61 protein-coding genes, 1 tRNA gene and 2 pseudogenes are annotated in these 53,943 nt (G+C 59.1%); 45 read left to right on the top strand and 19 right to left on the bottom strand.

Annotation, left to right across the window (positions count from 1 at the left end):
* Positions 1-36 precede the first annotated feature (36 nt).
* Positions 37-1,461 carry a DegQ family serine endoprotease gene (locus tag AC1DKH_RS07320; RefSeq protein ID WP_477760580.1) on the top strand — a complete coding sequence of 475 codons (1,425 nt, stop codon included), beginning with the start codon at positions 37-39 and terminating at the stop codon, positions 1,459-1,461.
* A 77-nt stretch (positions 1,462-1,538) separates the two neighbouring features.
* On the opposite strand, the gene AC1DKH_RS07315 is transcribed toward AC1DKH_RS07320, so the two are convergent.
* Positions 1,539-2,972, bottom strand: coding sequence for a M48 family metalloprotease (locus AC1DKH_RS07315; protein WP_477760865.1), 1,434 nt, complete (start codon positions 2,970-2,972; stop codon positions 1,539-1,541).
* Between the two features lie 98 nt (positions 2,973-3,070).
* Here AC1DKH_RS07315 and AC1DKH_RS07310 point away from each other — a divergent pair, with 98 nt between their 5' ends.
* Both AC1DKH_RS07310 and AC1DKH_RS07305 read left to right on the top strand, forming a co-directional pair.
* Positions 3,071-3,310, top strand: coding sequence for a sulfurtransferase TusA family protein (locus tag AC1DKH_RS07310; protein WP_007996208.1), 240 nt, complete (start codon positions 3,071-3,073; stop codon positions 3,308-3,310).
* A gap of 31 nt (positions 3,311-3,341) precedes the next feature.
* Entirely contained in the window at positions 3,342-4,412 is a 1,071-nt protein-coding gene (locus AC1DKH_RS07305) for an AI-2E family transporter (protein WP_150756240.1), read from the top strand.
* A gap of 87 nt (positions 4,413-4,499) precedes the next feature.
* Here AC1DKH_RS07305 and AC1DKH_RS07300 read toward each other — a convergent pair whose 3' ends face one another.
* Together AC1DKH_RS07300 and AC1DKH_RS07295 are read right to left on the bottom strand one after the other, a co-directional pair.
* The gene (locus AC1DKH_RS07300) at positions 4,500-4,973 is read right to left on the bottom strand and encodes a peroxiredoxin (protein WP_477760864.1); all 474 of its coding nucleotides are present in this window, start codon (positions 4,971-4,973) and stop codon (positions 4,500-4,502) included.
* A gap of 10 nt (positions 4,974-4,983) precedes the next feature.
* A complete protein-coding gene (locus AC1DKH_RS07295) occupies positions 4,984-5,544 on the bottom strand; it encodes a glycine cleavage system transcriptional repressor (protein WP_007979776.1) in 561 nt (186 codons plus the stop codon).
* Positions 5,545-5,872: 328 nt separating this feature from the next.
* On the opposite strand from AC1DKH_RS07295, the gene dapA reads away from it, so the two are divergent.
* The 6 genes from dapA (at position 5,873) to AC1DKH_RS07265 (ending at position 10,358) form a co-directional block, all read left to right on the top strand.
* Positions 5,873-6,751 carry a 4-hydroxy-tetrahydrodipicolinate synthase gene (dapA, locus tag AC1DKH_RS07290; RefSeq protein WP_477765123.1) on the top strand — a complete coding sequence of 293 codons (879 nt, stop codon included), beginning with the start codon at positions 5,873-5,875 and terminating at the stop codon, positions 6,749-6,751.
* A 17-nt stretch (positions 6,752-6,768) separates the two neighbouring features.
* Positions 6,769-7,884 carry an outer membrane protein assembly factor BamC gene (gene bamC, locus AC1DKH_RS07285; protein WP_477765124.1) on the top strand — a complete coding sequence of 372 codons (1,116 nt, stop codon included), beginning with the start codon at positions 6,769-6,771 and terminating at the stop codon, positions 7,882-7,884.
* A 4-nt stretch (positions 7,885-7,888) separates the two neighbouring features.
* The gene (locus AC1DKH_RS07280) at positions 7,889-8,647 is read left to right on the top strand and encodes an MBL fold metallo-hydrolase (RefSeq protein ID WP_477797839.1); all 759 of its coding nucleotides are present in this window, start codon (positions 7,889-7,891) and stop codon (positions 8,645-8,647) included.
* A gap of 28 nt (positions 8,648-8,675) precedes the next feature.
* Positions 8,676-9,389 carry a phosphoribosylaminoimidazolesuccinocarboxamide synthase gene (gene purC, locus AC1DKH_RS07275; RefSeq protein WP_007944067.1) on the top strand — a complete coding sequence of 238 codons (714 nt, stop codon included), beginning with the start codon at positions 8,676-8,678 and terminating at the stop codon, positions 9,387-9,389.
* An 83-nt stretch (positions 9,390-9,472) separates the two neighbouring features.
* Positions 9,473-9,562: transfer RNA gene (locus AC1DKH_RS07270), tRNA-Ser, on the top strand.
* 247 nt (positions 9,563-9,809) lie between these two features.
* Positions 9,810-10,358: a YfbU family protein gene (locus AC1DKH_RS07265; protein ID WP_477797838.1), complete on the top strand. Its 549-nt coding sequence runs from the start codon at positions 9,810-9,812 to the stop codon at positions 10,356-10,358.
* Positions 10,359-10,397: 39 nt separating this feature from the next.
* Here the strand turns inward: AC1DKH_RS07265 and AC1DKH_RS07260 are convergent, their stop codons facing one another.
* The 11 genes from AC1DKH_RS07260 to AC1DKH_RS07210 form a co-directional block, all read right to left on the bottom strand.
* Positions 10,398-11,615 carry an Arm DNA-binding domain-containing protein gene (locus AC1DKH_RS07260; protein WP_477797837.1) on the bottom strand — a complete coding sequence of 406 codons (1,218 nt, stop codon included), beginning with the start codon at positions 11,613-11,615 and terminating at the stop codon, positions 10,398-10,400.
* Entirely contained in the window at positions 11,612-11,827 is a 216-nt protein-coding gene (xisR, locus tag AC1DKH_RS07255) for an excisionase family protein (protein ID WP_477797836.1), read from the bottom strand. The genes AC1DKH_RS07260 and xisR overlap by 4 nt, the downstream gene beginning before the upstream one ends.
* A gap of 166 nt (positions 11,828-11,993) precedes the next feature.
* Entirely contained in the window at positions 11,994-12,413 is a 420-nt protein-coding gene (locus AC1DKH_RS07250; RefSeq protein WP_477797835.1) for a hypothetical protein, read from the bottom strand.
* A gap of 82 nt (positions 12,414-12,495) precedes the next feature.
* Positions 12,496-13,305 carry a DUF2303 family protein gene (locus tag AC1DKH_RS07245; RefSeq protein ID WP_477797834.1) on the bottom strand — a complete coding sequence of 270 codons (810 nt, stop codon included), beginning with the start codon at positions 13,303-13,305 and terminating at the stop codon, positions 12,496-12,498.
* Positions 13,306-13,357: 52 nt separating this feature from the next.
* Entirely contained in the window at positions 13,358-13,699 is a 342-nt protein-coding gene (locus AC1DKH_RS07240; protein ID WP_008048880.1) for a hypothetical protein, read from the bottom strand.
* Positions 13,700-13,757: 58 nt separating this feature from the next.
* A complete protein-coding gene (locus tag AC1DKH_RS07235) occupies positions 13,758-14,000 on the bottom strand; it encodes a pyocin activator PrtN family protein (protein ID WP_008048881.1) in 243 nt (80 codons plus the stop codon).
* Positions 13,997-14,371 carry a hypothetical protein gene (locus AC1DKH_RS07230; protein WP_477797833.1) on the bottom strand — a complete coding sequence of 125 codons (375 nt, stop codon included), beginning with the start codon at positions 14,369-14,371 and terminating at the stop codon, positions 13,997-13,999. Before AC1DKH_RS07230 ends, AC1DKH_RS07235 begins: the two co-directional genes overlap by 4 nt.
* Positions 14,368-14,643: a hypothetical protein gene (locus tag AC1DKH_RS07225; protein ID WP_477797832.1), complete on the bottom strand. Its 276-nt coding sequence runs from the start codon at positions 14,641-14,643 to the stop codon at positions 14,368-14,370. The genes AC1DKH_RS07230 and AC1DKH_RS07225 overlap by 4 nt, the downstream gene beginning before the upstream one ends.
* Positions 14,644-14,653: 10 nt before the next feature.
* Entirely contained in the window at positions 14,654-15,226 is a 573-nt protein-coding gene (locus tag AC1DKH_RS07220) for a deoxynucleotide monophosphate kinase family protein (protein WP_477797831.1), read from the bottom strand.
* On the bottom strand, positions 15,223-15,414 hold the full coding sequence (locus AC1DKH_RS07215) for a hypothetical protein (RefSeq protein ID WP_477797830.1): 192 nt from the start codon (positions 15,412-15,414) through the stop codon (positions 15,223-15,225). The genes AC1DKH_RS07220 and AC1DKH_RS07215 overlap by 4 nt, the downstream gene beginning before the upstream one ends.
* A 139-nt stretch (positions 15,415-15,553) precedes the next feature.
* Positions 15,554-16,300, bottom strand: a complete 747-nt coding sequence (locus AC1DKH_RS07210; protein ID WP_477797829.1) for a S24 family peptidase — start codon at positions 16,298-16,300, stop codon at positions 15,554-15,556.
* A 99-nt stretch (positions 16,301-16,399) separates the two neighbouring features.
* Between AC1DKH_RS07210 and AC1DKH_RS07205 the strand changes: the two genes are divergently transcribed.
* The 35 genes and pseudogenes from AC1DKH_RS07205 to AC1DKH_RS07035 all read left to right on the top strand — a co-directional run.
* The gene (locus AC1DKH_RS07205) at positions 16,400-16,627 is read left to right on the top strand and encodes a YdaS family helix-turn-helix protein (protein ID WP_477797828.1); all 228 of its coding nucleotides are present in this window, start codon (positions 16,400-16,402) and stop codon (positions 16,625-16,627) included.
* 138 nt (positions 16,628-16,765) lie between these two features.
* On the top strand, positions 16,766-17,254 hold the full coding sequence (locus AC1DKH_RS07200; protein WP_477797827.1) for a phage regulatory CII family protein: 489 nt from the start codon (positions 16,766-16,768) through the stop codon (positions 17,252-17,254).
* The gene (locus AC1DKH_RS07195; protein ID WP_477797826.1) at positions 17,247-17,453 is read left to right on the top strand and encodes a TraR/DksA C4-type zinc finger protein; all 207 of its coding nucleotides are present in this window, start codon (positions 17,247-17,249) and stop codon (positions 17,451-17,453) included. The genes AC1DKH_RS07200 and AC1DKH_RS07195 overlap by 8 nt, the downstream gene beginning before the upstream one ends.
* Positions 17,450-20,146, top strand: a complete 2,697-nt coding sequence (locus AC1DKH_RS07190; protein WP_477797825.1) for a DUF5906 domain-containing protein — start codon at positions 17,450-17,452, stop codon at positions 20,144-20,146. The genes AC1DKH_RS07195 and AC1DKH_RS07190 overlap by 4 nt, the downstream gene beginning before the upstream one ends.
* Positions 20,147-20,474: 328 nt before the next feature.
* A complete protein-coding gene (locus tag AC1DKH_RS07185; RefSeq protein WP_477797824.1) occupies positions 20,475-20,957 on the top strand; it encodes a hypothetical protein in 483 nt (160 codons plus the stop codon).
* A gap of 234 nt (positions 20,958-21,191) precedes the next feature.
* Positions 21,192-21,539, top strand: coding sequence for a phage holin family protein (locus tag AC1DKH_RS07180; protein ID WP_090453432.1), 348 nt, complete (start codon positions 21,192-21,194; stop codon positions 21,537-21,539).
* A gap of 148 nt (positions 21,540-21,687) precedes the next feature.
* Positions 21,688-22,290: a terminase small subunit gene (locus tag AC1DKH_RS07175; protein WP_477797823.1), complete on the top strand. Its 603-nt coding sequence runs from the start codon at positions 21,688-21,690 to the stop codon at positions 22,288-22,290.
* 3 nt (positions 22,291-22,293) lie between these two features.
* The gene (locus AC1DKH_RS07170; RefSeq protein ID WP_477797822.1) at positions 22,294-24,309 is read left to right on the top strand and encodes a phage terminase large subunit family protein; all 2,016 of its coding nucleotides are present in this window, start codon (positions 22,294-22,296) and stop codon (positions 24,307-24,309) included.
* Between the two features lies 1 nt (position 24,310).
* Positions 24,311-24,517: a phage head-tail joining protein gene (locus tag AC1DKH_RS07165; RefSeq protein WP_008048905.1), complete on the top strand. Its 207-nt coding sequence runs from the start codon at positions 24,311-24,313 to the stop codon at positions 24,515-24,517.
* Complete coding sequence (locus AC1DKH_RS07160) at positions 24,517-25,995, top strand: phage portal protein (protein WP_477797821.1); 1,479 nt, start codon at positions 24,517-24,519, stop codon at positions 25,993-25,995. Before AC1DKH_RS07165 ends, AC1DKH_RS07160 begins: the two co-directional genes overlap by 1 nt.
* Positions 25,992-27,146 carry a head maturation protease, ClpP-related gene (locus tag AC1DKH_RS07155; protein ID WP_477797820.1) on the top strand — a complete coding sequence of 385 codons (1,155 nt, stop codon included), beginning with the start codon at positions 25,992-25,994 and terminating at the stop codon, positions 27,144-27,146. The genes AC1DKH_RS07160 and AC1DKH_RS07155 overlap by 4 nt, the downstream gene beginning before the upstream one ends.
* Positions 27,143-27,487, top strand: coding sequence for a head decoration protein (locus AC1DKH_RS07150; protein ID WP_477797819.1), 345 nt, complete (start codon positions 27,143-27,145; stop codon positions 27,485-27,487). Before AC1DKH_RS07155 ends, AC1DKH_RS07150 begins: the two co-directional genes overlap by 4 nt.
* A 62-nt stretch (positions 27,488-27,549) precedes the next feature.
* The gene (locus AC1DKH_RS07145) at positions 27,550-28,545 is read left to right on the top strand and encodes a major capsid protein (protein ID WP_477797818.1); all 996 of its coding nucleotides are present in this window, start codon (positions 27,550-27,552) and stop codon (positions 28,543-28,545) included.
* Between the two features lie 2 nt (positions 28,546-28,547).
* Positions 28,548-28,868, top strand: coding sequence for a head-tail joining protein (locus tag AC1DKH_RS07140; RefSeq protein WP_223546734.1), 321 nt, complete (start codon positions 28,548-28,550; stop codon positions 28,866-28,868).
* Positions 28,865-29,518 carry a hypothetical protein gene (locus tag AC1DKH_RS07135; protein ID WP_477797817.1) on the top strand — a complete coding sequence of 218 codons (654 nt, stop codon included), beginning with the start codon at positions 28,865-28,867 and terminating at the stop codon, positions 29,516-29,518. The genes AC1DKH_RS07140 and AC1DKH_RS07135 overlap by 4 nt, the downstream gene beginning before the upstream one ends.
* Positions 29,519-29,522: 4 nt before the next feature.
* Positions 29,523-30,041, top strand: coding sequence for a hypothetical protein (locus AC1DKH_RS07130; protein ID WP_477797816.1), 519 nt, complete (start codon positions 29,523-29,525; stop codon positions 30,039-30,041).
* The gene (locus AC1DKH_RS07125) at positions 30,038-30,595 is read left to right on the top strand and encodes a phage baseplate assembly protein V (protein WP_477797815.1); all 558 of its coding nucleotides are present in this window, start codon (positions 30,038-30,040) and stop codon (positions 30,593-30,595) included. Before AC1DKH_RS07130 ends, AC1DKH_RS07125 begins: the two co-directional genes overlap by 4 nt.
* Positions 30,596-30,651: 56 nt before the next feature.
* The gene (locus AC1DKH_RS07120) at positions 30,652-30,900 is read left to right on the top strand and encodes a hypothetical protein (RefSeq protein WP_477797814.1); all 249 of its coding nucleotides are present in this window, start codon (positions 30,652-30,654) and stop codon (positions 30,898-30,900) included.
* A gap of 5 nt (positions 30,901-30,905) precedes the next feature.
* Positions 30,906-31,232 (top strand): GPW/gp25 family protein, encoded by a 327-nt coding sequence (locus tag AC1DKH_RS07115; RefSeq protein ID WP_477797813.1) that lies wholly within the window; start codon positions 30,906-30,908, stop codon positions 31,230-31,232.
* A complete protein-coding gene (locus AC1DKH_RS07110) occupies positions 31,229-32,110 on the top strand; it encodes a baseplate assembly protein (RefSeq protein ID WP_477797812.1) in 882 nt (293 codons plus the stop codon). The genes AC1DKH_RS07115 and AC1DKH_RS07110 overlap by 4 nt, the downstream gene beginning before the upstream one ends.
* 1 nt (position 32,111) lies before the next feature.
* On the top strand, positions 32,112-32,717 hold the full coding sequence (locus tag AC1DKH_RS07105; protein ID WP_477797811.1) for a phage tail protein I: 606 nt from the start codon (positions 32,112-32,114) through the stop codon (positions 32,715-32,717).
* Positions 32,714-35,278, top strand: a complete 2,565-nt coding sequence (locus AC1DKH_RS07100) for a phage tail-collar fiber domain-containing protein (RefSeq protein WP_477797810.1) — start codon at positions 32,714-32,716, stop codon at positions 35,276-35,278. Before AC1DKH_RS07105 ends, AC1DKH_RS07100 begins: the two co-directional genes overlap by 4 nt.
* Before the next feature lie 18 nt (positions 35,279-35,296).
* Positions 35,297-35,731 (top strand): tail fiber assembly protein, encoded by a 435-nt coding sequence (locus AC1DKH_RS07095; protein WP_477797809.1) that lies wholly within the window; start codon positions 35,297-35,299, stop codon positions 35,729-35,731.
* Between the two features lie 102 nt (positions 35,732-35,833).
* Positions 35,834-37,000, top strand: a complete 1,167-nt coding sequence (locus AC1DKH_RS07090; RefSeq protein WP_477797808.1) for a phage tail sheath subtilisin-like domain-containing protein — start codon at positions 35,834-35,836, stop codon at positions 36,998-37,000.
* A 10-nt stretch (positions 37,001-37,010) separates the two neighbouring features.
* Positions 37,011-37,514 (top strand): phage major tail tube protein, encoded by a 504-nt coding sequence (locus AC1DKH_RS07085; RefSeq protein WP_115947639.1) that lies wholly within the window; start codon positions 37,011-37,013, stop codon positions 37,512-37,514.
* A 14-nt stretch (positions 37,515-37,528) separates the two neighbouring features.
* A pseudogene (locus AC1DKH_RS07080) lies at positions 37,529-37,804 on the top strand (phage tail assembly protein); the annotation flags it as partial.
* A gap of 12 nt (positions 37,805-37,816) precedes the next feature.
* On the top strand, positions 37,817-38,128 hold the full coding sequence (locus AC1DKH_RS07075; protein WP_477797927.1) for a phage tail assembly protein: 312 nt from the start codon (positions 37,817-37,819) through the stop codon (positions 38,126-38,128).
* A 150-nt stretch (positions 38,129-38,278) separates the two neighbouring features.
* Positions 38,279-41,221, top strand: coding sequence for a phage tail tape measure protein (locus AC1DKH_RS07070; RefSeq protein ID WP_477797807.1), 2,943 nt, complete (start codon positions 38,279-38,281; stop codon positions 41,219-41,221).
* Positions 41,222-41,230: 9 nt separating this feature from the next.
* Positions 41,231-42,076, top strand: a complete 846-nt coding sequence (locus tag AC1DKH_RS07065; RefSeq protein ID WP_477797806.1) for a phage tail protein — start codon at positions 41,231-41,233, stop codon at positions 42,074-42,076.
* Positions 42,051-42,257 (top strand): tail protein X, encoded by a 207-nt coding sequence (locus tag AC1DKH_RS07060; protein ID WP_477797805.1) that lies wholly within the window; start codon positions 42,051-42,053, stop codon positions 42,255-42,257. The genes AC1DKH_RS07065 and AC1DKH_RS07060 overlap by 26 nt, the downstream gene beginning before the upstream one ends.
* 82 nt (positions 42,258-42,339) lie before the next feature.
* Entirely contained in the window at positions 42,340-43,389 is a 1,050-nt protein-coding gene (locus AC1DKH_RS07055) for a phage late control D family protein (RefSeq protein ID WP_477797804.1), read from the top strand.
* 34 nt (positions 43,390-43,423) lie between these two features.
* Positions 43,424-43,987, top strand: coding sequence for a glycoside hydrolase family 19 protein (locus AC1DKH_RS07050; RefSeq protein ID WP_477797803.1), 564 nt, complete (start codon positions 43,424-43,426; stop codon positions 43,985-43,987).
* Positions 43,969-44,511: a lysis system spanin subunit gene (locus tag AC1DKH_RS07045; protein WP_477797802.1), complete on the top strand. Its 543-nt coding sequence runs from the start codon at positions 43,969-43,971 to the stop codon at positions 44,509-44,511. Before AC1DKH_RS07050 ends, AC1DKH_RS07045 begins: the two co-directional genes overlap by 19 nt.
* A gap of 150 nt (positions 44,512-44,661) precedes the next feature.
* Positions 44,662-45,462: a DNA adenine methylase gene (locus tag AC1DKH_RS07040; RefSeq protein ID WP_477797801.1), complete on the top strand. Its 801-nt coding sequence runs from the start codon at positions 44,662-44,664 to the stop codon at positions 45,460-45,462.
* A pseudogene (locus AC1DKH_RS07035) lies at positions 45,458-45,745 on the top strand (phage portal protein); the annotation flags it as partial. The gene AC1DKH_RS07040 and the pseudogene AC1DKH_RS07035, both read left to right, overlap by 5 nt.
* A gap of 25 nt (positions 45,746-45,770) precedes the next feature.
* Here the strand turns inward: AC1DKH_RS07035 and AC1DKH_RS07030 are convergent.
* From AC1DKH_RS07030 to AC1DKH_RS07010, 5 genes are all read right to left on the bottom strand, one after another.
* The gene (locus AC1DKH_RS07030; RefSeq protein ID WP_477797800.1) at positions 45,771-46,028 is read right to left on the bottom strand and encodes a hypothetical protein; all 258 of its coding nucleotides are present in this window, start codon (positions 46,026-46,028) and stop codon (positions 45,771-45,773) included.
* Positions 46,029-46,450: 422 nt separating this feature from the next.
* Positions 46,451-46,828, bottom strand: coding sequence for a hypothetical protein (locus tag AC1DKH_RS07025; protein ID WP_477797799.1), 378 nt, complete (start codon positions 46,826-46,828; stop codon positions 46,451-46,453).
* Between the two features lie 467 nt (positions 46,829-47,295).
* Entirely contained in the window at positions 47,296-48,411 is a 1,116-nt protein-coding gene (locus tag AC1DKH_RS07020) for a TadG family pilus assembly protein (RefSeq protein WP_477797798.1), read from the bottom strand.
* A gap of 21 nt (positions 48,412-48,432) precedes the next feature.
* The gene (locus tag AC1DKH_RS07015; RefSeq protein WP_477797797.1) at positions 48,433-48,843 is read right to left on the bottom strand and encodes a TadE/TadG family type IV pilus assembly protein; all 411 of its coding nucleotides are present in this window, start codon (positions 48,841-48,843) and stop codon (positions 48,433-48,435) included.
* 781 nt (positions 48,844-49,624) lie between these two features.
* Entirely contained in the window at positions 49,625-51,127 is a 1,503-nt protein-coding gene (locus AC1DKH_RS07010; protein ID WP_477797796.1) for a GGDEF domain-containing protein, read from the bottom strand.
* A 454-nt stretch (positions 51,128-51,581) separates the two neighbouring features.
* Between AC1DKH_RS07010 and AC1DKH_RS07005 the strand changes: the two genes are divergently transcribed.
* Positions 51,582-53,033, top strand: coding sequence for a multiheme c-type cytochrome (locus AC1DKH_RS07005; protein WP_477797795.1), 1,452 nt, complete (start codon positions 51,582-51,584; stop codon positions 53,031-53,033).
* Positions 53,034-53,943: the final 910 nt, after the last annotated feature.

Below are 53,943 nucleotides of genomic sequence, written 5' to 3'. Positions count from 1 at the left end.
ATATCGCTTAACCCTGCTCGTCGTAACGGGAGCCGTATGTCGATACCACGCTTGAAGTCTTACCTTTCCATTATTGCCACTGTGCTGGTGCTCGGTCAGGCGGTCACCGCCCAAGCGGTCGAGTTGCCTGACTTTACGCAATTGGTCGAACAGGCCTCGCCTGCAGTCGTGAACATCAGTACCACGCAAAAGCTGCCGGATCGCAAAGTCAGCCAACAAATGCCCGACCTCGAAGGCTTGCCGCCAATGTTGCGCGAATTCTTCGAACGGGGCATGCCGCCACAATCGCGCTCACCTCGCGACCGACAGCGCGAGGCAACGTCCCTGGGCTCGGGTTTCATCATCTCTACTGATGGTTATATCCTGACCAACAACCACGTGATCGCCGATGCTGACGAAATCCTCGTCCGCCTGGCTGATCGCAGCGAAATGAAAGCCAAGTTGATCGGTACTGATCCACGTTCCGACGTGGCGCTGCTGAAAATCGAAGGCAAGGATCTGCCAGTGCTCAAGCTCGGTAAATCCCAGGACCTGAAGGCTGGCCAATGGGTTGTCGCGATTGGTTCGCCATTCGGCTTTGACCACACGGTGACCCAGGGCATCGTCAGTGCCGTCGGTCGCAGTCTGCCGAACGAAAACTATGTACCGTTCATCCAGACCGACGTACCGATCAACCCGGGTAACTCGGGCGGCCCGCTGTTCAACCTGAACGGTGAGGTGGTCGGGATCAACTCGCAGATCTACACCCGCTCCGGTGGCTTCATGGGTGTGTCGTTTGCAATCCCGATCGACGTGGCCATGGATGTTTCCAATCAGCTGAAATCCGGTGGCAAGGTCAGCCGTGGCTGGCTGGGTGTCGTGATTCAGGAAGTGAGCAAGGACCTGGCCGAGTCGTTCGGTCTGGAGAAGCCGGCGGGTGCGTTGGTTGCTCAGATCCAGGATGATGGCCCGGCTGCCAAGGGTGGTCTGCAAGTCGGCGACGTGATCCTGAGCATGAACGGTCAGCCAATCGTTATGTCGGCCGACCTGCCGCACCTCGTTGGCGCATTGAAGGCTGGTGCAAAAGCCAATCTGGAAGTGATTCGTGACGGCAAGCGCAAGAATGTCGAGCTGACCGTCGGTGCAATTCCGGAAGAAGGCAAGGAGATGGGCGCCGAGCCAAAATCCAGCATCGAGCGCAGCAGCAATCGCCTCGGTGTTTCCGTGGTCGAGCTGACTGACGACCAGAAGAAAACCTACGACCTCAAAGGTGGTGTGGTGATCAAGGAAGTGCAGGACGGTCCTGCCGCTCTGATCGGCTTGCAGCCGGGTGATGTGATCACCCACCTGAACAACCAGGCCATCGGTTCCACCAAGGAGTTCGCGGACATCGCCAAGGCGCTGCCAAAGAACCGCTCGGTGTCGATGCGGGTACTGCGTCAGGGGCGAGCGAGCTTCATCACCTTCAAACTGGCGGAATAACCCGGTTGTTGGTTGAATAAAAAACCGCCTCGAAAGAGGCGGTTTTTTTGTGTCCGGACTTTTTGTCTCCGAGGGCGTCAGCCCATCATGTCCTTGATCATGCGCTCTTGTTCCATCAGCTCACGTTGCCGTGCGTCGATCCGCGAAGACAGCGGGAAGTTCGTGCCGGCCTTGCGTTTGGCGAAGTCCAGTTGCTGAATGGCCTGTTTGTAGTCCCCGACCAGCGCAAAATACTCGGCACGAGCCTGATGCAGGCCGATGATATTGCCCGACAGGCCGCGCGTCTCGGCAACCTGATACCACACGTCCGGATCATCCGGACGGGACTTGAGCAGGCCTTCGAGGGCTTTCTCCGCATCGGCAGTACGGTTCTGCTTGAGCAGCAGGTCGACTCGCACTTGGTTCAGCGGGTAGTTGCCAGAGTATTGGCCCATCAACCGGTCAACCCGGGACTGGGCATCCGCCAGGCGATTGTTGGTGATATCCAGATCGACCTGAGCCAGGTTGTAGATGATTTCGTTGGGTGACTTGGCCAGCAACTGCTTGAGGTTTTCCCGTGCTTCGTTCAGTTGGCCGCCCTTGATCTGGGCGATCGCCAAGCCGTAGCGTGCTACGTCGTTTTTCGGGTTCTCGTCGAGCTGGGCGCGGAAGCGCTTGGCACCGAGCCCCGGGGTTTCTTCATAGATCAGTTGGACGCGTGCGCGGATCAGTTGATAGCGCATGCTGTCTTCGATACCTCCCTTTGGAAACTGTTCGGCGCGGTTGCGGGTGTCGGCGATACGCGATTCGGTGACCGGGTGAGTCAGCAGAAATTCCGGTGGCTTGGCATCGTAGCGGTACTGACGCCCCAGGCGCTCGAACATACTGGGCATCGAGCGGGGATCGTAACCGGCCTTTTCCAGATTGAGGATGCCGATACGGTCGGCTTCCTGCTCGTTCTGCCGGGAGAATCGCCGCTGTTCCTGGATGGCTGCGGCCTGTGTGCCGGCAATGGCTGCAATCCCGGCGTTACCGCCACCTGCGGCTGCCACCACGATACCCGCCAGCAATGCAGCCATCATGGGTACTTGCATGCGTTGCTGCGCTTCGACGCCCCGGGCAAAGTGGCGTTGCGACAAGTGAGCCAGTTCGTGCGCCAGTACCGAAGCGTATTCGCCTTCGGTCTGGGCGTAGAGGAACAAGCCACCGTTCACCCCGACGATCCCGCCCGGCGCGGCAAAGGCGTTGAGCTGCGGGCTGTTGATCAGGATGAACTCCAGGCGCCGGTCAGTGACCTGGCTGGTCTCCAACAGTTGGTAGACGCTGGATTCCACGTAATTCTTGAGTTGCGGATCGTTGAGCTGTGAAACCTGACTGCGCAACATGGCCAGCCAGGCGCGGCCGAGCTGGTATTCCTGTTGCGGTGAGACAATGGCAGAACTGGCGTCGCCGAGTGACGGCAGGTCGTCGGCGAAGCCCGGTGAGGCGAGCAGGCAAGCGAGCGTCAGCAGGGTAGGGCGCAAAAATGTCATGCACAAAGCCTTAGTCGACAAAGATCTTACTGTAGCCGGACACCGGCGTTGCGACCAGATATTCTAGGCAACTCAACCACCTGACCCGGAGTGATGCAATGACCGACGCTGTAGAGCATGACGTTGAACTGGACGCCAGTGGCCTGAATTGCCCGTTGCCGTTGCTCAAGGCCAAGATGGAGCTCAACCGGCTGGCCAGTGGTGCGGTGCTCAAGGTCATCGCCACCGATGCAGGTTCGCAGCGCGACTTTCGCACCTTTGCGCGATTGGCCGGTCATACCCTGCTTCGTGAAGAAGATGACGCGGGTGTTTACCGCTACTGGTTGAAAAAAGCCTGAAATCGGCTGCGTTTGCTCCTAAGGATTATTGATGTTCAAAGTGTTACGCGACTGGATTCAGCGCTATTTTTCCGATGAAGAAGCGGTGGTGCTGGCTGTCCTGCTGTTTCTGGCGTTCACCGTCGTGCTGACCCTGGGCGGTATGCTGGCGCCGGTGCTCGCGGGCATGGTGCTGGCGTATCTGATGCAGGGGCTGGTGGTGACCCTCGAGCGCCTGCGGGTGCCGGGTTGGGTCGCGGTGGGGCTGGTCTTTGCGTTATTCATGGGGTTGTTGCTGGTATTCATCGTGGTGGTCGTGCCGTTGCTCTGGCACCAACTGATCACGTTGTTCAACGAGTTGCCCGGCATGCTTGCCAAGTGGCAGTCGCTGTTGCTGCTGCTGCCCGAACGCTATCCGCATCTGGTATCCGATGAGCAAGTGCTGCGGGCCATCGAAGTGGCGCGGGGCGAAATCGGCAAGTTTGGTCAGTGGGCGCTTACGTTCTCGCTATCGAGCCTGCCATTGCTGGTGAACATCATGATCTATCTGGTGCTGGTGCCGATCCTGGTGTTTTTCTTCCTCAAGGATCGGGCCATGATCGGCCAATGGGTGCGCGGTTACCTGCCCCGTGAACGGGCGTTGATCACCCGGGTCGCCCATGAAATGAACCGGCAGATCGCCAATTACATTCGCGGCAAGGTCATCGAAATCTTCATTTGCGGTGGCGTGACCTACATCGCCTTCGTTGTTCTTGAGCTCAACTACGCGGCGCTGCTGGCACTGCTGGTGGGGATTTCGGTGGTGGTGCCTTACGTCGGCGCCGTGGTGGTGACCGTGCCCGTGTTTCTGATTGCGCTGTTCCAGTGGGGCTGGAGCGATCAGTTCATATACTTGATGGCGGTCTACGGGATCATTCAGACGCTGGACGGCAACGTGCTGGTGCCATTGCTGTTCTCGGAGGCGGTCAACCTGCACCCGGTGGCGATCATCTGCGCAGTGCTGCTGTTTGGCGGGTTGTGGGGCTTCTGGGGGGTATTCTTTGCAATTCCCCTGGCGACGCTGTTCAAGGCAGTGCTGGATGCCTGGCCGCGCAAGGAGCCGGAGGTGGCGCCATTGCTTTAGATTGTAAAAAGATCGCAGCCTGCGGCAGCTCCTACAGAGAAATGCGTAATCCTGTAGGAGCTGCCGCAGGCTTCGATCTTTTAAAGGTCAGGCTTTATTCAGGTCTTGAGCGGCAGCCAGCACCGCATCAACATGCCCCGGCACCTTCACGCCGCGCCATTCCTGACGCAACACGCCTTTGGCGTCGATCAGGAAGGTGCTGCGATCCACGCCCATGTATTCCTTGCCGTAGAGCTTTTTCAGCTTGATCACGTCGAACAGCTGGCAGATGGCTTCGTCCTTGTCGCTGATCAGCTCAAAGGGGAATTCCTGCTTGCATTTGAAGTTCTCGTGGGATTTCAGGCTGTCGCGAGACACACCGAACACTTCGGTATTGGCGGCCTTGAACGCTGCATACTGATCACGAAAGCCTTGCCCCTCGGTCGTGCAACCCGGCGTGCTGTCCTTGGGGTAGAAGTAGATCACCACCTGCTTGCCTTTCAGGCCAGCGAGGCTGACGGTGTGCCCGCTGGTGGCGGGGGCTTGGAAATCGGCAACCGGTTGGTCGATGGCAACGGCCATGAAAGCTTCCTTACATTGGGTTCTGTGGGCGCCAGGGTTCGATCAGGGCATCGAGGTTCAGCGCGTCGGCAAAATCCAGGAACTGATCGCGCAGCCAGCTGATTTGCACGCCGGCCGGCAAGGTCACGGTAAACGTGGCGTTGAGCATGGTGCCGCCGGTCTGCGGAGCCTGGTAGGTGTCGCAGGTCAGGTTTTCCAGCTCGACATTGTGGTCCATGAAGAACTGGCACAGCTCGTTGATGATGTCCGAGCGGTAGGCCGAGCTGACATAGGCGACGTACGGCAGGGCCTGGGGGCGATTTTCCAGGGCCGCGCTACGCACCACGTTGACCGTGAACGCATGCCGCTTGGCCAACACTGGCAGGCTGCCTTCCAGGCGTGCCAGGGCATCCCAGCTACCGGAGATTTCCAGTACCAGCGCACTGCATTCGCCATGGCGGGTCAGGCGAGAGGTGACAACGGCGCAGCGGTTTTCATGGCTGGCGCGGCACAGGACGTTGGTCAGCTCCATGGGGTTGGCGCCGAGGGCACTGATAACAAGGAATTGTTCGCGAACTGTGGGGGTGGACATGCAGCATTCCTAAAGCGATGAGCGGTCGATACGTCAAAGGGCTGATTTACCGGGAGCGAGCCTGCGGATGCGAACTCAGAAAGCCCCAAGTGACAGGTTGCGACATGCTCCGGCAGGGCGGGAGCGAGGCGTGGCAACGCTGGATCAGGGCTTGTGATGCCGAAAATGGAGGCTGAAACCCGACGGACGAGCTTGTCTGTACCGATCAAAGTCTGAAGGGTAGCGAAAACCGGCGCCAAGGGGAATGGCGGCAGCACAGTACTTCGCTTGTGCAAGCATCTTGGCGCCAGTACCATTACGGCTCTCTTTTTCCGGCAGGAGCGGTTTCATGATTGCGGGCAGTATGGTGGCACTGGTCACACCCATGGATGCACAGGGGCGTCTTGACTGGGACAGCCTCAGCAAACTCGTGGACTTCCACCTTGAAAACGGCACCCATGCCATTGTCGCCGTCGGCACCACCGGCGAATCGGCAACCCTCGACGTCAACGAGCACATCGCAGTCATCCGCGCTGTGGTCAAACAGGTCAATGGCCGCATTCCGGTGATCGCCGGCACCGGCGCCAATTCGACCCGCGAAGCTGTCGAATTGACCCGTAACGCCAAGGAAGCCGGCGCCGATGCCTGCCTGCTGGTAGTGCCGTACTACAACAAGCCGACCCAGGAAGGCCTGTACCTGCACTTCAAGCACATCGCCGAATCGGTCGACATTCCGCAGATTCTCTATAACGTTCCCGGCCGCACCTCCTGCGACATGCAGGCCGAAACCGTGATCCGCCTGTCCACCGTGCCGAACATCATCGGTATCAAGGAAGCGACCGGCGACCTCAAGCGCGCCAAGGCCATCCTCGACGGCGTGAACAAGGACTTCATCGTCCTTTCCGGCGATGATCCGACCGCGGTCGAGCTGATCCTGATGGGCGGCAAGGGCAACATCTCCGTCACTGCCAACGTCGCTCCGCGTGAAATGGCCGATCTGTGCGAGGCCGCCCTCAAGGGGGATGCCGAGACTGCCCGGGCAATCAACGAAAAACTGATGCCGCTGCACAAGGACCTGTTCATCGAAGCCAACCCGATTCCGGTGAAGTGGGCTTTGGTTGAAATGGGCCTGATGCACGAAGGCATTCGCCTGCCGTTGACCTGGCTGAGCGCACCTTGTCACGAAACGCTGCGCAAGGCCCTGCGCCAGTGCGGCGTCCTGGTTTAATTGAGGAAGTACAACGCATGAAGCGAATGGCCGGACTTTCCGCACTTGCCTTGATTATCTCCAGCACCAGTGGCTGTGGATGGATCTGGGGCCCGGAAGGTTATTTCCGTGACCGTGGTAGCGATTACCTGGAAGCGCAACAGACTGCACCGATGCAAATACCGCAGGATGTCCGTACCGCCAAGCGTCTGGATCCGCTGTTGCCGATCCCGCGCAACGTGGCCGATGACACCGCCAAGGGCGAATACGTTGTTCCTCGTCCTCAGCCGCTGACGGCGGGTGCCGACGCCAGTGCCTACTCCCTGCAGAAGAGCGGCGGCTCCAGCTCCATCCTGGCTCAGAACCCGCCGGCCGAAGTCTGGCCTGTGGCCGTTCAGTTCTTCCAGGACAATGGCTTCCGTCTGGATGAACAGCGTCCGCAAACCGGCGAATTCTCAACGACCTGGCAGCATTCCGACGAACTGTCCGCCGCCATGGGCAAACGCCTGAGCGCGGCCGGCGTCAGCACGGACAGCGAAACCCGCGTGCGGGTGCGCATCGAGCCGGGTGTGCAGCGCAACACCAGTGAAGTCTATGTGGTCAGCGCCGAGCGTCCTGCCGGCAGCACCGCTGACGTGGCCTTCACCAACCGTTCGGTCAACACTGGCCTGGACGCGGCACTGGTCGACGATATGCTCTCGAGCATGAGCCGTATCTCGGAGAAGGGCGGTTCGGTTTCCATGTTGGCTTCACGTGATTTCGACGCGCCTAGCCGTGTCAGCCTGAGTGAAGACGGCAGCGGCAACCCTGTGCTCAACGTCGGTACCGACCTGGATCGTGCCTGGTCGAGCGTCGGTCGTGCGCTGGAACAAGGCGAATGGCGTGTTGAAGACATCAACCGCAGCCTGGGCCTGTACTACATCAACCTGGCCGAAAAAGCCGAGAAGAAAGACGACAAGCCAGGCTTCTTCAGCAGCCTGTTCGGCAGTGCGCCGAGCAAGGAAGAGCTGGATGCCCGCGCCGAGCGTTATCAGGTTCGCCTGAGCAAGGTTGGCGAGAACGTCCAGGTCACCGTCGAGAAAAACATCAACACCGTGGCGCCGCCAGATGTAGCGCGTAAAGTGTTGAGCAAGATTCAGGACAACCTGGGCTGATCCTATGCGTTTTGCCGTTCTCGGCAGCGGTAGTCAAGGGAACGGCACGCTGATAGCCAGCGCTGATACGTATGTATTGGTGGATTGTGGTTTTTCCCTGCGGGAAACCGAAAAACGCCTGCTGCGCCTGGGTGTGAACCCTGCGCAGCTGAGTGCGATACTCGTGACCCACGAACATGCCGACCACGTGCATGGCGTGGGTTTGCTGTCTCGGCGCTACAATCTGCCTGTCTACCTCAGTCGCGGGACGTTGCGCGGGATGCGCAAACCGATTGAACCCGCAGGCTTTCTGGCTGGCGGCGAACAGCTGCAAATCGGCGACTTGAGCATCGGTGTCATTGCCGTGGCCCACGATGCACAAGAACCGACGCAATATGTCTTCAGTGACGGTGAGCGGCGCTTCGGCCTGTTGACCGACCTGGGGTCGTATTGCGACAGGGTGCTGGACGGCTATCGGAACCTCGATGCGTTGATGATCGAGTCCAATCACTGCCGTGACATGCTGGCTCGTGGTCATTACCCGTACTTTCTCAAGCAACGGGTAGGCGGTGAATTGGGACATTTGAATAACCACCAGGCGGCATTCCTGGTGGCCGAGCTGGGCTGGAAAGACCTGCAACACCTGGTCCTGGCCCATCTGAGCAGCAAGAACAACCTGCCGCAGCTGGCCCGGCAATGTTTTGTCGACACCCTCGGGTGCGACCCGGACTGGCTGCAACTGGCCGATCAAGATTCAGGGCTCGACTGGCGACACATCGCCTAGCCCATCTACTTAGCAAGCGGAGCCCATCATGGAAAAACGTGAAGAACTCTACCGCGGCAAAGCCAAATCGGTTTACAAGACCGACGACGCTAACCGTCTGATCCTGCTGTTTCGCAACGACACCTCGGCGTTCGACGGCAAGCGCATCGAACAGCTCGACCGCAAAGGCATGGTGAACAACAAGTTCAACGCCTTCATCATGCAGAAGCTTGAAGCTGCTGGCGTGCCGACCCAATTCGACAAGCTGCTGGGCGACAACGAATGCCTGGTGAAGAAGCTCGACATGATCCCGGTCGAGTGCGTCGTGCGTAACTACGCCGCTGGCAGCCTGGTCAAGCGTCTGGGTGTCGAAGAGGGCATGAAGCTCAACCCTTACACCTTCGAGCTGTTCCTGAAGGACGATGCCAAGGGCGACCCGTTCATCAACGAATCCCACGTCGTGGCTTTCGGTTGGGGGACCGCCGAACAGCTGGTTCGCATGAAAGAGCTGTCGCTCAAGGTCAACGAAGTCCTGAGCAAACTGTTCGACGACGCCGGCCTGCTGCTGGTCGACTTCAAACTGGAATTCGGCGTGTTCCACGATGGCTCCATCGTGCTGGGCGACGAATTCAGCCCGGACGGCTGCCGTCTGTGGGACAAGGCGACCGGCAAGAAAATGGACAAGGACCGCTTCCGTCAGGGCCTCGGTGACGTCATCGAAGCCTACGAAGAAGTCGCCAATCGTCTGGGCGTACCGCTTTAACCGACGCAAGCATCTGAAAGCACAGAAATATTTCGCTTAGGGGGTTCGCTTCCGGCGAAAGTGTTGTTATGATGCGCGCCGTTGGAGAGATGCCAGAGTGGCCGAATGGGACGGATTCGAAATCCGTTGTACCTTCACCGGTACCTAGGGTTCGAATCCCTATCTCTCCGCCATTATTGAATACGTCTAAGCCCCTGTAATCATTGATGATTACAGGGGCTTTTTCGTTTCTAACGTTTTAGTTAGGGCATATTTAGGGCATTTAATCTGGCATTAGGGCCGGTGGACGCCGCTGTATGCCGCCCGATTTCTCCCTGTTGTCGATTGTTTCTTTCTGGGTTTCATCTAGCATGATGGCGGCCTGGTACGACTGTGCCGGATCTGGGCGTTGTTCACTGGACTGAAATCTGGAGAAAGGAAATGCCAACCGTAATCGAAAAACTGACCATCGCAATGCTTTGCGATCTTCATAAAAAGCTGGCAGTTGAAAGCCGGTTCGATCTAGACCTGGTAACCCAGGCTGTCGATGATGATGATATGTGGGTCTTGGGATGGGCCTACTCAAATACATTCCCTGAAATTGACACGCCGCCAGAGGTCATTTTCGTAGGAAATGTTTTTGATATGTTCTCTTTTCTTGAAAGAGGATATGAAGCGTTGTCCCCGGATGGTAAGGCGAAGGTTGATGCGTCAAGTGATCACGTTGCTGCGTGGTTAACCTTCTCGGGATACGACGGCAACAATGAAGGTAGGTATAGGGGGATTGCTGAGACAATGGTTAATCGCCTGGATCGTTATACTCGTTTCAAAGATGTCGCGAATAAAAACTCTCACTGCCCAATGGTTGGTGCTTACACCCGCATGTACGCTACATTCGAGCCGATTCGTGAAACGTTGATCATGCGCGAGATGAGCGCTGCCGAAATTATTCAGGTTGTGAGCGAGGCTGTTCATCCCGACAACCGTTAATACCGACTTATTTACTTGGGGAGGCATACTCCCCAAGTATCAGTCTTGGCGAAACCCCAACATCTTCGACACGATACCCGCCATGCTCTTGGTGTCCTTCGGTATCCATCTCCCGTAATGCTTTCTTACCATCGTTGTATCGGCATGACCGAGTTGCCGGGCGACCCATTCGACCGGGACATAGCTCGACAGCATCTGGCTGGCGAAGGTATGACGACACTGATTCGCCCCGCGGTGGCGAACCTCTGCCTTTTTCAGATGGGCGGTAAACCAGTTGCTCAACGTCTTGCCGCTCCAGAGCAAGCCACTGGTGGAGCTGCGGAATAGGAACCTGACGTTCATCTTCTTGGACGTGATGTTGTCGCGCTGGATAACCGTGATCTCTTCGGCTATTGCTTCCTTAGCGGCGCCAACAATCTCCCGCATCAGTTCGAGGGCGGGGTCTATCAGCTCGACGACTCTCACCCTGGAGCGTTCTTTGGGGACCTTGAATTCGCCGATAACCAGTGCTCGTCGTACGTGCACTAGTCCAGCCTCAAGGTCGATATCCTCTACAGCAAGCGCGATGAGCTCGGATAGCGACAGTCCTGCCCAGCAGTTGAACTCAATCATCCGGGTGTCAGGTCGCCGATCGGGATCCGCTTTGCCGATCAACTCGATCTCGGTGCGACTGAACGGATCGGCATGCTCCAGGTCGACGTCCGATCCGACGTTGCTGATCCTGTCGAGTGGGTTGGCTTTCAGGATGCCGTCGCCGAAGGCGTCAGCCCAGACGCCTCGGACGATGGTGAAGATGTCGTTCACCGTCTTCGGGGCCAAGCCTTGCTTGAGCAGTTGCGCCTGAAACAGCTCAATATCGCTTTTGCTGATGTCGACGATCCGCCGTTTGCCGAACTTGTTGTCGACGTGCACAGACTTGCTCACGTAGTTGACCACGGTGCTCGACGCTTTGAGTGCGCGCTGAACCTCCAACCATCGGTCTATACCTTCCTTCACGGTGCGCTTGAGTGACGGACCGCCGGTCCCTGTGAACATGGCGGCACGGGGTGAATTTGGAAAGTGAGCCGCGTAATCGAAGCGGCCCTCTTTGATTTCGGCGAGGATGGTGCGGCGCTTATTGTCGGCATAGGCGATCGCAGCCTTATTTACTTTCGAGATCCCTTCAAGAGGCTCCCGGCACCGTTGGCCGTTGAAGATGAACCAGATGCGCAGCTGCTTGCCGTTCATCTCAACGCCTGTCGGCATCTTGTCGATCATGGTTTCCCTTCCATCCAGCGTTCAATGGCTACGCGGTTGTAGACGATTACGTTGGCCGGGTCATAGCGCCAGTGCTTGCCTTCAAGCCAAAGCCCCCGGGTGCGGTATTTGCGAACAGCTTCGGTACTCAGGCCGAAAACCGGGTACAGCAGGTCTTGGCGGAACCAGGCGCCGGGTGTGATGTGGAAGTCGAGTTTCTCTGCTGCGCTCATTGTGGTTGCTCCCCTGCGCGCCTTGCGATGCCTTCGGCCTGACGCTGCTTGCTGCATTTTTTGTGGTTGCCGTGTGCTCGCGACTTGTTGCACTTGTCGCAGATCGTGCTCAGGTCGAGGGGCGACATTTGCCCACGGCGAATTCGGACAGTTCGGCGAAGTGCAATCATGCGGCAACCTCGGGCGCAGACGGCTTCAGGAGGTCCGCCATGGCTAATGCTTTCTCGCGCAGTAGCCGTGAGTCCCGTTCCAGTTTCTTGCCGGTTTTAAACGCACTGAAGGTCTCAGCTGCGATACGCAGTTGTTCGGCGATCTCCAGCAGAATTAGATGGTGCTCTTCGCAAAGAACGGTACTGTCCCTGAGCTTTTTGCAATGCTGTGCAAGCCGCTGGTGATCGGCTCGAACGAACTGCAGGGAAGCTTCAAGTTCGCGGATGATTTTGGCGCTGTCGGCGCGCTGATTGCTGACGCCTTCGTCGATTCCTTCGATGCGGCCATCAAACAGGCCACCTCTATAGCCGGTCCAATAGATGAGGCTGGCCGCGATGATGAGGCTAACCAATACGCAAATCTGAATTGCTGTCATGTGCTGTGTACCTCGGTAGAGCCCACCGCCAGGATGCTTGGTGAGAGGCCGGCGGCGGGACGTTGCTTCGTGAGTTGATTGGTTATGCGTTGAAGGTGCCCAGGGTCAGGGTTGCGGCGCCGCCTACTTCTTTGGCGAGTGTCGTTTTGAATTCCTGGGCGATTTCTTCTACCTGCTGTTCTTCGCCTGCCCAGCGGAGTTTGAGGGTTGGTTTGTCATCGCCGGTCATGATGCTGAGCTTCAGGGTGAACACACGGAGACCCAGACCTTCGTACGGGACCAGTTCAAAGAACAGCGCTTCGATACGGCTCTCGGCGCTGGCGGCTTCGATGCTATCCATTGCGCTGCGGGAGGCGCCGAAGTTGTGTTCGCTGCTGGTGGCCGAGCTGCGGGCTTCGATGGTGATGTTGCGCACGCTGGCGATGGCTGCACTGATGGGCATGGTGCCACCACCTTCCTTGCTTGCGACAAGGCTGAGGTGCCAGTCTTCGATCCACTCTGCCAGGTCGCGCTGGCTGAGTTTCTTACCGGCGATTTGCTGGAGTGCTTTGTAGGCTGCGGTCGGCTTGAGCTTCAGTGTTGCCACGTCATCCGCATGACCCGGAGCAGTGTCATCGCCGAGGTTGAAAAAGATCTTGCAGCTCATGTCGTCCTGATCGACGAAACCTTTGGCGGTAGGGCCGGTGCGCGAGATCGTGTACTCAGCAAAGTCGCGCAAGCTACTGGTGTGCAGCGCACCGCGGAAACGGGAGCGCAGCGCCTGGTACTTTTCAAGGTTATGGATTTGAACGTTGTCCGGCAGCGCGGTTACAGGAATGAGCGTTGCGGGAAGGGCGCTGGCGGCGTGTGCTTGGGCGACGATCAGTTCGAGTGTGTCTTTAGCGAGTGGCATTGATGCTTCCTTTTTGGTGAGAGGACTTTGGTGCGGCGTCTTGGTGATGCTTTTAGCGAGGGACTACTGGGGTGTCTTCGCTCTTGAAGAGCTGCGAAGTCGGGTCGTTCTGGAACAGGGTCAGCCCTTGAGGAGTGAGGTACAGCGGAGTGTCCAGTGTTGAGTCTTCACGCAACTTGCCGCGTTTGGTGGGCTGGGCGAAGTCCAGGGTATGGCTGATTGCGACCTGATTGCTCTGGCCGATCTGCTTCATCTTCAGCGTGATTTTCACTTCGCCCGCTTTGCCATAGTCGATGACCCCGGCGGCGACGTTTGAAAGGGCTTGGCCAATTTGCTGGGCGAAGACGCCTGCATTGAGCGAGTTAAAGAAGTCGTTCGTGTCCGTGGCTTTCATGTGCTGTGCCTTCTTGAGTACGAGTTGTTTGCCCCTGGACGGCAGGGACCACCGTGAATCAGGCTGCTTGCTTCGCTGCTTGCGCGTCGAGAAAGTCAGCCAGGTCGTGCAGGTACACCACCCGCTGCGCGCGAGCGGACCCGTGTAGCCGATTCACAACCAGCGCAATTCGGCCGGCTTTGATCTCGGCCAGCAGGTAGCGATCGGTGCGGATGTGCGAGAAGTAGTGCTCGCGAACGGCTGCGAGTGTCGGGCACGGTGTCGCGAACTGGCGCCGAAGTTGGTCGAGGGTGTTGCTCATGCCGCGTCCTCCCCGAACCCCTCCGATGGGGGCAGCAACTTGAGGCGGATCAGTTCGGCGAGGCCTTCTTTGCTTTTGCCCATTGCTGCTGCGCAGATGTTGCCGCGTTGGTCGGCGACGACGGCGCCGTAGGGGTACTCCGGCGATTTAGTCGGCGTGACGTAAGCGATTTGCCCCTCGCCAATGATTGCGTCGACACAGCGAAATACCTCAGCCAGCTCAGCGCTGACTGGTGGCAGCGACTCCAAAAGCTGTACCGCTTCGGCTGACGCGCCTATTAGTGTGGCGCGGCTGATGACGGTCGGATGGTTGAGAAACATCGGAACCAGCTTCAGTGCGCCGATGGCTTGGGTAATGGCGTTCTGGCTCATGCTGCGGCGTCCTTGTGCGTAATGGTGATGTTCAGTTTCTTGGCGACCCACTCAACGCCTGCTTCTTTCACCATCACCACCGCGTAGTGGCGGTGCTGCTTGATGGCAGGGACCCAGGTACTGCGTGGGTCGGAGAACAGGTAACCGCGATCGCGGTGTTTGCAGGCGAGCTCGCCGTTGTTGGTGAGGATTCCCAGCTCCCGCAACCTGGTGCGGAAGGCGCGGGGCTTGAGGCCGAGTACGGCTGCCGTTTCGTCCAGGGTGCGATTCATGGCGCGGTCCTCAGGCTGCGGCGTTGTCAGGGCGGGCCGTCAGAGCGCCGAAGAACTCGTCGAGCTGTCCAAAAAGGTCGGCGAGCGCGCCTTCGTTGTGCAGCACTAGGTCGTTGTCCTGAATGCCGATGCCCGTTTCGCTGACGTGTGGATTGACCTCTGTCGCGTCAGGTCGAAGGACGTGGATCACGATGCCGCCACGCTTGCGGACAAAGTCGGCTTCGTTCTCAAAACGCAGATCACTGATGACGAAACCGGTCGCGGTGTCGTGCGCTTGGCCTAGGAATTCGAGGTTCTGTTCGGCCAGTAGCAGCCATAGCTCTGGGTGGACCATGTTGCGGCCCCATTCGGTGCCCATGGACTGCATCAGCTCGCGAGCTGAGCGACCGAGCCAGCCGATGGGCTGCTCTTTGCGATCGTCGTCAAAGTCGCACGGACTCAGGTTGAAGATGTTCATCAGACCTTCGCGGAGCGGGTCTGCGAATGCGTAGGTCTGGAAGCCGTGAACGTTGGCCAGGTGATTGGCGGCAGTGGATTTGCCGGTGCGTGCGCGGCCGGCGAGCCCGATCAATAGTTGCTTCATGCTGCGTCACCTCCCCATGGGGAAGTGTCGGTGCTAGCGATGAGCTGTGCTGCAGCCTTGCTGCGTACATTGGTGATGACGAGCAGGCCAGTCGTTTGCTGAATGGCGATTACGGCTGCGCGGCTGGTCGCTGCTGCCGGGTGTAGATAAACAGGGCAGCGGGTGTTGATGTGCTGTGTGGTTTGCATGGCTCGTACTCTTTGGTGAGAGGTAGATACGAGACCAAAATTAGCAATAGCTAAATAAACATGCAATAGCAGATGCTAATTTAATTTTCATTGGCGAAAAAAAACCCGCACATGGCGGGTTCTTTGTTGCTCGGGGCGGTTACAGCAATACGGAATACCAGAAGACTTTCCCGATCACAATGATCTCGTTTTTGAGCAACTCGGTCGCGCTGTACTCTTCGTCGGGATGTTCTTCCCGGTTATAGCTGCGCATCCTGATGCCTCCACCAGGTAACCGGTACAGAGTTTTAACTCGCAACTGCCCGCCATGATTCAGCGCGTACATTTTACCGTCAGTAATGGCTGTGCACCCCTGATCAACTCCTACGGTGCTGCCGTGAGGGAGAACAGGCTCCATGCTGTTGCCGTTAACAGTGACGCAAACTGCTTCATTTGCTTGGACGTTTTGTCGCCTCAGGGTCATTTTGCCGAATCGAAGTTTTTGCTTGTGCGACTGATGTACAGCGGTTCTGCCGCTCCCAGCAGACAATTCAACTTCCTTAAGAAACGGCACGTAGACCTCGTCATCATCCAAGGGGGTATCGTCGTCCCAAACATCAATGGGGCCGAGATACTCGGCATTGCTTTGGACGATTTCATTCTCTGGCTTTTGCGGCGCTCCGGATGTGGTAGAGCGCATCGAGACGGAGGGCACCGTTAGCGTGCCTTCAGCAAGGCCAATTTTCGCTTCAAGATTCGCAGCCGCTTTTTCGCCAAGCGATCTATGCCCGTTGAGCAATTGCGACAGGTATGAGGCATCTAGGTTGTATAGGTCGGCAAACTCTTTCTGGGTTTTTTCGCCCATCAAGTCGCGCAGCACCTGAATTCGCATCTTCTTTATATCCATTCCCCAATCATCGCTTTCCGTTAGCAAACAGTAAATTACACTTTGCTATTGCTGAAAGCATTAGCAGTTGCTAATCTCGGCATTCAGAAGGAGGTGCATATGACCTTGCACGAGTATTTGAAGAGTCTTGATAAGGCCGCGCTGGATGCATTCGCGGGCCGTTGCGGTACGTCAGTAGGCCAGTTGAAGCAGGTCGCTTACAGTAACCGCCGAGCCGGCGCTGCTTTGGCGGTGGGCATTGAGCGAGAGTCGGCTGGATCAGTCACTTGCGAGCAACTTCGTGCAGACATTGACTGGGCTTACCTTCGCGGTTCCAAAGCTGCTTAAAAGGTGCCGGGCTGGGGCCTCTCACCAAAGATCCCCCAGCCCAGCTACGACGACACACAGCACATGTACATCGGTCGTGGTTGTAGGATAGGGATTGCCCCGTCTTATGGCTACACCGTAAATGGGGGATTTACGGTTATGAGTCGCACAGATCTTTTGCCGGACGCTGGTCCGGTTCTTCCTTTGCGCCAGGCGATTTATCGCGCTGGTCGTGACTACAAGGGCGGAATTACCGCCCTTGCCTTTGACATGGTGTTGGACAACGACACCCTCCAGAAGAAACTCAAACTCGATGAAGAACGCCGCTGGCTGAACCCTGATGAGCTTGAGGAAGTGATCCGGCTGACCGGCGACTCACGTTTGCTTGACGCGCTGATGCGTCCAGCGGGTGCGGTGTGGTATCGCCCGGTGCCGGTACCGGCAACCCGGGATGCTTTGAAAGCCGTTGGCAAATTACTCGGTGAGACGGGGGAGTTCGTGGCCGCGATGCACGATGGTGCTGCCGACAACGTGTGGGAGCTTCACGAAGTACTCGATCTCGAGAAGCAGGGTATGGACGTGATCCGTGAAGTCCTCGGCATCATGGCGGGTGCTCGTCAGGCGATGGAGGATCGTGTCCATGGCTGATGAAATCGATCGCGCCAACGACCAGGCGCAATACCTGCTCGACGTTGCCCTTCACCGTAGTCGCCGCGTTCCTTCGAATCGCGTCAGCGCGCAATTCTGCGAGGATTGTGATGACCCTATCCCGTTGCTTCGACAGCAGACGATTGAGGGTTGCGAAACCTGCGTTCACTGCCAGGGGTTACGGGAGGCTCGGCGATGAGTGAATCGGCCAAAGGACTAGCCATCGCCACATGGGCAAAACGTTACATCACTACTTTCGATCTCGCCCTGGTCGCCATCGAGCCAGGTGAAAAAGCCCCAAAGGGCCTGGGGTGGAACAAACCCGGCGGTTACATCACTGATGCCGCCGCCGCTGAAGCATTCTGGCAACGAAACCCTAATCACAACCTCGGCGTCGTGCTTGGACCGAGCCGTGTCTGTTCGCTGGATGTCGACGACGTTCAATGGACGCGGCATGTGTTGTACGAGCTGCTGGGTGTCGATCTGGATGCCATGGCGTTGGTGTATCCGACGATTGTTGGTAACCCAGTGCGCTTCCGGGTGATGTTCAAAATGCCGGACGGCATTGAGCTGACCCGGCATTCTCTCTCATGGCCGAATGAAAAAGACCCTGACGGTTCGATTCACAAAGGCCTGATGGACAAAGCCAAGGCTGCGAAAGAGCAGAGCGATGGTGTCGGGGAGGCTGCAGCACGCACGGAGGCTGAAGAGTACAAGCGCTTCACGGTGTTCGAACTGCGTGCTGGCCTGGTACAGGACGTGTTCCCTCCTTCGATTCATCCGGGTACCGGCAAGCCTTACACCTGGCGGACGCCGCCCAGCGCCACGGACGGTTTGCCGACGCTGACTGTCGACCTGCTGGCTATCTGGCAAAACTGGGACATCTTCAAGCGTGATGCAGAGGCAGCGTGCCCGTGGGCGATCAAGGCAACCGTGCCGCCGGCGAAGGTCAATAAGCGTTCAGCGCCGGCTGCGGGTAAGCAGCCGTCGGTGATCGATGAGTTCAACCGCTGCCACGACATTGAGGAGCTGCTGCGTAGCCACGGCTACATCAAGCGGGGCAGCAAGTGGCTTTACCCGCAGAGCAGCACTGGGCTGCCCGGCGTGACGATCAGTGAGGGCAAGGTCTACTCCCACCACGGTGCCGATCCGCTTGCGAACGGGCATCAGAATGACGCCTTCGAGGTGTTCTGTTTACTCGAGCACGGTGGCGACCAGTCGAAGGCGGTGAAGGATGCCGCGCGTATGTTGGGTATGCAGCGTTCATCTCGGCCTGACCCGCGGGATCTTCCCCCGCCCCCATCCGATGAGATGAGCGAGCCGAGCTGTGCGAACGACGACATCAGCGAGGCCGCTCCAGCTCCTGACGGGGGCGCGGGGGAGTCGCTGACGCTTGACCAGTTGTTGCGGCGTTTTGCGTTGGTCGAGGGCACCACGCAAGTGTGGGACTGCGATCAGTCGCGGGTGATGAAGAAGGCCGCATTTGAAGCTCGGGTGGGCAAGCCACTTGCGAAGGCGTGGCTGGATGACATGGGCAAACGGTTGATTGCGGATGATCACGTCCGCGACATCGAGCAAACGCGGCGCATGGCGGGCAAGAAGGGCGGTGTGTTCGGCATGCCACCGACTGACCGATACGTGTACATCGACGGCACCAAGGACGTCTGGGATCGGGAAAAGAAGCGGCGTATTGCCGAGGGCGCGGTGAAGATGGCGCTGGGCGACACTTATCCGCTGTGGCTGAACAGCAGTGAGCGGCGCACTGTGGATGTCGAACATATCGTGTTTGATCCGACCATGAGCAAGGATCCTGCGGTGTACATCAATACCTTTGATGGCCTACCGCTCGAACCGGTCAGGGATGACGAAGCCTGCGCCAATCTGCGTTGGCTGATTTCGTTTTTGTGCAACCACGATGAAGCGGCGCACCAATGGTTGACCCGCTGGCTGGCGTACCCCTTGCAACACCTGGGCGCCAAGATGGACACCGCCGTGCTGATGCACTCGATCATGGAGGGCTCAGGCAAAAGCCTGCTGTTCGCAGATGCACTGGGTATGTTGTACGGCCAGTACGCGGCCACGGTCGGTCAGACGCAGCTGGAGAGCAACTTCAACGCCTGGCAAAGCCGAAAATTGTGGTCGGTGTTTGAAGAGGTAGTGAGTCGCGATCAGCGATACAACCAAGTGGGCAAGATCAAGCACCTGATCACCGGCAAGACGGTGCGGATGGAATCGAAGTTCATCAACGGTTGGGAGGAAGCCAACCATATGAACGCGGTGTTCCTGAGCAACGAAATTTTGCCGTGGCCGATCAGCGACAGTGACCGGCGGATGTTGGTGATGTGGCCTATGGAAACCTTGCCGGTCGAGCGGCAAAAGGCAATCGGGCGGGAGCTGGAACAGGGTGGCGTCGCGGCGCTGTACGGTTGGTTGTTGTCGGTCGATCTGGGCGACTTCAACCAGCGGACGCGACCGCCATCGACGGACGCACGTGAGCGCCTGGTGGCCTTGAGTCGGGCTGGATGGCAGACGTTCTTGCATCTGTGGAAGTACAGCGAGCTGGGTCAGGGGCTTTGGGGGCCGTGTCTGTCGACCGACCTCTATTCGCTGTTCCTCGAATGGTGTCAGCGCAACAAAGAGCATGTGATGAGTCAGACGAAGTTCTCGCTGTTCATCAGTTCTGAGGTCGATAAAACCCGCGCGATTCCCTGGACCGACGGCAACAATCGGCGCTTTGGCGCGTTCTTCTTTCCTGTCGATCCGGACGCTTCCCCGCCCCCATCACTGAAGGCGGCCGAGCTGGGCAAGCAGGTCGAAAACTGGCGGGCCAAGGCGAAGCTCGCGGGCTGGCATGTGGACGGTTGGGACCACATCAAGGCGGCTGCCGCATGACTACATCTAAAAGTGTGTCGGGTGTGTCGGGTGTGTGTTGGGTTGATTTCGGATACCTCACACAGACTGGAACCTTCTATTTCGGCAGTTTGCGGGCTTTGTGTTGGGTGTGTTGGGTTTCGCTACGCATGCGCGCATGCGTGACGTTAGATGTTCGGTTTCTGATGGCTGATTATTTTCTTCATGCGAGAACGGAAATACTCAACAAACCCAACACACTAAACACAACTCGATTAAAGCTATTGATTTTAAAGGGTTTTGTTTGTGTTGGGTTTGTGTCGGGGTGGGTGCTTTCTGTGTCGGGTTCGGTTTTCGGGGGAGTAGGGCGATGATCGAGGCAATGGAAGTACTGCTGAAGCACTGGGGCGAGCAACTTCGGCTCAATGGCGAAAGCGGCGGCATGGGTAGCCCAATGGCAACGATCATGGAGTGGGGTGGCTGCGCCCCACGCGGCACGCCCGGGTCCCGAGTCATCCTCGGCGCTGGAGCAGGGCCTGATGCAGTTGCACAAGAGATCGCCGCCGCTCTGTCGGAGATCGGGCGTCAGGGTGAGCAGGGTGATCGGCTGATGCGGTTGGCGGGCCTGCGTTACGGCGATGATCCGGCGCCAACCTGGCTGATGCAGTTGCATCTGCTTGGGATGGAGTCGAGAGCGAAACAGACTTACTACGACCAGGTGCACCGTCTGCATGAGCGGCTGCTGGAAGTGCTGGTCGAGCGTGCTGACGCCCGTAAGTGGCTTACCGCTGGTCGGGGCGTTTTGCCTCAAAGTCTACTCAAAGTTGCGTCAAAGTTGCGTCGAGTCGGATGACCGAAAATGACCTCTTTTCGGTTCCGTACTCAGGGGGTAAAAAGTCCCCACGATATGGAACTTGCGCCTTGGCGCTGACCTCGCACGTGCTGTGCAGCTTCACCCGGCCCTCCCTGCGCCGGTCACCCAACCCCGCTTCGGCGGGGTTTTTCATTCTTGCTGCCGGCCCTGGCTTGGGCCGCCAGTTACGCCCGAGACATAGGTTTATTTCTTCCATTGCCGAGGAGGCAACGAATGTCGACTGAACAGGAGATGCAGCAGTCGCTGGCCAATCTTCCAACCTGGCTACTGATTCTGGTGGCGCTCGCCGGTTTAACAGGGGAGATGTGGCGCGCTGATGCGGCAGGGATGGCGGTGCCGGTGTTGATCAAGCGGGTGCTATTGCGCTTCGGTGCTTCGGCGGTATTTGGTCTGGCAACGGTGTTGCTCGCCACGGCGCTGGGTTGCAGTCTGATGACCGCTGCAGCGATTGGGAGTGTGGTGGCTTGTCTCGGTGCCGATGTGGCCAGCGGGTTGTACGCTCGGTGGCTGGCGAAACGGGCTGGGATCTGCGAGGTCCCTCCGAGCGGTGGCGGGCAGTGATGAAATCGCCGGGGACCCTGGGGTTATCCGGCGGGTACGGGGTCGCAAACCCGCGGGAAAGTGTTAGCGGCAGGGTTGCCAACTTACTGAAATTCAATCCATTGAAATCGAAAGGTTTGCATTGAAAAGCCGTTGAAAAGGAGGGCTTATGACAGAACCAATGTACCTGTCAAAGAGCGCCTTCGCGGCCCGAATCGGCAGGGCACCCAGCTACATCACCTGGTTGAAAAACAACAACCGTCTGGTACTCACCGCCGATGGTAAGCAAGTGGATGTCATGGCCAGCGAAGCGTTGATTCGCGACACCGCTGACCCGAGCAAAGCCGCCGTTGCTGATCGGCATCATCAGGATCGGCTGCAGCGTGACGTGTACAGCCAGCTGTCCAGTCAGGTCGAACCAACTTCAATGGCTGCGCCGCCGCCAGTGATTGTGCCAGCCGGGCAGTTGCCGGATTTCCAGAAAGCCCGCGCACTGCGCGAACACAGCCTGGCACAGCTCGCCGAGATCGAGTTGCACAAGGCCAAGGGCTCACTGGTGTTCGCAACGGCGGTGCAGACGGGCGCTTACAACGCTGGCCGCATGTTGCGCGATCAATTGCTGGGCATGCCTCCGCAGCTGGCTCCCGAACTGGCGTCCATGACCGACCCTTGGGAAATCGAAAAGCACCTGACGACGGCGATCCGTCGCTCGCTGGAGGATGCCGAGCGCATGTCCTCAGCGGACCTAGAACATGCACTGACTACGAGTTGACCTATGCCCACGGACATTCCTGACGGTGCAGAGGTGTACCGCGAGGCGTATTTCCGTGGGCTGCGACCCGACCCGGATGTCTGGATCGATCAGTGGGCCGATGAGTACATGCGGATCCCGCGTGACACCGGCGCCGCTGAGCCCGGCCAGTACCGGACTTCGCGCACACCGTATGCCCGCGAACCCATGCGTTGCCTGTCGCCGGCTCACCCGTGCAAGCGCGTGATCACCATGGTCGCGTCGCAGCTGATGAAAACCCAGATTGGTCTGAACTGGATCGGTGGTCTGATGCACATGGCGCCGTCGAACATCCTGGCGCTGCTGCCCAGCCTGGGTCTGGCCAAACGGGTGTCGTCGCGGATCAGCAAAACCATCAAGGCAACACCGGTATTGCGCGAGCGAGTCGCGGCTAACCGCTCCCGCGACTCGCGCAATACCATGGACACCAAGGAATTCGAGGGCGGGACGTTGTACGTCACTACCGCCGGCTCGGCGGCCAACTTGTCGGAGCTGTCGGCGCGCTACGTGTACGGCGACGAGATCGACCGCTGGGAAGTGGACATCGGCGAGGAGGGCGACCCCATCGAGCTGGCGGAAACCCGGGGCAGTACCTTCGGTCGCAACGCCAAGTTCTACTTTTCCAGCTCGCCCACGATCAAGGGCGCGTCGCGAATTTCCGACCTGTTCGACGGCAGTGACCAGCGTCACTACTACGTGCCGTGTCCGAGCTGCGGCCACATGCAAACCCTGGAATGGGAGCGCCTGCATTACTCGAAGGATTTCAGCGTCGTGCACTACCAGTGCGCCGGCCCTGATTGTGATGTGCTGATTGAGGAGTTCCACAAGGGCGAAATGCTCGCCAACGGCGAGTGGCGTGCCCACGCCGAAGGCGATGGTGAGACAGTCGGGTTTCACCTCAACGCGCTGTATTCGCCCCTCGGTTGGATGGACTGGAAATCGCTGGCCAAGCAATTCGAGAAGGCCAAAAAGGCCCAGGCGAAAGGCGATCTGGAACCCATGCAGGTGTTTTACAACACCCGTTTGGCGAAGGTTTGGGACGCGGCTCAAGAGCAGACCAAAGCCAATGTGCTACGAGCACGGGCGCGCTTGGAACTCTTCGGACTGGGGTCGATGCCGGCGGCGGTGCTGATGATCACCGGTGCCGTCGACGTTCAGGCCAATCGCCTGGAGTTCATGGCCATGGGCTGGGGCGTCGGCATGGAGCGCTGGGTCATCGACTACCAGATCGTCTCGGGCGACCCCGCCGATGAGCGCACCTGGGCCGCACTGGACGAACTGCTCAAGGCCAAGTACCGCCATCCATGCGGTGTCGGTCTCGGCATTCTTGCAGTAGCGGTCGACTCTGGTGGTCACCACACCGATGAGGTGTACCAGTTCTGCCGCGTTCGCCGCTGGCGCAACGTGTTCGCCATCAAGGGTGCCAGCAAGCCAGGAAAACCGGTCATCGCTCAGCGTCCGTCCATGGTCGACGTGACCTGGAAAGGCCAGACCGAACGTAACGGCGCCGAGCTGTGGTTCGTCGGTACCGATACGGCAAAGGACTGGATCTACAACCGCTATCCATTCGAAGCCGGCCCGGGTGCATTGCACTTCGCCAATGACCTGCCCGACGATTTCTTCGATCAGTGCGTCGCGGAGCGCAAGGTGGCGCGCTACATCCGTGGTCACAAGCGTATCGAATGGGTCAAGGGCAAGGCCGAGCGCAACGAAGCGCTCGACCTGATGGTGTACTGCCTGGCCATGGCGCATTACCTGGGCCTCAACCGCTACAAGGAACACGACTGGGAGCGGGTGCGTCAGTCTCTGGCGCAGTCAGGCTTGTTCGACGACGCGCTGGGTATCAAGCCCGTGCAAGGCGAGCGCCTCAGCAACACCGAGCAGGCTACAGCCGCTGTCGTACCGGCTTCGCAATCCGCTGCATCCGTCGTGCCATCGCGACCTGCAGCTCCGCCACCTCAACGCCGCAGTTCCAGCAGCGGTTACCTGAAGAGACGCTGATATGTCATTTACCCAAAAGCACCTCGATGCGGTTGAGGCGGCCATCGCGCGCGGTGAAAAAACCGTGCGCTACACCGACCGCACCGTGGAATACCGCTCTGTCGACGAGCTGCTTAAAGCACGCGACGAAATCCGCACCTCGCTGGTGAACTCAGCCGGACCGCGCTCCCGCGTCGTTCGGCTTTGCCACGGAGGCAAAGGACTTTAATGGCCCGCTATCCGACGCTAACCCGTAACGGATTCGTGTTGCCGTCGAACATCAAGGCCAGTTACGAAGGCGCCGGAGAGGGCCGTCGATCCACTGGCTGGGATGCGCCGGACAACGGGATCAACAGCATCAACACCCCGGCCATGCGCAATCTGCGCTCACGGTCGCGGGCAGCGGTTCGCAATGACCCGTACGCCTACAACGTGATCGACAAGCGTGTCAGCAACCTGATCGGTACCGGCATCACACCGCGGCCGAAAACCGACAACGAAGCCCTGCGCAAACTGCTGCAGGAACTCTGGGATGACTGGGTCGATGAGTCGGACGCCGACGAGCGCACCGACTTCAACGGTCAGCAGGCGCTGGTGGCCCGCACGGTGGAAACCTCGGGCGAATGTTTTGTTCGATTGCGTCCGCGCGGCCTGGACGAAGGCCTCGCGGTGCCGTTGCAGCTGCAAATCCTGGCCCCGGAGTTTGTCCCGCATGACAAGTTCGAGACCACCCGTGATGGCAACTTTATCCGCGCCGGCATCGAGTTCACCCCCGGCGGCAAGCGCGTGGCGTACTGGATGTACCTGGCGCATCCACGCGATGCCTCGTCGCTGAATGCGGGTTACAACCAGCTGGTGCGAGTGCCGGCCACCCAGGTACTGCACATCTTCGAGCCGGTCGAACCGGGCCAGTTGCGCGGCGTGCCGCGCTTGTCGCCGGTGCTCAAGCGTCTACGCAGCCTCGATAACTACGACGACGCGGTGCTGTTCCGGCAAGAAGTGGCCAACCTGTTTGCCGGCTTTATCAGCCGGCCAGCGCCGGACTCCGGCCCCGTACCGAGGGATCCGGTCACCGGCCAACCGCTGAGCCTGGACCGCGACGGATTCACGCCGATGGTCGCCCTGGAGCCCGGCACCATGCAGGAGTTGGGACCCGGTGAAGAGGTCGAGTTTTCCAAGCCACCGGACGCCGGCAACAACTATCCCGACTTTATGCGACAGCAGCTGATGGCAGCTGCAGCGGGGACCGGGACGCCGTACGAAATCCTCACCGGCGACATGCGCGAGGTCAACGACCGGGCGCTGCGGGTGGTGCTCAACGAGTTTCGGCGCCGCCTGGAACAGCTGCAGTTCAGCGTTTACGTGCACCAGTTGTGTCGCCCGGTCCGGGCGGCCTGGATGGACATGGCGGTGCTGTCAGGTGTCCTCCAGCTGGATGACTACGCCCTGCGGCGCCGTGAATACCTGCGCACCCGTTGGGTACCGCAAGGCTGGGCCTACATCCAGCCGGTGCAGGACGTGCAGGCGCGACGGATGGAAGTACAGGCCGGCTTCGCCTCGCGCAGTGAAATGGTCCTGCGTACCGGCTATGACGCCGAAACGGTCGACGCGGAAAACGCCGCCGATCTGGCCCGGGCCACAACCCTTGGCCTCAATTACACCACTCTTGAAGCGTTCGTCCCCGTCGACGAAAAGGAGCAACCATGAGCAAGAAGGCGCGGCCACGCGTTTATAACCGGGCGGGCAAGCGCGTGCCGGTGCAGGACAAGACCTGGTACGCGCTGCAGGCCAGCGGCGAGGCTGCCGAGCGGGTCATCGAAGTGTTTGTCTATGGCGAGATCGGCGGCTGGGGTATCACTGCCAACCAGTTCGTGCAGGACTTGCGCGCCATGGACGATGGTGTGTCACCGGTGATCGCCGCCTTCAACAGCATCGGTGGCGACCTGTTCGACGGGCTGGCGATGCACAACGCGTTGTCGCGTTTGGGTGAACGCTGTACCGGTCGCATCGACGCGTTGGCGGCCAGTGCCGCCAGCGTGGCGGTGTGCGGCGCAAACCGCGTCGTGATCGCGTCCAACGCCATGCTGATGATCCACAACCCGTGGACCTACGCCGCCGGTGATGCCGAAGACTTCCGCAAGGTGGCCGATGTCCTCGATCAGACGATGGAGGCCATCATTGCGGCCTACAAGGCCAAGGCGCCGGACATCGATGAGGAGGAGTTGCGGCGTCTGGTCGCCGCTGAAACTTGGTTGACTGCCAGTGAAGCGGTAGCCCTGGGGCTGGCCGATGAAGTCGGTGACGGTGTCAAGGTGAAGGCTTGTCTCGGGCAGGGCGCCGTGTTGCAGCGTTACCAGCACACGCCGGCCGAACTACTGGCTCAATTCGACGAGCCACCCGAGCCGGATCCCGAGTTAGAGCCGGACGATCCACCACTGACTCCGCCCGTGATCGATTCGGCCAAGTTGGCCCTGATGATCACCCAGCGATGCGCCGAGTCAGGCATCAGCAACCTGATCGAGCCGCTGCTCAGCTCCACCCGGCTTGAAAGTGAAGAGATCGTCCAGGCTGGCCTGACGCGGGCCAAGGCCGTGAACGACCTGTGTGTGGCTGCGCGCTTGCCGGAGTTCAGCGTCGAGTATGTCGCGGCGGGCCTGGACGTTGCGGCGGTTCGAGCGCGTCTGTTCGACAAGATCGTCAGCAGCGGCAAGGGCTTCGAAATTGACAACAGCTTGCCACTGAACAATGACCCGGCACCGCAGGTGCAGGCTAAACAACCTGATCCCACTTCGATCTGGGCCGCTCGACAAGCCGCTCAATCTGGAACTGCGCATGGCGCGAAAGGAGCAAGAGCATGACTATCAAAAAAGAACCGATCCACGCCGGTGAGTTTCTGTTGTCCGAAGGGGGCGGGAACATCTCGCGGGAAGCGATCAACGTCGCCGCCGGTCCCGCCCTGGACCCGGGCCAGATCCTTGGCTTGGTAACGGCCACGGGCGTGTTCGCACCGTACGCTCCGGCTGCAGAAGACGGCAGCGAGACCGCCGTCGCCATTCTCTTCGGTCCATTGGGCGAGTCGGATGTGGTGCGTCGAGGGCGTGCGGTGGTGCGGTTGGCGGAAGTCAGCGAAGCGCATCTGACCGGGTTGGATCTGGACGCTGAAAAAGCGCTGGCCACTCATTTTCTGATCGTTCGCTAAGTCGATCACCCAACTTCATGCACCCCGCTTTGTGCGGGGTTTTTCATTTCTGGAGAGTACCCATGGCCGAGATCGCCATTTTTGACGACGAAGCGTTCACTGTTACCGCGCTGACCGCTGCACTCAATGACCAACCCTACCTGCCGGGTCGCATCAGTGCCCTGGGCCTGTTCCGTGAGGAAGGCATCACCACCCTGACCGTACAGATCGAAAAGGATGGCGACACCTTGGCGCTGGTGCCTGCCGGTGAGCGGGGTGGCTCGGGTCTGGTAGTTGCGGCCAGCAAGCGCAACCTGATCCCGTTCAACACTGTTCACCTGCCGGAGCGCTTCACCATCAAGGCTGACGAGATCCAGGGCATTCGTGCCTTCGGTACTCGCACCGAACTGCAGGCAGTGCAGGACGTGGTCAATGCCCGTCTGGCCAAAGCGCGCCGTCAGCTGGATGCGACGCATGAATTCCAGCGCATGGGTGCGCTCAACGGCCTGATTCTCGATGCCGATGGTTCGACGGTGCTGTTGGACCTCTATGATCGTTTCGGTGTGTCGCGTCAAACCTTTCCCATGGGCTTGGCGGATCAGAACACCGAGCTACGGGTTAAGTGCGGCGAAGCATTGGACATGCAGGAGGACGCGCTGGGTAGCGTCACCAGCACCAGTTCCCGTGCCTTCTGCGGCAAAAACTTCTGGAACAAGCTGATCGTTCATAAGTCGGTCAAGGAAACCTACCTGAACAGTCAGCAGGCGGCTGCGTTGCGTGGTGATGCCCGGGAAAGTTTTGAGTTCGGCGGCATTATCTGGGAGCGCTACCGTGGCAAGGTGGCCGGCGTGTCGTTTGTTCACGATGACAAGGCGCTGCTGGTCCCTGAAGGTGTGCCGGATCTGTACATCTCGGTGTTCGCACCGGCCGACTACATGGAAACGGTCAACACTCAGGGCATTCCGTACTACAGCATGCTGGAGCCGTTGCCGTTCAACAAAGGCGTGGCCGGTGAAGCCCAGTCCAACCCGTTGCACCTGTGCACGCGGCCACGGGCGCAGATCCTTCTGGAACTCTGACCGTGGCGTTCCGCGACTTGGTCGCCGAGGTTGACGCGGTGGTGTTCGAAACGCTGGGCGACAGCGCACGGATCGAAGGTCGGGACGAGCCGGTCCTCGGCATGTTCGCGGCGCCCTGGCTGCAGCCGAAGTTCGGCAAACTCAACACCGGGTTGCGTGAGCCTCGTTTCGAAATCCGGGTCAGCGATTCCCACGGCCTGGAGCCGGGCCTGTTGGTCAGTATCGATTTACCTGCCCTGGACGGCGGTGGCGACTATGACCTGCTGCAGCTGGAGCCCAGCGGTGACGGTTTGGTCGCTTTGATCCTGAGGATGCGTGCATGAGCTTCGGTAGCTATTACAAGTCCTCGGCCGGTGGTGGGATGGTCACCATCCAGTCTTCGTCGGCGGATCTGCAAGCGTTCCAGGAGTTCGCCAAGGTGGTGCCCAAGGCAGCTGCTGCCGCGCATCGTCGCGCGATCAACAAGACGCTGGGTTGGTTGCGCACGCACATCGCCCGGGCGGTCAGTCGGCAGGAGCGCATCGCCGTCGCGGCGGTGCGTCAACGGTTGCGCAGCTACCCGGTCACCGGTGGAGCCATGAGCGGCAAGCTGTGGTTTGGCTTGAACACCATCGAGTCCAGCCGGATCGGCCGCGCGCGACAGACGGGCAGCGGCGTGTCGGTGGCCGGGCGGCGTTACCAGGGGGCGTTCCTCAAACAGGTCTACGGCAACAAGCCCGATATCTGGATCCGCACGGCGAGCAAGCATTTCGATGCGGACGACTATCCCGACAGTACGGTGTCCTCAGGGCGCGGTCCGAGTTCGGGGTGGGTTGCTGAAAACGGCAGCCGGTTTCCACTGGCCAAGGCCAAAGTGTCCCTGGAACAGGCGCGACCACACTTCGAAAGCTGGGTGCGCAAGGCGGACGAACGTTTGCTGCAGATCCTGCAGCAGGAGCTCAATTTCGAGCTGCAAAAGTACCTGAGGAGTTAGTGCTGTGTCGGAAGAGCCTTTTAGTCTGGATCAGCTGTATCGGGCCATTGAGCAACAACTGCTGGCGGAGTTGCCGGGGGTGTGTGCGGTGACGGCCTGGCCAAATGTTAAAGATCGAGTGGCGCTGCCGGCGGTGTTTCTGGAGATGGCCGAGATTGAACCGGGCGTCGATATCGGCACCGGGGAAACGACCCTGGTGTGCCGGTTCGAGGCACGCATCGTCGTCGATCCGATCAAACCGCACCATCATCAGCAGGCCGTGCAACTGGCCACCCAGCTCGCGGTGGTTCTGCGGGCGCAGACCTGGGGGCTGGCGGTTGAACCGGCGGTGTTCATTCAGGCCGGGCAGGATTGGACCCGGCCGGAGCTGGATGGCTATACCGTCTGGTTGGTGGAATGGCATCAGCAGATTTACCTCGGCGCACAACAATGGCCATGGCCGGATGAGCAACCGGGCTCGCTGTGGTTCGGCTTCAACAACGACAGCAAAGAGCAGTTCTTTCCAGCGGATGACGTGCCATGAGCTACGCCCTTGCCGAGCATGACCGCATGATTGCCGCCATGCTGATGCCTTGCGTGGTGGTCGGTGTGGATTTGGCGGTCGCCACTGTTCGGGTGCAGGCCGGTGATTGGGTCAGCGCGTGGGTGCGCTGGCACAGCCTGGCGGCCGGCAAGGCCCGTCACTGGCGGGCGCCGAGCCTGAACGAACAGGGGGTGCTGTTCAATCCCAGCGGCCAGGCTGGCATGGGCACCTTTATCCCAGGGCTCTACGGGGATGCTGGTGGCCAGCCAGATAACCGCGATCACGTCGAAGTCTGGCGTTTTGATGATGGCGGTTCGCTGGTGTACGACTGGCAGGCCAAGAGCTACGCCATCACGTTGCCAACAGGAACGGTGGCCATCAAGGTCGGTGGTACCGAAGCCGTGGTCACCGACAGCGCCGTCAACGTGACGAGCGGGAACATCAACCTGGAAGGGGCGGTGACCATCGACGGTCCGTTACACGTCACGCAGGACATCACCAGTGCCGGTTCGATTCTCGACGTCGGCGGCAACAGCAATCACCACACGCATTAATTTCAATCTCCCAACGGCCCGCCATGTGCGGGCTTTTTTACGCCTGGAGCAACCACATGGCCAAGAGCGATACGCCTGTCACCGATTTACCCGCGAGCCCTGATTCGTTGCCGCAGCCGGCATCACTACCGGTTTCGACGCTGATGAAGTTTCGCGACAAGGTTTACACCTCTCGTCAATTGATCCTGCCGGAGAGCCAGCGCGGCCTGCCGGTGACGAAGGGCCTGGTCGAGATCGCGGGCTCCGACACCGAGGCCGTCAAGTTTCTGAAAGCCCATGACGAATTCGAACTGCTGAAGGAGTAACCCAGATGATCGGAATGGATCGCCACACCGGCCAGCCCATTTCCGGCATCGAGCATTTGCGGCAATCCATCGGCGACATTCTGGGTACGCCACTGGGCAGTCGTCGGCATCGACCAGCCTACGGCAGCTCGCTGCGGCGTTTTGTCGACCTGCCCGTTAACGAGGGCTGGAAAAGCTCCGTGCAGGCAGAAGCCGCCAGGGCCTTGGGGCGCTGGGAGCCGCGTTTGAAGCTGGACCAGGTGCGGGTCATTTCGGTGATCGGCGGGCAAATCAATCTGAAGATCGCCGGCAAGTATCAAGGCGACGTCGTGCTGTTGGAGGTGGGCGTATGAGCATCGTTGATTTGTCGTCGCTACCTGCGCCGAGCGTGCTGGAGCCATTGGATTTCGAAGCGGTGTATGAGGAAGGACTGGGGGTCTTCCGCGGCTATATGGGCGACAACTGGAACGCGGCGCTGGAAAGCGATCCGGTTACCAAGGTGCTGGAGGTGGGGGCTTATATCAAGATCGGCAACCGTGCCCGGGTCAACGACGCCGGCAAGGCGCTGTTACTGGCACACGCCATCCGCGATGACCTCGATCACTTGGGGGCCAACGTCAATCTCCAGCGCCTGGTCATTCAGGCCGAGGATCTGCTGGCGGTGCCGCCGGTACCGGAGGTCAGGGAGGAAGACGATCCGTTCCGTGAACGCATTCAGTTGGCCTACGAAGGGCTGACCACGGCCGGGCCGCGTAACAGTTACATCCTGCACGCGCGCAATGCGTCGGGCCTGGTCGCGGATGCCACGGCGGAAAGCCCGGCACCGTGCAACGTTACGGTCACGGTACTGAGTTCCGAGGGCAATGGCGTGGCCAGTCCTGAACTGCTGGCCACGGTCCAGGCGGCGCTGAATGACGAGGACGTCAGGCCGGTGGGTGATCGGCTGACCGTGCAAAGCGCGCAGATTATCGACTACCGCATTGATGCCATTTTGCATATGAGCAGTGTCGGGCCTGAGGCTGACGCCAGTCTGGCCGAGGCCAAAAACCGCGTTAACGCCTGGATCAATCCACGCAAGCGGCTCGGGGTCGAAGTGGCGCGTTCGGCGGTGGACGCGCAACTGCATATCGCTGGCGTGTCTCGGGTTGAGCTGGTCGGTTGGGTTGACCTGGCCCCGACCAAGGCGCAGGCGGCGTTCTGCACCGAAGTCACCGTGAATCTGGCGGGCTGACATGAACAGCCTACTGCCACTCAACAGTACACAACTGGAGCGCGCCCTGGAGGCGTCGTTTTACGAAAAAACCATTGTCCCGCTGCGCACGCTCTACAACGCCGATACCTGTCCGGTGCATTTGCTGCCGCACCTGGCGTGGGCTTGGTCGGTCGATCGCTGGGATTACCGGTGGAGCGAGGCGACCAAGCGCGCGGCCATCAAGGCGTCGTATTACATCCATGCCCACAAGGGCACCATCGGCGCCTTGCGCCGGGTGGTCGAGCCCCTGGGCTACCTGATCGAGATTATCGAGTGGTTCAACACAGTGCCGGAGGGGGTGCCGGGCACCTTCGCGCTCAAGGTGGGCGTGCTGGACACCGGGATCACCGAGGAAATGTATCAGGAGCTGGAACGCCTGATCGACGACGCCAAGCCGGTGACCCGGCACCTGACAGGGCTGGCGATCAGCCTGGAAAGCCAGGGCGCTTTGAGGCTCCATGCCGCTCTCTACGAGGGCGATGTAATTGACGTGTATCCACCTGTCCAACGTGACATCGAAGTCAGCGGCGTTATCGGCCGAGGCGGTCGCGACCATACAATTGACACCCTGGATGTATTCTCATGATCGACCAGAATTCACAGTTTTTAGCCATCCTGACCAACGTGGGCGTCGCCAAGCAGGCCAACGCTGACGCGCTAGGCATCCCGTGGAAAATCACTCAGATGGGCGTCGGTGACGCCAATGGCACCGAGCCTCAGCCGTCTGCGACGCAGACGGCATTGATCAACGAGCGCCGTCGTGCGCCGCTGAATCAGCTCAAGGTCGATCCCGTCAACGCGGGGATCATCATCGCCGAGCAGGTCATTCCTGAGGATGTCGGCGGCTGGTGGATTCGCGAAATCGGCCTGTACGACACGGACAACGATCTGGTAGCCGTGGCCAACTGCGCGCCGTCGTTTAAGCCCTTGCTCGCCCAAGGCTCCGGCCGCACGCAAGTCGTGCGCATGAACATGATTGTCAGCAACTCCAGCAACGTCGAACTGAAGATCGATCCGAGCGTGGTGCTGGCCACCCGAGCCTATGTCGATACCAAGGTGCAGGAGGAAATCTACAAGCTCGACAGCAAGCAATCGGTGCGGGTGGCGACCACGGCCAACATCGCGCTGACCGGTCTTCAGACCCTTGACGGTATCGCCCTGGTCGCGGGTGATCGAGTGCTGGTGAAAAACCAGACCTTGGCCAAAGACAACGGCCTGTACGTCGCGGCCGCCGGTGCCTGGGCGCGCGCCGCCGATGCCGATGGCAGTCCCGAGGTCACGTCGGCGCTACAGGTGTCGGTCGAGCAAGGCGCCACGCAAGCGGACACCAGTTGGCAGTTGGTCACCGATGGCGCGATTGTCCTGGGCACCACGGCCTTGACGTTCCAGAACAGCACTCAGGTATTTATACAGAATGCGTTGGCGGCGCTGGGGCTGGGAGCGAGCACCGGCACGCTGGTAACGGACCTTGATGCGCTTTCGATGGGTGGGCTCTATTACACGGCCACCGGTGCCACGGGTAACCCGACCTCCCCGGCAGTCGGCTACATCGTAATTCACGCTCAAGGGGCAGCGAACGAAGGGTTCCAACTCGCGACAACACGTTCTACCGTGGCGGCCAACAAGCGCATGATGTTCTGGCGCCAGCGGTTCAACGGTACTTGGGGGGCATGGGAAAGTTCAGCGCAGCTGGATTCCCCAACCTTCACAGGTACGCCATTGGCGCCGACGGCTCCCGATACCAGTAACAGCACGCAGATTGCGACGACTGCGCACGTCCTGGCACGGCTGGTCACCGCCGGTCTGTACACACAGAGTTCGGGTGGCCCCAGCGGCAACGACGCGGATACCGTCGGCGCGGCCCAGGTAGAGGCGCGCAGCACCATCAGCACCACGGCCAATGCACCGATGCCGCAGTGGACGAAAGTCTTGGCGTTGCCGGTCGATGCGTCCAACGGTGTCCAGTTGTCGCTTGGCGTTCAAGCAGACCGGGCGTTTTACCGTCGTAAATCAGTTGGGGTATTCCAGCCATGGCTGGAATTCGCATTCCTCGGCTCGCCAACGTTCACCGGTACTCCGGCCGGACCAACAGCGGCACCGGGGACCAACAGCACACAACTGGCGACCACGGCATTCGTGGCAGCTCTAGGTGCGCTGAAAGCCAACCTTGCGTCCCCAACGTTCACCGGTACTCCGGCCGGACCAACAGCGGCACCGGGGGCCAACAGCACACAACTGGCGACAACGGCATTCGTGGCGACCGCGATTGCCAACCTGATCGCCAGTTCACCGGGTGCGTTGGACACGCTTAACGAACTGGCAGCCGCACTCGGGAACGACCCTAACTTTGCCACCACCATGGTCAACGCACTGGCCCTAAAGGCTCCGTTGGCTAGCCCGACATTCACAGGCAATCCAACAGGGCCGACGCCGGCGCAATTCGACAACGACACGTCTTTAGCCACGACGGCCTTCGTACAGGCCGCACTGGGCAATAAAAGAACCGCTACTTCCATATCGGCCAGCCGCGCCATCACGCTCGCAGATTTCGGCGGCGAGTTCGTGGTGTCAGCTTCTGCCGGCTCGACGCTGACCCTCCCTAGCGCCGCCACCGTGGCAAACGGCGCAAGTATTCACCTTGTGAACCTCGGACTTGGGGCATGCACGCTTGCACGGACGGGGGCTGACGCCTTTATCGGTGCCTTCAATACAAGTGGCACGGCGACGAGTTTTTCGCTCTTGCCGAACGATGAAATAACGGTCACGCAGTACGGCGGCCTCTGGTTGGTGATTGGTAGCGGCGCTCTTCCCGCTAACACTGGGGCTAACGGTTACCGCTATCTAGGCGGCGGCCTGTTCGAGCAATGGGGTGAGGTGATCGGCTCAGCGAACCCGGCCAACGGACGCTGGGAGTTCGATGTTGTGTTCCCGACAGCCTTTCCTACCCAATGCCTGTCGGTTGTGGCTTGTGCTGGCATCAGCACCACGGATCTGGATGCCAGTGACGGGGCTGGCAGCACCTACCGGGCGAACAAGACCAATTGGCAGGTCGGCCTCCCACTCCCGAACAAATTTGAGGCGACCGTCTGGTACACCGATGTCCCGAACAACGTCCGTCACTTCTCTTGGCGCGCCATCGGTAAGTAACTTCATAGAGGAAAGTCCATGACCATTTACTACTCAAGTGACCCACGCGGCTTTTACGATGACCGTCTGCATGGTGAAAACATTCCCGAAGGGGCCAAGCAGATCACGTCGGAACGGCATCACGAGCTACTCGAAGGGCAGTCGCAGGGGAAAATCATTCGGGAGGATGCCGACGGTTACCCGGTGCTGATCGAGCCGCCACCGCTGACTCCTGAGGAAGTCGCCGCGATCGAGCGCAACTGGCGCGATGGCGAGCTGGTGGCGACTGATGGAGTCATCACCCGTCATCGCGATGAGCGCGATATGGGACGGCCCACAACGCTGATTAACGAGCGGTTCACCGAGCTGCTGGGCTACCGCCAGGCCTTACGCGACTGGCCGGAGAATGGCGAGTTTCCTCTGGTGGATCATCGCCCGATCGCGCCGCCCTGGCTGGCCGAGCAAAACCTATAAACGCCCCGCACTGACGGGGCGTTTTCTTTTCCGTTACGCGTAACACCCACACCCAACAGCCTCGCGAATGCGGGGCTTTTCCCTTTCTGGAGATTGACCTTTATGAGTGGTTTCTTCCATGGCGTCACGACCTCGCTGATCGACAACGGCGCGCGGACCATTGCGCTGCCGTCGTCGTCGATCATCGGCCTGTGCGACACCTTTACCCCGGGCGTGCTCGGCGGTGGCACGGCCAAGGCCGGCGAGTTGATGTTGATCACCACCGAACGCGAAGCCATCGCCGCCTTCGGTGCTGACTCGGCCATCACTCGAGCGGCGCAGGCGATCTATGCGCGGGCCAAGGCAGTGATCGTCGCCGTCGGCGTACCCAAGCTGGAGGATCCGGCGCTGCAAACCTCGGCCATCATCGGTGGCGTGTTGGCCTCCGGACAGCGGACCGGCCTGCAGGCGCTGCTCGACGGCAAGAGCGTGCACAACGCCCAACCGAAACTGCTGATTGCTCCAGGGCATTCCGCGACCCAGGCCGTGGCCACCGCCATGGACAGCCTGGCCGGCAAGTTGCGCGCCATGGCCATCATCGACGGACCGAACACCACCGATGAGGCGGTGATGGCCTATGCCGAGAACTTCGGCAGCAAGCGGATTTTCCTGGTCGATCCGGGGGTGCAGTTCTGGAGCACGGTGGAAAGTGCCACGGTCGACGCGCCGGGCTCGGCCTGGACCGCCGGTTTGTTTGCCTGGACCGATGCGAACTACGGCTACTGGGCATCGCCGTCCAACAAGGAGTTTGTCGGCATCACCGGCACCACCCGCCCAATCGAATACCTGGACGGCGACGAGACCTGCCGGGCCAACCTGCTCAACGGCGCGAACATCGCCACGATCATCCGCGACGGCGGCTATCGCCTGTGGGGTAACCGTACCTGCTCCAGCGATCCGAAGTGGGCCTTCGTCACCCGTGTGCGGACCTGCGACATCCTGATGGATGCGATCCAGGCGGGGCACAAGTGGGCGGTCGACCGTTCGATCACCAAGACCTACGTCAAGGAAGTGACCGAAGGCCTGGACGCGTTCATGCGTGATCAGAAAAACGCTGGCGCAATCATCAACTTCGAAGTGTTCGCCGACACCGAACTCAACACCGCCAGCCAGATCGAGCAGGGCAAGGTGTATTGGCGCATCCGCTTCACCGACGTGCCGCCGGCGGAAAACCCGAACTTCCTGATCGAAGTCACCAACCAGTGGCTGACCGAAGTCCTCGACGCTTAAGGAGCGCTAGATGATTCCTCAAACCTTGTACAACACCAATCTGTTTGTCGACGGCGTCAACTTTGCCGGTGACGTGCCGAGCCTGACCCTGCCCAAGCTGACCACCAAAACCGACGAGTACCGAGGCGGCGGTATGGCCGGGGCTATCGAGATGGCTCAGGGCCTGGAAAAAATGGAAGCGTCCTTTGTCACCAAGGGCGTGCGTCGCGAGTCGCTCAAGCACTTCGGTCTGGCCGATGGCTCGGCGTTCAACGCATCGTTCCGCGGCGCCTTCCGGGGCCACAAGGGTACGGTCACGGCGGTCGTGGCCACCTTGCGCGGGCTGCTGAAAGAGGTCGACCTCGGTGACTGGAAAGCCGGCGATCCGGCGGAGATCAAACACGCCATCGCGCCGGTGTACTACAAGCTCGAAATCGACGGCCGCGTGATGTACGAAATCGACATGATCGCCGGTGTTCAGGTGATCGATGGCAAAGACCAACTCGCCGAAGTGCGCTCCGCACTCGGCCTCTAAGGGAATAGCACTGGATGACCATGCAATCTGCAAACAAGCTGCCGGCCTGGCTGTTGCTCAATACTGACAACGCCGTCGTCACGCTCACACGTCCGAGCGAAGTCAACGGGGTGAAGGTGGATACGTTGGTGCTGCGCGCACCGTTGGTACGCGAGGTCCATGCCGCTGACCGGGCGGCCGGCGATGATGATGAGCTGCGCGAGCTGCAGCTGTTCGCCAGCTTGGCTGAAGCGGGCCTCAAGGATCTGGAGGGCCTGAAGGTGGTGGACTATCGCCGCCTGCAGACGGCCTATTCGAACCTGGTGCCGCACGCCGACTATTCGGAGTCGCTCCCCGCCTGGTTGTCGGTCACCGCCGAAAACGCCGTGGTCAGCCTGTCGCGCCCGAGCGAGATCAACGGCGTGCGAATCGACACACTGACCCTGCGTTCGCCCACGGTGCGCGAGGTGCGGGCCGCGGATCGGGCGGCAGGCGGTGACGACGAGCAGCGCGAACTGGTGCTGTTCGCGGAGCTGTCCGGCGCGGCAATCGCCGACCTGGAGGGCCTGAAGGTGGTGGACTACAACCGCCTGCAGGCCGGCTATTTTCGCCTGGTGCAAGACGACGGGGTTTGATCCGGGGGTGATGAAAAGGGTGGCGAAGCGTCTCGCGGCGGACACCGGATTTTCCGCCGCCGAGATTCAGTCGATGCCGTTTTCCGAGATGGTCTGGTGGCTCACGGATTGAGCCGCTTCCGGTAATGCTCTGCACAGGGGAGCCATGACATGGCGAACAAACTCTCCCTCGGGTTAGTGATCGGCGGGGCCGTCAGTCCTACAGTCGGCGCTGCGTTCAATGAGGTCACCGGGCGCATCAAGCGCCTGGAAGCGGAAGGCAACAAGGCGCGGGTGCTGCAACGCACCATTGGCGACACCATTCGCTTGCGCGATGAATGGAAAAAGGCCCACGACAGCGGCGCCGCTGGGGCGTCCAAGCTGTTGGGCCGCCTGAATTCCAACCTCGACAGCCTGAAAAAACAGGGCATCGAGGTCGGTCGGCTGGAAAAGGCGTACCGCTCGTTGGGCCAGACCGCGAACAAGGCGGAACTCAAGGCCAAGGGTTACCAGCAGATCGACGCCGGCAAGGCCGGGATGAAAAGCACGGTCGGTCAGGCCGTTGCCGGTGTGGCGACGGTGGGCATTGCGACCAAGGTCAGTGCCGACTTCGGGGCCATTGTCCGTGACATTGCGATCAAGGCCGGGATTGCCAATGATCCGAAAGAAAAGCAGATGTCGCAGAAGATCATCGAGACTTCACGCGACACCGGCATGGCGCGCAATGACGTCGCCGACGTGGTCAACCAGCTGGTGGGGGCCGGGATGGACCTGGCCAAGGCGCTGGAATATGCCCCGGTCGCGGCCAAGTTTGCTGTGGGTCAGGGCTCGAACGGCGCCGACACGGCGAAGATGATCAACGCGCTCGGACAGAACGCCAAGATCACCGACGCCAAACAGATGCAGCAGGCGCTCGAAGCGATTGCCTTTCAGGGACAGGCCGGCAGCTTCGAAGCGGTCGACATGGCCCGCTGGTTCCCTGAACTGCTGTCGAACATGGGCAATTTGAACATCACCGGCATGGACGCGGTGACGCAGCTGGGTGCGATGCTGCAGGTGCAGATGAAAACCGCCGGCGGCGCCGACGAGGCGGCGAACAACCTCAAAAACTGGATGGGCAAGATCGGTTCGACCGACACCGTGGCGGCCTACAAAAAGGCCGGCATCGACTATAAGGGCTCGATGCAGACCGGTTTGCAAAACGGCCTGTCGACCCTGGAATCGAGCATGGCGTTGGCGCAGAAGTACATCCAGGCCACCGACCCGAAACGGGCGGCATTGATGGCCGAAGCCACGTCGAAGATTAGCCAGGAGGCGGATCCGGAAAAGGCCAAGGCCATGATGGCGTCGCTCGAGGAGGCCTTGCGCACCGGCGACCTGTTCGCCGACATGCAGGTCAAGGCCGCGCTGTCGGCTTACCTGCAGAACAAGGCGCTGTACAGCCAGCTGAAAAACGACTCGCGCGAAGCCTCAGGCATCCTCGACAAAAACCTGGCCGAGCGGCGGGAATCGTCGTCACAGAAGTGGGCGGAAATGGCGCAGTCGATGGACGACGCCATGCGCAGCGTTGGTGACGCCTTGCGGCCGGTGACGGATACCGTGGCGGAAGCGCTGACCAAAGTTACCAAGGGCATCACCGCGCTGGCGGACAGCTCGCCCGGCGTGGTCACTGGAATTGCGGCAGTCGGGGGTGGATTACTCGCGCTGCAGACGGCGGTTAGCTCGTTCAAGATCGGCAAGGGATTGCTTAACCTGGCGCGCGGGACACTGGGCAAAGGCAAGTCCGGCGAGGTGCAGAAGGTCTTTGTCACCAACTCATTGGAGGGGGGTAGTGTTGGCACGGGGGCAGAGCCCAAGGGCAAGACGGGTAAAGCCTTGGCCCTGGTCGAGGCTGGGCTGAAGACGGTCGCGGCCGTCAAGGGCTCGCCCGAGGCCAGCGATACCGCTGACGGACAGGAGGGCAAAAAAGCCGGTGGTGTCGATCTGGTGGCGACTGGGCTCAAGGTGGTGTCGCTCGCCAAAGAAGCCACCGGCGACGGTGGGGTGCAAGCCGGTCTGGAAGACGGCAGCATCCGGAAGGTGTTTGTGGTGAACGCGGCAGATCTGAGCGGCGGTGGCGGGGGGCCGTTTGAGAATCGGCGCCGGGGTCGCGGGGCTCCCCGCAACTCCTCGAGACGGCGTCGGGTGGCCACGCCGCCACGGCCGAGAGGTCCGACACGCTCACTGGTGCCCACGCCTCGACCGGCAACACCGGTACCGCGACCACCGATGTCCGTGCCCAGGACGCCCGCGCCGATGCCGTTACCTCGGCCGGCTGTTCCCGTGCCGCGTCCACCCGTACCGCTGCCGCCAACCGGTGGAGTAATGGCCAAGGTCGCGACTGTAGCGGGAGCGGTGGGGAAGGTCGGCAAGGTGGGCAAAGTGCTCCCGGGCGGCTCACTGTTGGAGGCCGGAAGCATGGCCGTCGACACCTACCTGAATGCCGAGACGAAAGATCAAAAAGCCGAGGGTTACGGGGCGGCAGCGGGTTCGCTGGCAGGCACCATGGCCGGCGCCGCGGCTGGGGCGGCCATCGGGTCGGTGGTGCCCATCATCGGTACCGCGATTGGCGGCATGGTCGGTGCGTACCTGGGCAGCATGGGCGGTACCGCACTGGGCGGAGTCGTAGGTAAATCGTGGTTTGGTGGCGAGGAAGAACAGCCAGCAGCTCCAGCAACACCGTTGCTGATGGCGCCTCGACCCGGTCCGGTGGTGCCTAGCTTGGCCAGCATGGGGCGATCTTTCGGCGGGTCGAACGAGTCCGGCGCGCTGCTGCTGGCGGCTCCGGCGACGCCCCCCAGCCCGGCCTTGGGTGATGTCGCCCGCGCACTGGCGACACCGGCACCGGTCAAACCGGCGGCAGTGGTGATCCCGCCCAAAGAGCCAGACAAACCGGTATCGGCCAAAGTGGATCAGCAGTTCCAGTACTCCCTGAACATGCCGGTCACGGTGCAAGGCGACGTCAAAGATCCACAGCGCCTGGCTCAGGACCTGATGCCGTACATGCAGCGAATGATGGCCGATGCTGCGAAGCAGAACGCGTCGAGCCAGTTGTTCGATGAACCCCACTTGTAAGGAGAACCCATGGCTTACATGGAGCAATTGCAGGCTGGCCTCAAGTACCTGGTCGAAGCCGGAGAGTCCGGACGCCGCAGTGCGGACGGCATGCTCGGCCCGGTCAATGGTGCGATCCGGGAGATTACCGGCGCCGCGTCCGAACTGGAAAATATTCCGTTTGTGGGGCCGGCAATCGGCGCCAAGCTGCAGCGGGTGATGCGTGGCGTGGATGCGGCGCAGGCCAAGGTGGGGCAGGTGGTGGCCACTTACGGACGGGCCACCCGCGCCGCCGCGGAAGTGCAGGAGCGCATGGGGACGCTGAAGGAACAGGCGGGCAAGGCAACGACGGCGATCAACAAGATCGCCGGCCAGGTCAGCCCGTCGCTGGCCAACATCGTGCCCACCAGTGTGTTTGCCACCGACGCCACACCGGCCCCCGAAGCGGTGAAGCCGTTTCCGCACCTGCTGATCATTCAGCCGCAGGACCCCAAGGCGCAACCGTACTACTTCAACCTGGACACGGCGGCCTTCGACGAACTGACGCGCTCGACCGAGTTTCGCTGGGCCTCGCAAGAGCGCCTGTCTCGTCGGCCGGCGCAGCAGGCGGTGGGCATCGGTGAAGAGAAAATCACCCTGAAAGGCACAATCTACCCGGGCTTCAAGGGCGGATTGAAGCAGCTCGACACCTTGCGCAGCATTGGCGCTCAACTGAAGCCATTAACGCTGACCACAGGCTACGGCGATGTCATGGGCACCTGGTGCCTGAAGACCATCACGGAAGAGCAGGGCGCACTGATGCACGGCGGAATTCCGCGTAGACAAGGGTTCACTCTGGAGTTTGTGCGCTATGGCGACGACATGCAGAACGTCTGACGGAGATCTGCTGGACACCATCTGCCATAACTTTTATGGCCACCTGACGGGCAGTGTTGAAGCGGTGCTGGATGCCAATCAGGGCTTGGCCGATGAGCCGCAACCCTATCGCGCCGGCGTGGTGATCACGCTGCCTGATTTGGCTACGCCGGTACAGGAACAGGTCACGCTATGGGATTGATGGTCTACACTCGTGCCGCTTGATAACTCAAGCTCCTTACTTTCATACCCGCCTTGTGCGGGTTTTTTTTTGGAAAAAATCCATGACCCCTAGGTTTCGCATCGTCGCCAACGGCGCCGATATCACGGCCCTGATCAATGATCGGCTGATCCAGCTGCGCACGCTGGACAAGTCCGGGATGGAATCCGATGAGTTCGAATTGCGCATCGATGATCGCGATGGCCAGGTGACGTTGCCGTCCCGCGGCAGTGCCATCGAGGTCTACCTCGGCTACGCCGAAACGTCGCTGGCGCGCATGGGGCGTTACGTGGTCGACGAGGTCGAGGTCTCGGGACCGCCGGACACGTTGGTGATCAAGGGCAAGGCCAGTGACATGCGCGGCACGGGCAAGACCATCCGCAGTGGCAGTTGGGAAAACGTGCCGCTGTCGACCATCGTGACCGACATTGCTGCACGCAACGGCTGGCAGCCAGGGTGCTCGGTCTCGACCAAAGTGGTCCGGGCGGACCAGCTCAACGAGTCCGATTTTAATTTCCTCACTCGCCTGGCCAGGCAGTACGACTGCACCGCCAAGGTGGCCGAGGGCAAGTTGCTGGTGATGCCACGCCAAGGCGGCCAGAGCGCAAGCGGCAAGGCCTTCGGCGCCATCACCCTGACGCGCAGCGATGTCAGCCGTTGGCAGTTTCGGTTGGGGGATCGCAGTGCGCACAAGGCGGTGGCAACCAAACATCAGGACAAGAAAAACGGGAAGCTGGTGGTGGTCTCATTAGACAACGACGACGTGCCCGATGGCCTGCCAGCGGTGCATACCGACCGGCATATCTACCCCAACAAAACCGCCGCCGAGGCCGCGGCCAAGGCCCGCCTGGCCGCGTTCAATCGCTCCGGTGCTGGCGTGCGTCTGGAAATGCCCGGGCGCACGGACATCTTCGCCGAACGATCGATCAATGCTCAGGGTTTCAAGGACGGGCTAGACGGTGAGTACCTGACGGATTCGGTCGAACAGGTTTACACCCAGTCCGGCTGGTCGACCGCAGTGGAGTGCAACGGCGGCAAGCAGGGCAAAGCCAAGGCCAAAGGCAAGAAGAAAAAACAACCACAAAACCTGAAGGTGGTGCAGCTGAATCAATAGCGACGTCGTTCGTCACAGCAATAGGAGCAAGCGAATGCCATTAACTGAGCAACAACTCCAACGCATCATGCCCAACGCCCGCCGCCAAGCGGGCGTTTTTGTATCCGCGCTAAACGCCGCTATGGTCCACCGGCAAATCAACACGCCGAAACGCCAGGCCGCGTTCCTCGCGCAGGTCGGGCACGAATCCGGTCAGCTGCAGTACGTGCGTGAACTGGGTGGCGATCAGTACCTGAGCAAATACGACACCGGCAATCTGGCGGTGAAGCTGGGTAACACTCCGGAAGCCGACGGGGATGGCCAGCGCTATCGAGGTCGCGGCCTGATCCAGATCACCGGCCACAGCAACTACCTGCGCTGTAGCCTGGCGCTGTTCGGTGATGAACGCCTGTTGCGCACCCCTGAGCTGCTCGAGCTGCCGCAATGGGCGGCCGAGTCCGCCGCGTGGTTCTGGTGGATACGGGAACTGAACGCGCTCGCGGATCGGGACGAGTTCGAGGCGATCACCCGCAAGATCAACGGCGGCCTCAATGGCCTGGCGGATCGGCTGCAGCTGTGGGAGCGGGCGAGGGCGGTGTTATGCGTCTCGTCGACCTGATCCCTGCGCCGTATCGAGTGATCGCTATCGGTGGGCTGTTGACCGCCGTCGCGGGTGGTGCTGCCGCATTGGCCTGGCAGGTTCAGGACTGGCGCTACGGCCGTCAATTTGTCGAACAGGCCCGGCTGCACACCGACACTCTCAATCAGCTGGCCTTGGCCGCGGCCACGCAACAGCGTGCCGAACAGGACAAACGTCTGGCCCTGGAGCAGCGGCTTTCAACCAGCGAACAAACCCATTACCGAGCCTTGAGCGATGCCCAACGTGATCAAAGTCGCCTGCGCGACCGCCTTGCCACTGCTGATGTGCGCCTGTCAGTCCTACTCGACGCCACCGATTCAGCCAGCGGCTGCGCAATGTCAGCCTCCACCGCCCCCGGCAGCGTGGTTCATGGCCCCACAAGAGCCCAACTTGACCCAGCGCATGCTCAACGAATTATCGGCATCACCGATGCCGGCGACCAAGGACTGATCGCCTTGGCAGCCTGTCAGGCTTACGCAAAAGAAGTCTCAACACCGAAGTGAAAAAGAGCGACCGGTCTGGATGCGTCAACATCCAGCCCGGCCGCCGTCCCTGCAGATCGTCCCTGCAAGTCCAGCCAAGGCTCTTACTCCGTGCACGAAGCGCGGCGAGCCTAGCACCTGTTTATCCATACAGTAAAGGTCTTGCTATCTATGTCTACTCCCATCATCCCGTGGATGGGCGGCAAACGCCGCCTGGCCGACCGCCTCATTCCGCTCTTTCCGCCTCACGAGTGCTACGTCGAAGTCTTTGCCGGCGGCGCCGCGCTGTACTTTATGCGGCCCCAGGCTGCGCCCGTTGAAGTCCTCAACGACATCAATGGCGAGCTGGTGACGCTGTACCGTGTCGTGCAGAACCACCTCGAAGAGTTCGTGCGCCAGTTCAAATGGGCGCTCAGCTCACGCCAGGTATTCGAGTGGCAGAAGATGACCCGCCCCGAAACCCTCACCGACATCCAGCGTGCCGCTCGATTCTTTTACCTGCAGCACCATGCCTTCGCCGGCAAGGTCACGGGGCAGACGTTCGGTACCGCGACCACCGGCCCGGCCATCAACCTGCTACGGATTGAGGAAAATCTCTCGGCCGCTTGGCAGCGCCTGTCCGGCACCTACGTCGAAAATCTGCCCTGGCTGGAATGCGCGGAGCGCTATGACCGGGCCCATACTTTCCACTATATGGACCCACCTTACTGGCAGACCGCCGGGTATGGCGTCGACTTTCCGTTCGAAAATTACGAGCGCATGGCCGACTTCATGCGTCGTTGCAAAGGCAAGGTGATGGTCAGCATCAACGACCACCCGGACATCCGCCGGGTGTTTGAAGGCTTTCACTTTGAGAGGCTGGACATCCGTTACACCACGACCAACCAGCGGCAGGGCACCGCCGAGGTCAGTGGCGAGTTAGTCATTATGAACTGGGAGCCAGCAGCGTTAGGAGGGCTGTTTTTAACGTGACAGCTCTCAGCTGATACCGGTCAGTGAGGTGGTAACGAAGGATGAGTTTGGCTCAATTAAAAACATCAGCCGCGACGACATGCTGGCTGCCTTGCGGATTCCGCCGCAGTTGATGGGGATCCTACCGCAGAACGCGGTTGGGTTCGGATGGATCAAGGAAGCGGTGCAGATCTGGGTGATGAATGAGTTGGAGCCGATTCAGGCGCGTCTGCAGCAGGTCAATGACTGGCTGGGTGAAGAGATTGTTCGCTTCAAACTGTTTAAGTTTGAAGTGGGGAAATAAACCTCACACAGTGAGTAAACGCTGATTATCCTTCACCCCTGGGTCGGCTGAAGGTCAGTCCGTAGTCGCCAACATAACCGACATCACCACTAAGGGTCTGGCCATCGTCCAAGGTGACGCAGATCGTATGTGAGCCGCGCGCCGCCGGCAGCCTGTGCGGCGCGCTCATTTCAATCAGGCCGGGCAGGATTTCGTTGAGGATGGCCGTGAAGCGCTCGACATGATTGCTGCCGTCAGCACCGATCAACACCACGTCTACGAAGCCGCGATAGCGGATGGCCATCAGCGCCACCCCGCGAACAAGCCGAAGGCCAGCGGTTCCGTGGTGAAGAGTTCGGGCGGTGTATCGAGCAGGGCAGGGCTGGCCATGGCGTGTCCTTTTCGAGTGAGTGGCGGTCTCTACGTAAAACCAGTGTCAGGGGGACTATTCATCCAGTCTAGGGGGGGATCGGCGCGCCTGCACCATTGCGACGACTGACACCGTTTCGATATCCAACACACTCGAATGCTTCCCATGCAGCTGTAATTAGGCTGCCGGCCAGCCGTCAGGCCCGCCCTGAAGGGGCCCCAAACAAGGCGCCAGCTCAGTCCGAGAGAAAAATTAACATCGTGTCCGGGATTAATTGACCACTACACCCAGGTGCGCAGCTCACGCAACGCCTGGTCGCGGTTAAGCGCTTCCAGGGTTTCTTGTTGGATGGTTTTTTATGACTCATCCCACCGGAACGTGGCGATCTTTTCTATCACACCAATGACCTTTTTCATCGTCGAGTGATAGTCGCAGCTGATGCTCTCCAGCAGCATGACGGTCAAGTAAGCCGCCATGAAATCTACCTCATTCTGCTGATCTATAGCTTTGTTCATTTGCAAAATGATAGGAATCATGTAACTGACTTTTCCGTCAAACGACAACGCCATAAACCCCGGCAGTCCACCTGTGTCGTTTTCCAGGGCCCGTCGATACTCCCGCAGCTTGTAAGAAGTCATCAGCTTGGTGTCGGTACTGAGAGTTGTGAGCCTGCGCATGAATCCCTTGAGGTCTCGTTCAAGCGCGCGTTGTCGCTTGGGTTTGAAAAACAGCATGCCGAACTCCCTTCCTGATTAGCGCGTTCACTCTTAAGTCGCAAGTGAATGCGTTGCTGCGCCAGAAGTTGGGGGCTTGGGTCGCCATCAGTGGCGCAGTTTTCAACCAGCAGCGCCTAGTCTGTACCGGGCAATTGAACATAGCCCCCGTTATAGGTAAGCGGCGGGGTCACCCGGCCAACAAACCTGGATTTTACCTAGGTGTGCGATTTCCGCGTGATCTCGGGCAAAGCGTCAATCCAAATCGTTTTTACACAGCCTCGACCAAAAGCTGTTCAAAGTTTACTAGAGAAATGTGGGCGGTTCAGTCGATTCCCGGAAGCGTCACAGTACTGATGAGAGTTCCTCCTTCGGTAAAGATAGAAAACCCGTAAGTCGAGACATTCAGATGTTCGAAAAATAGAAAACCTGAACAGCGGTACGACGATACCCCATAGGCGGTACCTATGATGGCTATCGTTTTTTCACTACTGAACAAGTCGTGGTGGTGTAATGGCGCCATACGCTGGGCCAATTCCACTTGAGTTAACAGGGGGGCACTTTGTACTCATTTCAGCTTGAATGTATTTTCCCGATCCTCCAACCGCAGAGTCGATGTGGAGGCAAGCAAAACCCACAATGGGAACAAACGAATGAGTGGATATATCTACAACGACCGGAACCGTAACATACTCGCAACTTTTGTCCCCAGCCGCACTGCAATCATTTACCGAGGTAAAAAGTGTGGTTTTAGTGCCAGGCTGAATCCAGGTATTACTCCCGATACTGAGTGATGTTGGGTTTCCATAAGTAATAAGGTCTCTTATTGTTGGAACGTTATTGCTGTCATCAGAAAATGATGTCCACTGCCCAGCTTCGCATGGTCCGGTATGATAGGATGATCCAATTTTAATTACATAGGGCTTTCCCGTGTCTGGGTCATTTCTCGGTTGTTTCGGGTTTGAGCTTGAATCCCAAAAGTTATCGTACATACATTTAGTGATTACGATGGGGAGAAGCCCCTGCACAACGGTTCCCGGGCTTGATATTATCGCAGTAGCAGTGGAGGTAATGGGTACGGTGTCAACCCCAAAAATACGTGCAAAAAAAGTATTTACAGGTCCGCCGTTTAGGCCTGTATCTTTCTTGATAGTCACTTGCACAGCTGGAAAATCTGATGCACCCGGCAAAGTATGCACGCCACTTGAAGGGTTTGTAACGTCCCAGTAACCGGTTTTAATACTACCGTTGGTTATGGCGACGTTTTCGGTTTTATTTCGTGCAAGCGTCGTATTTGCGCGACTAGATGCTGTGGTGAAATCATGTGCGCTGCTAGTTGAGTTGCTACATTCAATGCGCGGGTATAGACAGCCCGTGCCTGCAAGGGCACTGGCATCAGCGGCGTTTTGAAGTTCATTGCGCACAACGTAAGCATAAGCAAAGTCTATAGCCAATGCTGAAACACCAAATAGTATGGGCAGTGCAAGGACAGCCAAAATCAACACTGCGCCTTGCTGGTTTCTCTTAATGTTAATATGGCCTGCTATTTTTTTTTGGCTATATTGGCGTATGGCAGTGCTTTTAATTTCAATCGCTGTGCACATGGTGAACATCCTAAATTGAAGTCACTCATTTAGCATTACTGTTGTCGCCGACAAGTTAATGGGGCTGTCGACTACGTGGAGCATACCGCCCAGAATCATAGTGGAGTATTGGTATGAAACTTGGACGGTGAGTGGTGTTCCAAAGAATCCTCCACCCCCTTGCGTAACACTTACCACCGGGGTGACGGAAGATCCAAATGTTATCAAGTTAGAGCCTAGATAATTATTGGCAACGCTCTGAATTTGAGCGGTGGTGAGTTTCGGCGATTTTAGTACTATGCCAGCTCTTGCGGCTTCTCGGCTGGCATTCGTTATTATGGCTTTATTGTAAAGGGCAATACTAAATTCCATAATTACAAATAGGATGAGAAAAAAAACTGGCAACACGAGCGAGAGTTCGATAGCGGCAAGTCCTTGTTGTTTTTTTCTCATGCTACCCACCTTTGCTACCTGAAACCTCTTGTACGATAATGCATGCTCTAGACTTGCATGCGCCACTTAACTGGTGATTCCATTGCTTCGTAAACTATCAGCCGTTTACGTATTTACCATAGATTCATTTGGTCAAAAGTAAAGCCTGCCTAACGTTAATTTGTGGGATTTTTGGTTGTGTAGTTGGCTGCTGAAGCAACTGCTGCAGAAGCCAACTCACACTAGACCTGACGCATTGCCGATATAAATCAATAGTATAAGTAAATGCACGATGCTGACACATTCATCGAGGGTTTATTCCAAAACGCTCTATGGGTCCGTAGCTATCTAAGCTTTTGCAATATTAGTCAGCAATTGAAGTGGTTTGCTTGCTTAGATATAGCCGTATCTCTATAGGGCTGAGGGTTTTCAATCAAATTGAGTAAATTGATCGAATCAGAGTTGTCGCTGGTGATGTAGTGGTCGTCGCTAATGGCCGATTGCTGCCCGTCACGGAGGGCTGCAAACGGCCCATTATAGATAGTCCGCCCCACCGTAACGGTTTGCAGGAAGCTGTCAAGGGCGGAGCATGCACCTGTAGACTACGAATGAATCGACCCGTACTGACAATACAAGCTGAAGAGGCGGTCGGTTGCCCACCTCAAGTCCGCCATCTGGTGACGCCCACCTCGCTGAGCGCTCCCCACTGAGTTACCGCTATGTCAATTCTGCCTCCACTGAACCAACATCAGGCGTGCCGATGGCTGCGCTGTTGCTTACCTTCGAACGTGTAATCACTACATTAGGAATCCATCAAAATGGAGCGACGGCGCAGCTTGTTGGCGTACATCAAAGCATCAGCACTAGCAAGCAACTCACCTAGTGGCTTCAGCTCCTTGGGTGAACAACCGACAGCGCCCATGCTTAGTGCAATGGGATAGCTACAGCGATCACTACCGTTGAACTCATCGACCAGTGCGTGCACACGAGTCGTGAGGGCATCCGCCGGCTCCCCCGCATTGGCAGCTAAGACTACAAACTCATCACCACCGATCCTGGCCACGACATCGCTATCCCGAAACGCCTCTTTGAGCACCTGTGCGGCGGCAGTGATCGCCAAATCGCCAGCCTCATGACCGTGGGCGTCATTGGTCTTTTTCAGTCCATCTAAATCAATAAAAATTAACAAACAGGATTGTTCATTCCGGCGAGCAGTGCGCATGAGCTGATCCGCCATAAGAAAGAAGCTTCGGCGATTATGCAAACCGGTCAATTCATCTGTCATCGAAAGTCGGCGCACCTCGTCTTCAATCTTTTGTCGCTGCGCCATTTCGACCTTAAGCTTGTCGTTTGCCGCTTCGAGTGCACTAGTTCGCTCGGTCACCCGTGTCTCAAGCTCTGCATTCAGAGCAGCCAACTCTGCCTGGGCACGTCCTCTAGATTTATCGACCCAACGTAGATGGTTGGCAGTCCTTAAAATCACGGTGACGAGCGTGATGATGCTCAGGGTCGCCATCAGCGCGAGGCTGAACCGATTGTCGTAGTAGCCCAGCATTTCTCCGACTATCAGGACGCCTCCGATACTGAGAATCACCAGAGGGACACTGGTCAGCATGCTTCTTGCCATACTGCCTCCAGCCGTATCACTTATCAGCAATTCGACCAGTTCCGAGGTCTGCTGGAGCGCTAATACCCCGGTGCTAAGTAAGGACAGTGCAAGAGCTGTGTGGACGGCCATAGAACTATAGAGCTCGACCGTATAGAGAGCGCTGACATCGAACACATAACCGACAAGCGCCATCAGGCTTATAAACAGTGTCGACACAGCGAATGTTTGCGATAACAGCGGCCTCCTCTTGAGCAGTAGCAGGCTGAGGCCAGAAAGCAGAATGCACAGTGCTGTCGCGGGCGCCATACGACCCGGAAAAGGCCCGAGTTGGTTGCGTTGATGCTGGAAGGGCAGTAGCAGATCAATCGCAAGATCAACCTGCGTGAGATACTCAACGAGAGTCAGCCCCCCTACCAGCATCGCCAAGACAGCGCTAAGGCGTCTGACCATGCTGCCGACTTGAGACTCTAGGAGGGTCGCGCACCATAGCCCCACGCCGAGGATGGCCAGCGCACTGGCTGTATTAACCACCATCGCAGTCCAGATGGGGAGCACGCTTCTCAGCGTAGGCAAATCAAACATCCAGCCAGCCAGTGCAACTAGGCTGATCACCACGACAGTGACTGCCGCTATCCGGGCATAGTTGGTGAGCAGCCGCAACTTCTTTACATAGTGAACTTTGGGCTTCGCCCTCATCGCTGCTCCCGTTAATACACGACCTAGTGCCATTGTTATGATGGTGCACCACCACCCTCCGCCAGTGTCAAGCCATTTGAGTGAAAGACGCTTGGCTGTAAGGCTTGGGCCTGTAGCGCTGTTGAAGTGCTTTTGTCCCGCCCCCCCCCCCCCGATTTCGGAGTGAGCTCCCCCCCACTAATGGGCGCGATTCCCCGGCAGAATACGCGTCTCCATTAGCTCAAAAGTTTCAAGTCCTGAGTAATGTTTGCCGGGCTCTCAGGTCGGCCGATATGTTTTTTTACATCGATGGCAAGGTAATTGCTGATTGAGCGTATCCCGACCATGAAAGGTGCAGAGTCGGGAAACTGTGGAGCTGCAAGTACCCCATTGAGTGATTGCATGTAACTAGTACCCCTGGCTACTCAATAGAAGTGCTGCCGTCCTCCTCTGCAACCGTCCAGGGGAAATGCTTATGAGCCACTCCAGATATACGTGTGCGCGGGTAGCGCTGCTCGGCTTGTGCTTTCTGGCCTGCCTGTTGACGGTGACGCTGGTGGTGGCCGACGAACCTCAGGGCAATGACCATCAAGCGAATGAGAAGTGGCTGGAGCCGGCACGCTCCAGGCTCATGCATGTGACTGGCGGGATGCCGTTCTTTCCGCACCGGGCCAATACCCCCGGCAACCTGGTGTTGAATGTGAAGGACTTCGACAATGCCCAGGTATGTGGCGCTTGCCATACAGAGATCTACAAGCAGTGGCGCTCGTCGATGATGTCCCAGGCCTGGGATGAACCCATCTATCGGGCCTTGCTCAAGCGTGCGAGTTCGGCCACCGAGGGGAAGGTCGATAACTTCTGCACCGGCTGCCATACCCCGATCGGTCTCACGACGGGGCAGATCAATTCGGAAGTCAACCGCTCTTCAATTGAAGACAGCGCGAAGAATCATCCGATGCCTGGGGTCGATTGCGAGACCTGCCACAACATCAGTGCCCGCACGGGCCTCGATAACGGCGCCTATGTTCTGAGCCCTCGAGCGCACGGTAAACCGACCAAGTTCGGCCCGCGCAAAGATGCCGTTTCGCCGTATCACGACACCGTATATTCCGCTCTGCACACGCGCTCGGACTTTTGCGGCACCTGCCACAACGTCACGCATCCCTTCAGCAGCGTGGCGGTCGAGCGCACTTATGACGAATGGCAGGAGAGCGCCTACAGCCTTAACGATATCACCTGCCAAAGCTGTCATATGCCGGGTTTTGCGGGCAAGGCCGCGATCATGGGGCCAGACCGCGAAGAGGTCGCCTCGCATTGGTTCAGCGGAGCCAACGCCATGATGCTCAAGCATCTCGGTCAGGAAGAGGGCTCGCAACGCGCGCGCGACATGCTCGGGCGCGCAGCGGAAATAACGTTCCAGCAACCGCCAGCAGCCATCATTCCCGGGCAATACACCTCGGTGGCCATCAAAGTTTCCAACGTCGGCGCCGGGCACAAGCTGCCGACCGGTTTTCCGGAGGGACGGGAGATGTGGATCGATTTCCGGGTGCTGGATGCCAGTGGTCGCGAGCTCTATCGGCTGGGCTCGATCAAGGACGGCAAGACCGAGGACAACACGCGAAACTTCAAGGTGCACATAGGCGACAAGGACGGCAATCCGTTGGACGTCGAGGTCTGGAATGCCACGCAGATTCTCTCGGACAACCGCATTCTGCCCAAGGGCTACGATGTCGGGGAGTTCTCCTTCCTGGTGCCGGCCGACGCCGTCGGGCCGATCACCTTGACTGCCGCACTGAACTACTGGCCGTTTTCGCAGAAGCTGGCCGACTACCTGCTCGGCAAGGATAAGGTGCAGGTGGAAATCACCCAGATGGCCAAAATCACGCAGAGCGTACCCTTGTCCCCGATCACTGCGTCCCGACCCTAGCGGCATATGTTCACGCGGTGGTTGTGACGGTACATGGCGATAGCAGCCTATTAGACGATTTTATATTGCCCATCATTAGGCTTGCCGGCTGCTACCTGAAAACCACCTACCAATGATGCTCACTGCTCACTGCTCACTGCTCACTGCTCAGGGGGAAAGGTTTAGGGCAGAATTAGGGCAGATTCTAGGCCGCAATAGACCGCAACACGCCTCGGAAAGCGCGCATAAACGCTGACTTTACTGGCCTAGAGCGGTCCTCAGGGACACGAGAAGGGGTTCGAATCCCTATCTCTCCGCCATTATTGAATAAGACTAAGCCCCTGAAATGGTTAAACATTTCAGGGGCTTTTTCGTTTCTGTCATATTGATCAGGGTATTTCGTGCCCGGCATGCCGGGCTAGTCCGTTCCGGCCCCTGCATTCTCGACGCGATACCTGCCATTCTCTCGGGATCCTTGAGTATTCATTTGCCGGAGTGTTTTCTCATCGTTGTTGTGCCTGCATGTCCAGGCGACATGGTTTGGGCTCTCTGCTGCCCCGATGCCTTATATAGACGCTGGAGGTTTTCATGGTGGCAACCCCGGGCGCTTTGGTAAGGAAGAAGAATTTGCAGGTGGGGGTTGACCACGTATTTTAATACTGTACTATTCGCCTCCCGCTAACGAGCAGCTTGATGTTGTTCTTGGCTTAAGTGGTTGATTTTGTTGAAAAATCAGAAACTTTTAAGGTTGCAATTTGAAAAGATGCGCTGTAAGATGCGCACCTCGGTTGAGACGAAAGATCTTAACCAACCGCTCTTTAACAACTGAATCAAGCAATTCGTGTGGGTGCTTGTGGAGTCAGACTGCTAGTCAACAGATTATCAGCATCRCAAGTTACTCCGCGAGAAATCAAAGATGTAACCAACGATT

Source organism: Pseudomonas sp. 05L36, from assembly GCF_056398125.1.
Note: the sequence above shows the minus strand (reverse complement) of the source record. Positions and strands in the feature narration are given on the sequence as shown.

What these genes read in the sequence shown, in the direction of transcription:
- AC1DKH_RS07170 (WP_477797822.1), top strand. Translation starts at nt 22,294, where the DNA reads ATGCCCACGGACATTCCTGACGGTGCAGAGGTGTACCGCGAGGCGTAT.
- AC1DKH_RS07205 (WP_477797828.1), top strand. Translation starts at nt 16,400, where the DNA reads ATGACCTTGCACGAGTATTTGAAGAGTCTTGATAAGGCCGCGCTGGAT.
- AC1DKH_RS07175 (WP_477797823.1), top strand. Translation starts at nt 21,688, where the DNA reads ATGACAGAACCAATGTACCTGTCAAAGAGCGCCTTCGCGGCCCGAATC.
- AC1DKH_RS07125 (WP_477797815.1), top strand. Translation starts at nt 30,038, where the DNA reads ATGAGCTACGCCCTTGCCGAGCATGACCGCATGATTGCCGCCATGCTG.
- AC1DKH_RS07165 (WP_008048905.1), top strand. Translation starts at nt 24,311, where the DNA reads ATGTCATTTACCCAAAAGCACCTCGATGCGGTTGAGGCGGCCATCGCG.
- AC1DKH_RS07245 (WP_477797834.1), bottom strand. Translation starts at nt 13,305, where the DNA reads ATGCCACTCGCTAAAGACACACTCGAACTGATCGTCGCCCAAGCACAC.
- AC1DKH_RS07280 (WP_477797839.1), top strand. Translation starts at nt 7,889, where the DNA reads ATGCGTTTTGCCGTTCTCGGCAGCGGTAGTCAAGGGAACGGCACGCTG.
- AC1DKH_RS07195 (WP_477797826.1), top strand. Translation starts at nt 17,247, where the DNA reads ATGGCTGATGAAATCGATCGCGCCAACGACCAGGCGCAATACCTGCTC.
- AC1DKH_RS07100 (WP_477797810.1), top strand. Translation starts at nt 32,714, where the DNA reads ATGATCGACCAGAATTCACAGTTTTTAGCCATCCTGACCAACGTGGGC.
- AC1DKH_RS07030 (WP_477797800.1), bottom strand. Translation starts at nt 46,028, where the DNA reads ATGGCCATCCGCTATCGCGGCTTCGTAGACGTGGTGTTGATCGGTGCT.
- AC1DKH_RS07265 (WP_477797838.1), top strand. Translation starts at nt 9,810, where the DNA reads ATGCCAACCGTAATCGAAAAACTGACCATCGCAATGCTTTGCGATCTT.
- AC1DKH_RS07085 (WP_115947639.1), top strand. Translation starts at nt 37,011, where the DNA reads ATGATTCCTCAAACCTTGTACAACACCAATCTGTTTGTCGACGGCGTC.
- AC1DKH_RS07070 (WP_477797807.1), top strand. Translation starts at nt 38,279, where the DNA reads ATGGCGAACAAACTCTCCCTCGGGTTAGTGATCGGCGGGGCCGTCAGT.
- bamC (WP_477765124.1), top strand. Translation starts at nt 6,769, where the DNA reads ATGAAGCGAATGGCCGGACTTTCCGCACTTGCCTTGATTATCTCCAGC.
- AC1DKH_RS07250 (WP_477797835.1), bottom strand. Translation starts at nt 12,413, where the DNA reads ATGACAGCAATTCAGATTTGCGTATTGGTTAGCCTCATCATCGCGGCC.
- AC1DKH_RS07010 (WP_477797796.1), bottom strand. Translation starts at nt 51,127, where the DNA reads ATGAGGGCGAAGCCCAAAGTTCACTATGTAAAGAAGTTGCGGCTGCTC.
- AC1DKH_RS07235 (WP_008048881.1), bottom strand. Translation starts at nt 14,000, where the DNA reads ATGAGCAACACCCTCGACCAACTTCGGCGCCAGTTCGCGACACCGTGC.
- AC1DKH_RS07090 (WP_477797808.1), top strand. Translation starts at nt 35,834, where the DNA reads ATGAGTGGTTTCTTCCATGGCGTCACGACCTCGCTGATCGACAACGGC.
- AC1DKH_RS07260 (WP_477797837.1), bottom strand. Translation starts at nt 11,615, where the DNA reads ATGATCGACAAGATGCCGACAGGCGTTGAGATGAACGGCAAGCAGCTG.
- AC1DKH_RS07115 (WP_477797813.1), top strand. Translation starts at nt 30,906, where the DNA reads ATGATCGGAATGGATCGCCACACCGGCCAGCCCATTTCCGGCATCGAG.
- AC1DKH_RS07120 (WP_477797814.1), top strand. Translation starts at nt 30,652, where the DNA reads ATGGCCAAGAGCGATACGCCTGTCACCGATTTACCCGCGAGCCCTGAT.
- AC1DKH_RS07220 (WP_477797831.1), bottom strand. Translation starts at nt 15,226, where the DNA reads ATGAAGCAACTATTGATCGGGCTCGCCGGCCGCGCACGCACCGGCAAA.
- AC1DKH_RS07300 (WP_477760864.1), bottom strand. Translation starts at nt 4,973, where the DNA reads ATGGCCGTTGCCATCGACCAACCGGTTGCCGATTTCCAAGCCCCCGCC.
- AC1DKH_RS07240 (WP_008048880.1), bottom strand. Translation starts at nt 13,699, where the DNA reads ATGAAAGCCACGGACACGAACGACTTCTTTAACTCGCTCAATGCAGGC.
- AC1DKH_RS07020 (WP_477797798.1), bottom strand. Translation starts at nt 48,411, where the DNA reads ATGTGCACAGCGATTGAAATTAAAAGCACTGCCATACGCCAATATAGC.
- AC1DKH_RS07145 (WP_477797818.1), top strand. Translation starts at nt 27,550, where the DNA reads ATGGCCGAGATCGCCATTTTTGACGACGAAGCGTTCACTGTTACCGCG.
- AC1DKH_RS07315 (WP_477760865.1), bottom strand. Translation starts at nt 2,972, where the DNA reads ATGACATTTTTGCGCCCTACCCTGCTGACGCTCGCTTGCCTGCTCGCC.
- AC1DKH_RS07230 (WP_477797833.1), bottom strand. Translation starts at nt 14,371, where the DNA reads ATGAGCCAGAACGCCATTACCCAAGCCATCGGCGCACTGAAGCTGGTT.
- AC1DKH_RS07210 (WP_477797829.1), bottom strand. Translation starts at nt 16,300, where the DNA reads ATGGATATAAAGAAGATGCGAATTCAGGTGCTGCGCGACTTGATGGGC.
- AC1DKH_RS07185 (WP_477797824.1), top strand. Translation starts at nt 20,475, where the DNA reads ATGATCGAGGCAATGGAAGTACTGCTGAAGCACTGGGGCGAGCAACTT.
- AC1DKH_RS07190 (WP_477797825.1), top strand. Translation starts at nt 17,450, where the DNA reads ATGAGTGAATCGGCCAAAGGACTAGCCATCGCCACATGGGCAAAACGT.
- AC1DKH_RS07110 (WP_477797812.1), top strand. Translation starts at nt 31,229, where the DNA reads ATGAGCATCGTTGATTTGTCGTCGCTACCTGCGCCGAGCGTGCTGGAG.
- AC1DKH_RS07095 (WP_477797809.1), top strand. Translation starts at nt 35,297, where the DNA reads ATGACCATTTACTACTCAAGTGACCCACGCGGCTTTTACGATGACCGT.
- AC1DKH_RS07045 (WP_477797802.1), top strand. Translation starts at nt 43,969, where the DNA reads ATGCGTCTCGTCGACCTGATCCCTGCGCCGTATCGAGTGATCGCTATC.
- AC1DKH_RS07055 (WP_477797804.1), top strand. Translation starts at nt 42,340, where the DNA reads ATGACCCCTAGGTTTCGCATCGTCGCCAACGGCGCCGATATCACGGCC.
- purC (WP_007944067.1), top strand. Translation starts at nt 8,676, where the DNA reads ATGGAAAAACGTGAAGAACTCTACCGCGGCAAAGCCAAATCGGTTTAC.
- AC1DKH_RS07160 (WP_477797821.1), top strand. Translation starts at nt 24,517, where the DNA reads ATGGCCCGCTATCCGACGCTAACCCGTAACGGATTCGTGTTGCCGTCG.
- AC1DKH_RS07060 (WP_477797805.1), top strand. Translation starts at nt 42,051, where the DNA reads ATGGCGACGACATGCAGAACGTCTGACGGAGATCTGCTGGACACCATC.
- AC1DKH_RS07015 (WP_477797797.1), bottom strand. Translation starts at nt 48,843, where the DNA reads ATGAGAAAAAAACAACAAGGACTTGCCGCTATCGAACTCTCGCTCGTG.
- AC1DKH_RS07180 (WP_090453432.1), top strand. Translation starts at nt 21,192, where the DNA reads ATGTCGACTGAACAGGAGATGCAGCAGTCGCTGGCCAATCTTCCAACC.
- AC1DKH_RS07295 (WP_007979776.1), bottom strand. Translation starts at nt 5,544, where the DNA reads ATGTCCACCCCCACAGTTCGCGAACAATTCCTTGTTATCAGTGCCCTC.
- AC1DKH_RS07320 (WP_477760580.1), top strand. Translation starts at nt 37, where the DNA reads ATGTCGATACCACGCTTGAAGTCTTACCTTTCCATTATTGCCACTGTG.
- AC1DKH_RS07215 (WP_477797830.1), bottom strand. Translation starts at nt 15,414, where the DNA reads ATGCAAACCACACAGCACATCAACACCCGCTGCCCTGTTTATCTACAC.
- xisR (WP_477797836.1), bottom strand. Translation starts at nt 11,827, where the DNA reads ATGAGCGCAGCAGAGAAACTCGACTTCCACATCACACCCGGCGCCTGG.
- AC1DKH_RS07150 (WP_477797819.1), top strand. Translation starts at nt 27,143, where the DNA reads ATGACTATCAAAAAAGAACCGATCCACGCCGGTGAGTTTCTGTTGTCC.
- AC1DKH_RS07040 (WP_477797801.1), top strand. Translation starts at nt 44,662, where the DNA reads ATGTCTACTCCCATCATCCCGTGGATGGGCGGCAAACGCCGCCTGGCC.
- AC1DKH_RS07025 (WP_477797799.1), bottom strand. Translation starts at nt 46,828, where the DNA reads ATGCTGTTTTTCAAACCCAAGCGACAACGCGCGCTTGAACGAGACCTC.
- dapA (WP_477765123.1), top strand. Translation starts at nt 5,873, where the DNA reads ATGATTGCGGGCAGTATGGTGGCACTGGTCACACCCATGGATGCACAG.
- AC1DKH_RS07155 (WP_477797820.1), top strand. Translation starts at nt 25,992, where the DNA reads ATGAGCAAGAAGGCGCGGCCACGCGTTTATAACCGGGCGGGCAAGCGC.
- AC1DKH_RS07135 (WP_477797817.1), top strand. Translation starts at nt 28,865, where the DNA reads ATGAGCTTCGGTAGCTATTACAAGTCCTCGGCCGGTGGTGGGATGGTC.
- AC1DKH_RS07225 (WP_477797832.1), bottom strand. Translation starts at nt 14,643, where the DNA reads ATGAATCGCACCCTGGACGAAACGGCAGCCGTACTCGGCCTCAAGCCC.
- AC1DKH_RS07065 (WP_477797806.1), top strand. Translation starts at nt 41,231, where the DNA reads ATGGCTTACATGGAGCAATTGCAGGCTGGCCTCAAGTACCTGGTCGAA.
- AC1DKH_RS07305 (WP_150756240.1), top strand. Translation starts at nt 3,342, where the DNA reads ATGTTCAAAGTGTTACGCGACTGGATTCAGCGCTATTTTTCCGATGAA.
- AC1DKH_RS07005 (WP_477797795.1), top strand. Translation starts at nt 51,582, where the DNA reads ATGAGCCACTCCAGATATACGTGTGCGCGGGTAGCGCTGCTCGGCTTG.
- AC1DKH_RS07105 (WP_477797811.1), top strand. Translation starts at nt 32,112, where the DNA reads ATGAACAGCCTACTGCCACTCAACAGTACACAACTGGAGCGCGCCCTG.
- AC1DKH_RS07050 (WP_477797803.1), top strand. Translation starts at nt 43,424, where the DNA reads ATGCCATTAACTGAGCAACAACTCCAACGCATCATGCCCAACGCCCGC.
- AC1DKH_RS07310 (WP_007996208.1), top strand. Translation starts at nt 3,071, where the DNA reads ATGACCGACGCTGTAGAGCATGACGTTGAACTGGACGCCAGTGGCCTG.
- AC1DKH_RS07200 (WP_477797827.1), top strand. Translation starts at nt 16,766, where the DNA reads ATGAGTCGCACAGATCTTTTGCCGGACGCTGGTCCGGTTCTTCCTTTG.